This is a genomic window from Saccharopolyspora erythraea (assembly GCF_018141105.1).
GTDB classification, from domain to species: domain Bacteria; phylum Actinomycetota; class Actinomycetes; order Mycobacteriales; family Pseudonocardiaceae; genus Saccharopolyspora_D; species Saccharopolyspora_D erythraea_A.
Genome location: NZ_CP054839.1, coordinates 855094 through 911442, shown reverse-complemented (window position 1 = coordinate 911442; position 56349 = coordinate 855094). Strand labels below are relative to the sequence as shown.

Annotated in this window: 55 protein-coding genes, 1 tRNA gene and 1 riboswitch (2 of these 57 cut by a window edge); of the genes, 21 read left to right on the top strand and 35 right to left on the bottom strand. The window is 71.3% G+C overall.

Going from position 1 to position 56349, the window contains the following annotated elements; genetic code table 11:
* The 9 genes from HUO13_RS04185 to metG all read right to left on the bottom strand — a co-directional run.
* Positions 1–1494: the 5' portion of an ABC-F family ATP-binding cassette domain-containing protein gene (locus HUO13_RS04185; RefSeq protein WP_211900178.1), read on the bottom strand. 297 nt of this gene lie to the left of the window's left edge; the window shows 1494 of its 1791 coding nt (coding positions 1–1494); it begins with the start codon at positions 1492–1494; its stop codon lies beyond the left edge, outside the window.
* 237 nt (positions 1495–1731) lie between these two features.
* On the bottom strand, positions 1732–2688 hold the full coding sequence (locus tag HUO13_RS04180) for a 4-(cytidine 5'-diphospho)-2-C-methyl-D-erythritol kinase (protein WP_211902639.1): 957 nt from the start codon (positions 2686–2688) through the stop codon (positions 1732–1734).
* A gap of 133 nt (positions 2689–2821) precedes the next feature.
* Positions 2822–3628 (bottom strand): MetQ/NlpA family ABC transporter substrate-binding protein, encoded by an 807-nt coding sequence (locus tag HUO13_RS04175; protein WP_211900177.1) that lies wholly within the window; start codon positions 3626–3628, stop codon positions 2822–2824.
* 64 nt (positions 3629–3692) lie between these two features.
* Positions 3693–4379, bottom strand: coding sequence for a methionine ABC transporter permease (locus tag HUO13_RS04170; RefSeq protein ID WP_249124439.1), 687 nt, complete (start codon positions 4377–4379; stop codon positions 3693–3695).
* Entirely contained in the window at positions 4376–5395 is a 1020-nt protein-coding gene (locus HUO13_RS04165) for a methionine ABC transporter ATP-binding protein (RefSeq protein WP_211900176.1), read from the bottom strand. The genes HUO13_RS04170 and HUO13_RS04165 overlap by 4 nt, the downstream gene beginning before the upstream one ends.
* Before the next feature lie 264 nt (positions 5396–5659).
* Positions 5660–5747: riboswitch (SAM riboswitch) on the bottom strand.
* A 309-nt stretch (positions 5748–6056) separates the two neighbouring features.
* The gene (gene rsmA, locus HUO13_RS04160; RefSeq protein ID WP_249125031.1) at positions 6057–6905 is read right to left on the bottom strand and encodes a 16S rRNA (adenine(1518)-N(6)/adenine(1519)-N(6))-dimethyltransferase RsmA; all 849 of its coding nucleotides are present in this window, start codon (positions 6903–6905) and stop codon (positions 6057–6059) included.
* A gap of 270 nt (positions 6906–7175) precedes the next feature.
* Positions 7176–8735 (bottom strand): resuscitation-promoting factor, encoded by a 1560-nt coding sequence (locus HUO13_RS04155; RefSeq protein WP_211900175.1) that lies wholly within the window; start codon positions 8733–8735, stop codon positions 7176–7178.
* A 472-nt stretch (positions 8736–9207) separates the two neighbouring features.
* Positions 9208–10089, bottom strand: a complete 882-nt coding sequence (locus HUO13_RS04150; protein ID WP_211900174.1) for a TatD family hydrolase — start codon at positions 10087–10089, stop codon at positions 9208–9210.
* 79 nt (positions 10090–10168) lie between these two features.
* Complete coding sequence (gene metG / locus HUO13_RS04145) at positions 10169–11965, bottom strand: methionine--tRNA ligase (RefSeq protein WP_211900173.1); 1797 nt, start codon at positions 11963–11965, stop codon at positions 10169–10171.
* Between the two features lie 64 nt (positions 11966–12029).
* Between metG and HUO13_RS04140 the strand changes: the two genes are divergently transcribed.
* From HUO13_RS04140 to HUO13_RS04130, 3 genes are all read left to right on the top strand, one after another.
* Positions 12030–12590 carry a PadR family transcriptional regulator gene (locus tag HUO13_RS04140; protein ID WP_211900172.1) on the top strand — a complete coding sequence of 187 codons (561 nt, stop codon included), beginning with the start codon at positions 12030–12032 and terminating at the stop codon, positions 12588–12590.
* A gap of 69 nt (positions 12591–12659) precedes the next feature.
* Entirely contained in the window at positions 12660–13613 is a 954-nt protein-coding gene (locus HUO13_RS04135) for an ATP-binding cassette domain-containing protein (protein WP_211900171.1), read from the top strand.
* Entirely contained in the window at positions 13603–14355 is a 753-nt protein-coding gene (locus tag HUO13_RS04130) for an ABC transporter permease (RefSeq protein ID WP_211900170.1), read from the top strand. The genes HUO13_RS04135 and HUO13_RS04130 overlap by 11 nt, the downstream gene beginning before the upstream one ends.
* 508 nt (positions 14356–14863) lie before the next feature.
* On the opposite strand, the gene HUO13_RS04125 is transcribed toward HUO13_RS04130, so the two are convergent.
* The gene (locus HUO13_RS04125) at positions 14864–15787 is read right to left on the bottom strand and encodes a lipase family alpha/beta hydrolase (protein WP_249124438.1); all 924 of its coding nucleotides are present in this window, start codon (positions 15785–15787) and stop codon (positions 14864–14866) included.
* Positions 15788–16065: 278 nt separating this feature from the next.
* Between HUO13_RS04125 and HUO13_RS04120 the strand changes: the two genes are divergently transcribed.
* Complete coding sequence (locus HUO13_RS04120; protein WP_211900169.1) at positions 16066–17457, top strand: aminodeoxychorismate synthase component I; 1392 nt, start codon at positions 16066–16068, stop codon at positions 17455–17457.
* A gap of 438 nt (positions 17458–17895) precedes the next feature.
* Here the strand turns inward: HUO13_RS04120 and HUO13_RS04110 are convergent, their stop codons facing one another.
* Both HUO13_RS04110 and rsmI read right to left on the bottom strand, forming a co-directional pair.
* Positions 17896–18207, bottom strand: a complete 312-nt coding sequence (locus HUO13_RS04110; RefSeq protein WP_249124437.1) for a DUF6247 family protein — start codon at positions 18205–18207, stop codon at positions 17896–17898.
* Positions 18208–18563: 356 nt separating this feature from the next.
* Positions 18564–19412, bottom strand: a complete 849-nt coding sequence (gene rsmI, locus HUO13_RS04105) for a 16S rRNA (cytidine(1402)-2'-O)-methyltransferase (RefSeq protein ID WP_211900166.1) — start codon at positions 19410–19412, stop codon at positions 18564–18566.
* Between the two features lie 23 nt (positions 19413–19435).
* On the opposite strand from rsmI, the gene HUO13_RS04100 reads away from it, so the two are divergent.
* Complete coding sequence (locus HUO13_RS04100; protein ID WP_211900165.1) at positions 19436–21013, top strand: dolichyl-phosphate-mannose--protein mannosyltransferase; 1578 nt, start codon at positions 19436–19438, stop codon at positions 21011–21013.
* A 244-nt stretch (positions 21014–21257) separates the two neighbouring features.
* Here HUO13_RS04100 and HUO13_RS04095 read toward each other — a convergent pair whose 3' ends face one another.
* A complete protein-coding gene (locus tag HUO13_RS04095) occupies positions 21258–21986 on the bottom strand; it encodes an ABC transporter permease (protein WP_211900164.1) in 729 nt (242 codons plus the stop codon).
* Positions 21986–22906, bottom strand: coding sequence for an ABC transporter ATP-binding protein (locus tag HUO13_RS04090; RefSeq protein ID WP_211900163.1), 921 nt, complete (start codon positions 22904–22906; stop codon positions 21986–21988). The genes HUO13_RS04095 and HUO13_RS04090 overlap by 1 nt, the downstream gene beginning before the upstream one ends.
* Before the next feature lie 152 nt (positions 22907–23058).
* Here HUO13_RS04090 and HUO13_RS04085 point away from each other — a divergent pair, with 152 nt between their 5' ends.
* Positions 23059–24366, top strand: a complete 1308-nt coding sequence (locus HUO13_RS04085) for a sensor histidine kinase (RefSeq protein WP_211900162.1) — start codon at positions 23059–23061, stop codon at positions 24364–24366.
* Positions 24363–24965: a response regulator transcription factor gene (locus tag HUO13_RS04080; protein ID WP_211900161.1), complete on the top strand. Its 603-nt coding sequence runs from the start codon at positions 24363–24365 to the stop codon at positions 24963–24965. The genes HUO13_RS04085 and HUO13_RS04080 overlap by 4 nt, the downstream gene beginning before the upstream one ends.
* A 44-nt stretch (positions 24966–25009) precedes the next feature.
* On the opposite strand, the gene HUO13_RS04075 is transcribed toward HUO13_RS04080, so the two are convergent.
* Positions 25010–25558 (bottom strand): TetR/AcrR family transcriptional regulator, encoded by a 549-nt coding sequence (locus HUO13_RS04075; protein WP_211900160.1) that lies wholly within the window; start codon positions 25556–25558, stop codon positions 25010–25012.
* A gap of 52 nt (positions 25559–25610) precedes the next feature.
* Here HUO13_RS04075 and HUO13_RS04070 point away from each other — a divergent pair, with 52 nt between their 5' ends.
* Positions 25611–27191, top strand: a complete 1581-nt coding sequence (locus HUO13_RS04070; RefSeq protein WP_211900159.1) for an MFS transporter — start codon at positions 25611–25613, stop codon at positions 27189–27191.
* A gap of 69 nt (positions 27192–27260) precedes the next feature.
* On the opposite strand, the gene lat is transcribed toward HUO13_RS04070, so the two are convergent.
* Positions 27261–28628, bottom strand: a complete 1368-nt coding sequence (lat, locus tag HUO13_RS04065) for an L-lysine 6-transaminase (protein WP_249124436.1) — start codon at positions 28626–28628, stop codon at positions 27261–27263.
* A gap of 658 nt (positions 28629–29286) precedes the next feature.
* On the opposite strand from lat, the gene HUO13_RS04060 reads away from it, so the two are divergent.
* Positions 29287–29982, top strand: coding sequence for a helix-turn-helix transcriptional regulator (locus HUO13_RS04060; RefSeq protein ID WP_211900158.1), 696 nt, complete (start codon positions 29287–29289; stop codon positions 29980–29982).
* Here the strand turns inward: HUO13_RS04060 and HUO13_RS04055 are convergent.
* Complete coding sequence (locus tag HUO13_RS04055) at positions 29921–33055, bottom strand: BTAD domain-containing putative transcriptional regulator (protein WP_211900157.1); 3135 nt, start codon at positions 33053–33055, stop codon at positions 29921–29923. The genes HUO13_RS04060 and HUO13_RS04055 overlap by 62 nt on opposite strands.
* Positions 33056–33150: 95 nt before the next feature.
* On the opposite strand from HUO13_RS04055, the gene HUO13_RS04050 reads away from it, so the two are divergent.
* The gene (locus HUO13_RS04050; protein WP_211900156.1) at positions 33151–33726 is read left to right on the top strand and encodes an NADPH-dependent FMN reductase; all 576 of its coding nucleotides are present in this window, start codon (positions 33151–33153) and stop codon (positions 33724–33726) included.
* Positions 33716–34099, top strand: a complete 384-nt coding sequence (locus HUO13_RS04045) for a VOC family protein (RefSeq protein WP_211900155.1) — start codon at positions 33716–33718, stop codon at positions 34097–34099. The genes HUO13_RS04050 and HUO13_RS04045 overlap by 11 nt, the downstream gene beginning before the upstream one ends.
* Positions 34100–34451: 352 nt before the next feature.
* On the opposite strand, the gene HUO13_RS04040 is transcribed toward HUO13_RS04045, so the two are convergent.
* The 5 genes from HUO13_RS04040 to HUO13_RS04020 form a co-directional block, all read right to left on the bottom strand.
* Positions 34452–34524 (bottom strand) — tRNA-Ala (locus tag HUO13_RS04040).
* Between the two features lie 108 nt (positions 34525–34632).
* Positions 34633–35430, bottom strand: a complete 798-nt coding sequence (sepX, locus tag HUO13_RS04035) for a divisome protein SepX/GlpR (protein WP_211900154.1) — start codon at positions 35428–35430, stop codon at positions 34633–34635.
* 319 nt (positions 35431–35749) lie between these two features.
* Entirely contained in the window at positions 35750–36421 is a 672-nt protein-coding gene (locus HUO13_RS04030; protein WP_211900153.1) for a GNAT family N-acetyltransferase, read from the bottom strand.
* A gap of 6 nt (positions 36422–36427) precedes the next feature.
* Positions 36428–37651 (bottom strand): molybdotransferase-like divisome protein Glp, encoded by a 1224-nt coding sequence (gene glp / locus HUO13_RS04025; protein ID WP_211900152.1) that lies wholly within the window; start codon positions 37649–37651, stop codon positions 36428–36430.
* Between the two features lie 63 nt (positions 37652–37714).
* Positions 37715–38620: a UTP--glucose-1-phosphate uridylyltransferase gene (locus HUO13_RS04020; protein WP_211900151.1), complete on the bottom strand. Its 906-nt coding sequence runs from the start codon at positions 38618–38620 to the stop codon at positions 37715–37717.
* A 37-nt stretch (positions 38621–38657) separates the two neighbouring features.
* Here HUO13_RS04020 and HUO13_RS04015 point away from each other — a divergent pair, with 37 nt between their 5' ends.
* The 4 genes from HUO13_RS04015 (at position 38658) to mscL (ending at position 41476) form a co-directional block, all read left to right on the top strand.
* Positions 38658–39254, top strand: a complete 597-nt coding sequence (locus HUO13_RS04015) for a 5-formyltetrahydrofolate cyclo-ligase (RefSeq protein WP_211900150.1) — start codon at positions 38658–38660, stop codon at positions 39252–39254.
* Positions 39255–39406: 152 nt separating this feature from the next.
* Positions 39407–39751: an FmdB family zinc ribbon protein gene (locus HUO13_RS04010; protein WP_211900149.1), complete on the top strand. Its 345-nt coding sequence runs from the start codon at positions 39407–39409 to the stop codon at positions 39749–39751.
* A gap of 605 nt (positions 39752–40356) precedes the next feature.
* The gene (locus HUO13_RS04005) at positions 40357–40908 is read left to right on the top strand and encodes an SAF domain-containing protein (protein WP_211900148.1); all 552 of its coding nucleotides are present in this window, start codon (positions 40357–40359) and stop codon (positions 40906–40908) included.
* A gap of 91 nt (positions 40909–40999) precedes the next feature.
* Positions 41000–41476 carry a large conductance mechanosensitive channel protein MscL gene (mscL, locus tag HUO13_RS04000; RefSeq protein WP_211900147.1) on the top strand — a complete coding sequence of 159 codons (477 nt, stop codon included), beginning with the start codon at positions 41000–41002 and terminating at the stop codon, positions 41474–41476.
* A 178-nt stretch (positions 41477–41654) separates the two neighbouring features.
* Here mscL and HUO13_RS03995 read toward each other — a convergent pair whose 3' ends face one another.
* Positions 41655–41837 (bottom strand): hypothetical protein, encoded by a 183-nt coding sequence (locus tag HUO13_RS03995; RefSeq protein ID WP_249124435.1) that lies wholly within the window; start codon positions 41835–41837, stop codon positions 41655–41657.
* Between the two features lie 246 nt (positions 41838–42083).
* Between HUO13_RS03995 and HUO13_RS03990 the strand changes: the two genes are divergently transcribed.
* A complete protein-coding gene (locus tag HUO13_RS03990) occupies positions 42084–42488 on the top strand; it encodes an antitoxin (protein WP_211900145.1) in 405 nt (134 codons plus the stop codon).
* A 285-nt stretch (positions 42489–42773) separates the two neighbouring features.
* Here the strand turns inward: HUO13_RS03990 and HUO13_RS03985 are convergent, their stop codons facing one another.
* The 12 genes from HUO13_RS03985 to mrf form a co-directional block, all read right to left on the bottom strand.
* Positions 42774–43274: a MogA/MoaB family molybdenum cofactor biosynthesis protein gene (locus HUO13_RS03985; RefSeq protein ID WP_009950100.1), complete on the bottom strand. Its 501-nt coding sequence runs from the start codon at positions 43272–43274 to the stop codon at positions 42774–42776.
* A gap of 538 nt (positions 43275–43812) precedes the next feature.
* A complete protein-coding gene (locus HUO13_RS37280; RefSeq protein ID WP_249124434.1) occupies positions 43813–45651 on the bottom strand; it encodes a trypsin-like peptidase domain-containing protein in 1839 nt (612 codons plus the stop codon).
* 228 nt (positions 45652–45879) lie between these two features.
* Complete coding sequence (gene galT / locus HUO13_RS03975; protein ID WP_211900144.1) at positions 45880–46959, bottom strand: galactose-1-phosphate uridylyltransferase; 1080 nt, start codon at positions 46957–46959, stop codon at positions 45880–45882.
* Entirely contained in the window at positions 46956–47735 is a 780-nt protein-coding gene (locus HUO13_RS03970) for a DeoR/GlpR family DNA-binding transcription regulator (RefSeq protein WP_211900143.1), read from the bottom strand. The genes galT and HUO13_RS03970 overlap by 4 nt, the downstream gene beginning before the upstream one ends.
* A 182-nt stretch (positions 47736–47917) precedes the next feature.
* A complete protein-coding gene (locus HUO13_RS03965) occupies positions 47918–49402 on the bottom strand; it encodes a HAMP domain-containing sensor histidine kinase (protein ID WP_211900142.1) in 1485 nt (494 codons plus the stop codon).
* Complete coding sequence (locus HUO13_RS03960; protein ID WP_282975897.1) at positions 49399–50094, bottom strand: response regulator transcription factor; 696 nt, start codon at positions 50092–50094, stop codon at positions 49399–49401. The genes HUO13_RS03965 and HUO13_RS03960 overlap by 4 nt, the downstream gene beginning before the upstream one ends.
* Positions 50095–50267: 173 nt before the next feature.
* The gene (locus HUO13_RS03955) at positions 50268–50495 is read right to left on the bottom strand and encodes a hypothetical protein (RefSeq protein ID WP_211900140.1); all 228 of its coding nucleotides are present in this window, start codon (positions 50493–50495) and stop codon (positions 50268–50270) included.
* A 25-nt stretch (positions 50496–50520) separates the two neighbouring features.
* Complete coding sequence (locus HUO13_RS03950; protein WP_211900139.1) at positions 50521–51531, bottom strand: bile acid:sodium symporter family protein; 1011 nt, start codon at positions 51529–51531, stop codon at positions 50521–50523.
* 77 nt (positions 51532–51608) lie between these two features.
* Entirely contained in the window at positions 51609–52469 is an 861-nt protein-coding gene (locus HUO13_RS03945) for an isocitrate lyase/PEP mutase family protein (protein WP_211900138.1), read from the bottom strand.
* Positions 52470–53061: 592 nt separating this feature from the next.
* A complete protein-coding gene (rpmF, locus tag HUO13_RS03940) occupies positions 53062–53214 on the bottom strand; it encodes a 50S ribosomal protein L32 (RefSeq protein WP_211900137.1) in 153 nt (50 codons plus the stop codon).
* A complete protein-coding gene (locus HUO13_RS03935) occupies positions 53214–53474 on the bottom strand; it encodes a type B 50S ribosomal protein L31 (RefSeq protein WP_211900136.1) in 261 nt (86 codons plus the stop codon). Before HUO13_RS03935 ends, rpmF begins: the two co-directional genes overlap by 1 nt.
* Positions 53475–53499: 25 nt before the next feature.
* On the bottom strand, positions 53500–54789 hold the full coding sequence (mrf, locus tag HUO13_RS03930) for a ribosome hibernation factor-recruiting GTPase MRF (protein WP_211900135.1): 1290 nt from the start codon (positions 54787–54789) through the stop codon (positions 53500–53502).
* Positions 54790–54892: 103 nt separating this feature from the next.
* Between mrf and rpmB the strand changes: the two genes are divergently transcribed.
* From rpmB to bluB, 5 genes are all read left to right on the top strand, one after another.
* The gene (rpmB, locus tag HUO13_RS03925) at positions 54893–55129 is read left to right on the top strand and encodes a 50S ribosomal protein L28 (RefSeq protein WP_009950114.1); all 237 of its coding nucleotides are present in this window, start codon (positions 54893–54895) and stop codon (positions 55127–55129) included.
* Positions 55129–55293 (top strand): 50S ribosomal protein L33, encoded by a 165-nt coding sequence (gene rpmG / locus HUO13_RS03920; protein WP_211900134.1) that lies wholly within the window; start codon positions 55129–55131, stop codon positions 55291–55293. Before rpmB ends, rpmG begins: the two co-directional genes overlap by 1 nt.
* Positions 55294–55306: 13 nt before the next feature.
* Positions 55307–55612, top strand: a complete 306-nt coding sequence (gene rpsN / locus HUO13_RS03915) for a 30S ribosomal protein S14 (protein WP_211900133.1) — start codon at positions 55307–55309, stop codon at positions 55610–55612.
* A gap of 7 nt (positions 55613–55619) precedes the next feature.
* Positions 55620–55862, top strand: a complete 243-nt coding sequence (gene rpsR / locus HUO13_RS03910; protein WP_211900132.1) for a 30S ribosomal protein S18 — start codon at positions 55620–55622, stop codon at positions 55860–55862.
* A 327-nt stretch (positions 55863–56189) separates the two neighbouring features.
* Positions 56190–56349, top strand: the 5' portion of a protein-coding gene (gene bluB / locus HUO13_RS03905) for a 5,6-dimethylbenzimidazole synthase (protein ID WP_211900131.1). The gene runs 521 nt beyond the window's last position; the window shows 160 of its 681 coding nt (coding positions 1–160); the start codon lies at positions 56190–56192; its stop codon lies off the right edge, out of view.

Genomic DNA, 56349 nt, shown 5'->3' with positions numbered 1-56349 from the left:
ATGCCTGCGCTCCAGGTACTCCTCGATGCCGCCGGGCAGGTGTGTCAGCCGCCCGTCGCCGAACAGCGCGTGGACGCTGTCGCAGACCCGCTCGACCAGGTACCGGTCGTGGGAGACCACGATCAGCGTGCCCGGCCAGGTGTCGAGCAGGTCCTCCAGCTGCTGCAGGGTGTCGATGTCGAGGTCGTTGGTCGGCTCGTCCAGCACCAGGACGTTGGGCTCGGCCATGAGCAACCGGGCGAGCTGGAGCCGGCGGCGCTCACCGCCGGAGAGGTCCGAAACCGGCGTCCACTGCCTGCCCTTGCCGAACCCGAACCGCTCGCCCAGCTGCGAGGCCGTCAGCTCGTACTTGCCCAGCGTCACCCGCTCGGCGACGTCCTCGATCGCCTCCAGCACGCGCCAGTCCCCCGGCAGGTCGTGCAGCTCCTGCGTCAGGTGCGCCAGCCGGACCGTCTTGCCCTCGATCCGCTTGCCCGCGTCCGGATCGCGCTCACCGGCCAGCAGACGCAACAGCGTGGTCTTGCCGGAGCCGTTCACCCCGACCAGCCCGATCCGGTCGCCTGGGCCGATCAGCCAGGTCAGATCTTCCAGCAGCACGCGGTCGGCGATGCGCAGGTCGACGTTCTCCAGCTCCAGCACGGTCTTGCCGAGGCGGCGCTTGGCGAAGGTCACCAGCTCCACCGTGTCGCGCGGCGGCGGCACGTCGGCGATCAGCGCCTCGGCCGCCTCGACCCGGAAGCGCGGCTTCGACGTGCGGGCCTTGGCACCGCGCTGCAGCCACGCGAGCTCCTTGCGGGCGAGGTTCTGGCGCTTCTCCTCCGCCTGCTGCGCCAGCCGGGCCCGCTCCGCGCGGGCGAAGACCCAGTCGGCGTAACCGCCCTCGTACTGCTCCACCCGGCCCTGCGCGACCTCCCAGGTCCGGTTGCACACGGCGTCTAGGAACCAGCGGTCGTGGGTGACGATCACCAGCGCGCACCGCCGCTGCAGGAGGTGGTCGGCCAGCCAGCGCACACCCTCGACGTCGAGGTGGTTGGTCGGCTCGTCCAGCACCAGCAGGTCCAGTTCGCGCACCAGCGCGGCGGCCAGCGCGACCCGGCGGCGCTCGCCACCGGAGAAGTCGGCGACCGGGGTGTCCAGGCCCAGGCTCGTCATGCCCAGCCCGGTGAGCACCGACCGCACCTTGGCGTCGGCGGCCCACTCGTGCTCGGCTGTGAAGCCGTGCGGGTCCAGCACGGCGTTGCGGACCGTGGAACCCTCCGGCAGCTCGGTGCGCTGGGTGACCACGGCCATCCGCAGGTCGCGGGAGTGGCTGACCCGGCCGGAGTCGGGCTCCTCGCTGCCGGAGAGGACCTCCAGCAGCGTCGTCTTGCCACCGCCGTTGAGCCCGACGACCCCGATGCGGTCGGAGGCCCCGACCCCCAGCGACACCTCGTCCAGCAGCGGACGCACGCCGTAGCTCTTGCTCACCGATTCGAGGTTGATCAGGTTCACCATCGGGTGTTCGTTACTCCATTGGCGGTCGTGTGCGAAGCGCCGCAGGTTGCGGGGCCGGACTGCGATCCAGGGTCTCATCCTCGCGTCAGCAGGCTGGAACGCTGCGATCGGGTGCGGTTTGGCTGGAGGCTTCCTCGTGGCGTGGGCCACTCGGTTGTTGCGCTCCCAGAACTGTCATCCGTCCTTCGGACGGATGGTGCTTCGCACCATCGAAGGCCCCATCGGGGGCCTTCGACTTCAGGCATGCACCTGGGGCGGGGTCGGGCGGTCGGCTCGGTCGTCGGTGACCAGGCGGGCGCCGGGGACCGGGCCCTGGGCGACGCGGACCGTGCGGCAGACCCCCGCGCCGGAGAGCTCCGCCGCCACGCGCACCGCAGCGTCCGCGTCGGTGCACAGGAAGGCGCAGGTGGGGCCCGAGCCGGACACGATGCCCGCGAGGGCGCCCGCCTGCACGCCCGCGCGCAGGGTGCGGCGCAGACCGGGCCGCAGCGAGACCGCCGCCGCCTGAAGGTCGTTGCCGAGCAGCAGCGCGAGCTGCCTGGGGTCGCCGGAGGCCAGCGCCTCCAGCACCGGCTCCACCTCACCCACCCGGTTGGGCCGCGACTCCTCGCGCAGGCGGTCCAGCTCGCTGAACACCCCGGGCGTCTCCAGACCGCGCCGGTCCAGCGCGATCACCCAGTGGAAGGTGTGCCGGGCCAGCACCGGGATGAGCTGCTCACCGCGTCCGGTGCCCAGCGCGGTCCCGCCCTGGAGGGCGAACGGGACGTCGCTGCCGATGCCCGCCGCGATCCCGGCGAGCTCGTCGCGCCCCATCTCCAGCCGCCACAGGTGGTTCAGCGCCAGCAGCGCCGCCGCCGCGTCCGCACTGCCACCGGCCATGCCGCCCGCGACCGGGATGCCCTTGTTGATCGAGACCCGCACCCCCGGTTCGTCCGGGTCGCGGCCGCAGCGCTCGGCAAGTGCCCGCACGGCCTTCCACGCGAGGTTGCTGGGGCCGGTGGGCACCGAGTCGGCGCCCTCGCCGCGCACCTCGATGCCGGGCTCGTCGGCGATGTGCACGGTGACCTCGTCGGTCATCGACAGCGCCTGGAAGACCGTGACCAGCTCGTGGTAGCCGTCCTCGCGGGTGTCGCCGACCGACAGGTGCAGGTTCACCTTCGCCGGGACTCGGACGGTGATGGGTGTGGGTACCACGGAGAGCACCCTTAAAGCGTACGTGCCCGCGCGAGTCCGGCGCCGGGTTGCCCGCGAGCGAAACGCCGACGCCCCGCAGGACGTGCCTGCGGGGCGTCGGGAACCGCCGTGGCCGGCGGTCGAAGTGCCGCGATCAGGAGGCGGGGGTCACGCCCACGCCACCGTAGGTGCGGTTGATGTAGTCCTTGACCTCGGGCGAGCGCAGGATCTCGGCCAGCTTCTTGATCCGCGGGTCCTGCACCAGCTTCGAGCTGGTCACCAGGCCGTTCGCGTACGGGTTGTCCTGCGCGCTCTCGACCGCGATGGGGTTCTCGAGGTTGGCCTTGAGCGCGTAGTTGCCGTTGACCACCGCGGCCGCGGCGTCGTCGACCGAGCGCGGGAGCTGGTCCGGCGAGAGGTCCTTGAACTGGATGTTCTTCGGGTTCTCCGCGATGGCCGCGTCCAGCCGGGTGCCCACGGCCGCCTCCGGCTTGAGCTTGACCAGGCCGTTGGTCTCCAGCAGCTTCAGGCCGCGGAACTGGTTGGCCGGGTCGTTGGACAGCGTGACGGTGGCGCCGTTGGGCAGCTCCTGCACCGACTTGAACTGCTTGGAGTAGACCGCCAGCGGCTCCAGGTGTACCGGCTCCACCCACACCAGGTCACCGCCGCGCTCGGACTTGTACTGGTCGAGGTAGGGGATGTGCTGGAAGTAGTTGGCGTCGATCTCGCCGTTGGCGACCGCCTCGTTCGGGCGGTTGTAGTCGTCGAACTTCTCGATCTCCAGGTCGATCCCGGCCTTGGGGGCCAGCTCCCGGTCGACGTACTCCAGGATCTCCCCGTGCGGCTGCGGGCTGACCGCGACCGAGATCGGGGCGTTCGGGTCCTCGGCGGCGTCGGACCCACCGCAGGCGGCCAGCGCGAAGGCGGACACCGCCACCACGGCGGCAAGACGGGCACGCATCGATTGGTGTCCTTTCTGGACTTTCAGCTCGGGCGGCGGCCCGGTGGTCGACCAGGCCGCCCGCTCACGAGAGGTTCGCGGAACGGCGCCGGTCGACGACCTTCGCCGCGATGTCGGTGATCAGCTGCATCGCGAAGGCGAGCACGCCGAGGACGACCACGGAGCCGTACAGGATCCGGTCGTCGTAGCCCTGGTAGCCGTCCTGGATGGCGGTGGTGCCCAGGCCGCCGCCACCGATGGCGCCCGCCATCGCCGCGTAGCCGATCAGCGCCACCGCCGTCACGCCGACCGCACCGACCAGCGCCGCCCGCGCCTCGCCGAGCAGCACCGTCCACACGATGCGCAGCCGGCTCGACCCGGTGGTGATCGCGGCCTCCACGACGGTGAAGCTCACCTCGCGGATCGCGTTCTGGGTCAGCCGGGCGAAGAACGGGACGGCACCGATCGTCAGCGGGACGATCACCGCGGTACTGCCGATCGAGGTGCCGATCAGCAGCCGGGTGAACGAGGCGAGCACGACCAGCAGCACCACGAAGGGCACCGAGCGCACCACGTCCACGACCACGCCCAGGACGCGGTAGAGCACGGGTCTCGGGCTCAGCCCGGTGGGCGATGTCAGGTGCAGCAGCACTCCGAGCGGCAGTCCTCCGGCCACCGCCAGCAGGGTGGAGACCAGCACCATGTAGAGGGTTTGGCCAGTCGCCTCCCCCAGTAGTTCCAGGACCTCCGACCAGGGGGTCGCATCACTCACGCAGCAGCTCCGTCAACACAGACCGGCGCACGACGCACGTGCGCATCACGCTCGACCATCCACTTCAGCGCCGACTCCGCGCGCTCACCGCTGAGGCCGACCTTGAACTTGGCCACCGGCGTCTCACCTAGCCTGGTCAGGCCGCCGCCCAGGATGGACAGCTCGACGCCGAACCGGCTGGAGGCCTCGGGCAGCAGGGCGCCCACGGCGGCGAAGCCGACCAGGACCACCTCTGCGACCACGTCGTGGCCGTTCTTCGACGGCCTGAGCAGGTCGGCCTGGCCGGTCTCGGGCAGCAGCGTCTCGCCGATCCGGCTGCCGGGCTCGGCGACCAGGTCGAGCACCTTGCCGTGCTCGACCACGCGGCCCTGCTCCAGCACGGCGACGTCGTCGGCGATCCGGCGCACCACGGCCATGTCGTGGGTGACCACCAGGACGGTGACGCCCAGCTCGGAGCGGGCGCGGTCCAGGACCGTCAGCACCGAGTCGGTCGTGCCCGGGTCCAGCGCGGAGGTCGGCTCGTCGGCCAGCAGCACGGAGGGCTTGGCGGCCAGTGCGCGGGCGACCGCGATGCGCTGGCGCTGCCCGCCGGAGAGCTGGTCGGGGTACACCGACGCCTTGTCGGTCAGCCCGACCAGGTCCAGCAGCTCGCCGACGCGGCTGCGGCGCTGCGGCCCGGCCACCCCCGCCGCCTCCAGCGGAAGCGCGACGTTGCCCGCGGCGGTGCGCTGCCGCAGCAGCGAGTCGCCTTGCGGCACAACGCCGATCTGGCGGCGCGCGGCGCGCAGGGCCTTGCCGTCCAGGGCGACCAGGTCGGTGCCGTCGACCCGGATCGCGCCGCTGTCGGGCTTCTCCAGCAGGGCGATGCAACGGGCCAGAGTGGACTTGCCCGCGCCGCTGGGGCCGACCACGCCGCACACGGCGCCCGCCGGCACCTCCATCGACACACCGTCCAGGGCGACGACGTTGCTCTTGTTGTGCTGGAAGGACTTTGTGAGGTTCTCGACTGTGATCACGATCGGCTCCGCATCAGCTCAAACCGGATCCGCGGGCCTGCCCCGCGCAGCGCGCGGCGCGGCCTGGCGGCCGGAAGGGAAGGGGGTCGGGGAGAGGGACTACGAAGTCACGCCTCGCGACGACAGCCAGTCGTCGTCCGTCGCCCGTGATCGATGACGCGGCGCTGCGTCAACAGCAACTTGGGGTATCCGCGGCCGGACCGTCCCCGCCCAGCGGGGAGCGCACGTGCGTGCGGGCTGCGTACCAGAGTCTTGGACACCACAACTCCATCGGGCCTGGCGTTAGCACCTGCCCATCGGGTGGTTGCTGCGGCGTCGCGGAGCCAGGTCTCTCGGCCGCTCGGGATGGATTTCCCGAATAGTAGACCCCACTGGCAGGACCGCACGCAAGTTGATAGTGGTCACTTTCCGAAATCGTTCTATACATCACACGCTCGGACGAGCGGGAATTTTCAGTCCCGCCAAGGTGTTTGGCGTGACCCTGCGTAGCAGAACGATGACTGCCGACAAGCCGCCGATCGAGTGGTCTCAACCCGAACGCGGACCTCGGCCGGCACCCCGCCCGCGCTCCCCGGTTCCCATCGCCTGGGAGCGCGACAACCCCTGCTCAGCCACTCGGCACGCGTGAGCCTTTTGGACTGCCAGAGCGTCCGGATGAGCGCTACGCAGGCTCGGCTTTCGCGGCTTCCGCGATCCGGGCGAAGTCGGTGATCTCCAGCTGCTCGCCCCGCGCGGCCGGGTCGACGCCGGCCGCGCGCAGCAGCCCCTCCGCTCGCGCCGCCGAGCCCGCCCATCCCGACAGCGCCGCGCGCAGGGTCTTGCGCCGCTGGGCGAAGGCCGCGTCGACCACCCGGAAAACCTCCTCGCGCGCCACCTCCGACGGCGGCTCGACGCGGGTGAACGACACCAGCCCGGAGTCCACATTGGGCACCGGCCAGAAGACGTTGCGCGGCACCGGGCCCGCGCGCCGCACGTCGGCGAACCACGCCGCCTTCGCGCTCGGGACGCCGTAGGTCCGGTTGCCCGGCCTGGCCGCCATCCGGTCGGCGACCTCCGACTGCACCATGACCAGGCCGTGCCGCAGGGTCGGCAGCTCCGCGAGCAGGTGCAGGACCACCGGCACCGCGACGTTGTAGGGCAGGTTCGCCACCAGTGCGGTGGGGCTGCGGTCGCCGAGGGCCTCGGCCCGCACGCGCATCGCGTCGGCCTCCACCACGCGCAGCCGGCCGGCCAGCGCCGGGGAGTACTCGCTCGCGGTGCGCTCCAGCCTCGCGGCCAGCACCGGATCGATCTCCACCGCCGTCACAGCGCCGGCGACGGGCAGCAGGGCCAGCGTCAGCGATCCGAGGCCCGGTCCGACCTCGAGGACGACGTCCTCGGCTGTCAGCGACGCCGAAGCGACGATGCGGCGCACCGTGTTCGGGTCGTGCACGAAGTTCTGGCCGAGCTTCTTGGTCGGCCGGATGCCCAGCTCCTCGGCGAGCCGGCGCACGTCGGCGGGCCCGAGCAACCGGGCACCGGCCGTCGCAGCCCCCGGATGCGCTTCCGCGGTCCCCGGGTCGGCGGCACGATCACCGGAAGCCGCGATCCCCTGCTCGCCGGCCCCCTGCCCGGGTGTCCACCCTTCGGGTCTGCGCTGGTCATCCACACCGAAAAAGTACCCGGGCCGCGCACCCGCGTTCATGGCGACCCGGCGCACCAGCCCTGGAACCGGAAAACGCGTGTCCCGTTCCCCGCAGCGCAGGGAACGGGACACGCGTTGAGCACGCCCGCGTCGGGGTCAGTCCAGGTTGAGCTTGGACGAGCAGTGCGGCCAGGCGCCGTAGCCGCCGCGGGAGTCGCGGACCTTGGTCGCGACCGCGATCTGCTGCTCCCGGCTCGCCTGGTGCGGGTAGGCGGCGTACTGCGAACCGCCGTTGGCGTCCCAGGTCCTCTTGTCGAACTGCAGGCCGCCGTAGTAGCCGTTGCCCGAGTTCATCGCCCAGTTGCCGGTGGCCTCGCACTGCACCAGCTTGTCCCACACGGCGCTGTCCGGCGACGGCTTGCCGCCGACGCGCACGACCTTCGGCTCGGCCGGCTTGATGATCTTCTCGCCGACGGCCTCGCGGTCGGTCTCCTCGCCGTTGCGGGTGGTGACCCGGGTGAAGACGATCTTCTCGCCGGGCGCGCCCGGCTTCTCGACCTTCTCCTCGCCCTTGAACATCGTGTTGTCCACGATCTCCTGGACCGGCGGCGGGATCGGGGTGGTCACGTTGATCACGGTGCTGCCGGTCCGGTCGATGCGGACATCGGCGCCGTCGGTGATCTTCTGGTCGGAGCCGGGGGTGACGTGGTCCTCCGGCCCGATGTCGAGCTTCTGCTCCTTGATCAGCTCGTCGACCGTGACCGCGGTGGTGTCGAGCCGGCGGGGCTCGTTGGCGCCGTCGAAGACGGTGATCGACTTCTTGGTCTTGACGACCAGGTCCATGCCCTGCTCGGGCACCGCCATCGCGCGGTTGGCCGACAGCCACGCCCCGTCGGCGCGCACGCCGAGCTGGCGCAGCGCCTGGTCGACGGTGACCGAGCGGACCCACTGCTCGCGCTGCTCGCCGTCGACGGTCAGCTTGAGCAGCCTGCCGCGGTCGAGCGTGATGGTGTCGCCGTGGTCGATCTTGGAGGTCGGCGACGGGCTGAGCGCGTCGTGCTCGCCGACCTTGATGCCCTCGTCCTCGAGGACCTCGCCGACGGTGCTGTCCCAGGTGTTGACGGTCCGCTCCTGGCCGTCGACCTCGACCGTGACGGACTTGTCCATCGCGGCGGCGGCGCCACCGGTGCCGGTCATGGTCAGGATGACCGCGGTGACCGCGCCCTTGAGGAAGGTGCGCTTCCAGGAGCTGATCGCCTCGACGACCTCCGGCGGCGGGCCGTCGGCACCGTCGGTCTCGGGGACGGTGTCCGGGATGACCAGCGGCGGCAGCACCGTGGTCTCGGCGTTGATGAGGCGGATGACCTCGTCGACGTCGATCTCGGCCGTGGCGAGCATGTCCTCGGCCTGCGGCCCGAGCGCGTCGAAGATGTCCTGCGGGGTGATCTCCAGCGCACCGGGCGGGAAGCTGGGGTGGTCCTCGGCCGGGTAGGCCGGGTACGGCCGGGAGTCCGGCCGGTCGAGCACACCTACGGCGCTGTGGCGGGCTGTCATCTCGGCCGCCCAGGCGTCGTGCTGCGCCGGGTGTCCCGGCTGCTGCACCTGCCCGCCGACCGGGGTGAACCAGTCCGTTGATGCGTCGAAGGAATCGGCCCAGTAGGCCTCGTCATATCCGGGATATCCGGTATGCGAACCGGGCGTGCCGCGTCCGTTCACAGGGTCGTTACCTCCCGAAGGCGGAAGTAGCGCTCCGGCAGGGGACGTGTCCGGCGGCCGTGTTCATCCACGACCGGACACCGTTCATCCCCAGCACGGTTGCGCATAACCTTCGTGCTTCGTTTTGCGTCCGACTCCCGTAGCCAAGCGCCGTCCTAGCCGACCCCGAACCGTGGCTGGTTCGCGGATCCGGCTTCCCCGACGGACACCGGCGGCGACTAGCGGGTGTTCCCGACGACCGCTTTGTCATCGGTTACGAGGCCGAGACTCTAGCGTGATCAGGAGGTGCTGCCAAGAACCCGGATTCGCGCTGTGAGTTGCATTACCCCGTTTTGCGGCGCAACTTCGTACCGTGAGTCACAGATGATCTTCACCTTGGACTGGAAGGCTGTCACCCCATTGCGCCGAACGGCCCAAGCCCAAGGCACGTATCGGGCAAGTTTCGTAGCTATGAGTGACTCTTTGCGCTATGTCACAACGTGCCGGAACCGCCCGCTCCGACCTGGTTCGACCGGTTCTGCGCCACTTCGCCGAGCCGGAAGGTCCGTTCGGCGGTCTCGGTCGTGGCTACAACCAGTTCCTCGACGCTCACCCCACGGAGTTCAGCGAGCGCCCGAAGGGTGTAATTCGCGCAGTACGGCTCATTGGGCCTGCCGCGGTACGGGTGCGGGGTGAGGAACGGGGCGTCGGTCTCCACGAGCATCTGCTCGGCCGGGACGAGCCGGGCCGCCTCGTGCAGCGCCTGGGCGTTGCGGAAGGTCGCGGTGCCCGCGAAGGACAGCACGTAGCCCGCGTCGACGCACCTGCGCGCGAAGTCGGCGTCGCCGGAGAAGCAGTGGAAGACCACCGTCGACGGGGCGCCTTCCTCGTCCAGGATGCGCAGGATGTCCTCGTGGGCCTCGCGGTCGTGGATCATCAGCGGCTTGCCGACCCTCTTGGCGAGGTCGATGTGCCATCGGAAGGCCTCCTGCTGCGGCTCCGGCGGCGAGTAGTCCCAGTAGTAGTCCAGACCGGTCTCGCCGACAGCGACCACGCGCGGGTGCCGCGAGAGCTCCTCCAGCGCCTCGCGGTCGCCTTCGTCGAAGTCCTTGGTGCGGGTGGGGTGCAGCGCCACCGCGGCGAACACGCGGTGGTCCCATGTGGACGCATCGGCCGCCCAGCGGGCGGAGGCGATGTCGTCGGCCACCGTGACGACCCGGCCGACGCCCGCGGCCTGCGCGCGATCCACGATGGCCCGCACGTCATCGGCCGTCGAAGCGCCGCAGGCGTCGAGGTGGGTGTGCGAGTCCACCGCGGACGCCGGCAGCGCCTCCGGCGCCGGCGGCAGCTCGCGCCTGCTGTCCCGCTTGCTCATCCAACCCTCCACAATCAGCAGGGCACTCCCGGAATCCACCCGGGAGTGCCCAGTCGTCACGGCAGCGGCGGACTACGCCTCACGCCTTCTCGATCGGCGCCCACTCCGGCCCCGTCTCGCCCAGCGCCGCGTCGAGCTTGGCGAACAGCGGTGTCGGCTTGTGCAGCGGACGTCCGACCTCGATCTCCTTGGACTCCCAGCTCGCCTGCTCGGCGGCGTAGTCGCCCATCAGCACCGGGTACTCGCGCTCGGGGACGTCCAGGTCGGACACCTCCCGCAGCTCCGGCTGCGCCGACCAGACGCCGGTGCCGCCGAGCAGCTCGTGCACCTTCTGCGCGGAGTGCGGCAGGAAGGGCGTGAGCAGCGTGTTGGCGTCGGAGACCACCTGCAGCGCGGTGTGCAGCACCGCGTCGCGGCGGTCGGGGTCGTCCTTGAGCTTCCACGGCTCCTGGTCGGACAGGTACTTGTTGGCCGCCGAGACGACCCGCATGGCCTCCTGCGCGGCGAGCTTGAACCGGGACCGCTGCAGGTTCGCGCCGACGGTCTCGAAGGCGTTGCGCGACAGGGCCTTCAGCTCCTCGTCAGCGGCCTTCGGGGCGGTCGGCGCCGGTACCGCGCCGTTGTTCTTCGCGGCCATCGACACCGAGCGGTTGACCAGGTTGCCCCACTCGTTGGCCAGCTCGAAGTTGGTGCGGCGGACGAACTCGTCCCAGGTGAAGTCGGTGTCCTGGTTCTCGGGGCCTGCCACCGAGATGAAGTAGCGCAGGGTGTCCGGGCCGAACTCGCGCAGGAAGTCGCGCACGTAGATTACGGTGCCGCGCGAGGTCGAGAACTTCGAGCCGCTCATGGTGAGGAACTCGCTGGAGACGATCTCGTCGGGCAGGTTGAGCTGCCCGAACGGGCCGACCTCGCCGCCCTTGTCGCCCTGGCCGTTGTGGCCCATCAGCAGCGCGGGCCAGATCTGGGCGTGGAAGGTGATGTTGTCCTTGCCCATGAAGTAGTAGCCCTGGGCCGAGGGGTCGGTCCAGAACTGCTTCCAGGCGTCGCGGTCGCCGGTGCGGCGGGCCCACTCCACGCTGGCCGAGAAGTAGCCGATGACGGCGTCGAACCAGACGTAGAGGCGCTTCATCGACTGGTCGCGCCAGCCGTCCAGCGGGATCGGCACGCCCCAGTCCAGGTCGCGGCTGATCGCCCGGGGCCGCATGTCCTCGACCAGGTTCTGGGTGAACTTCAGGACGTTGGACCGCCAGCCGGTGCGGGTGGAGAGCCACTTGCCCAGCGACTCGGTGAACGCCGAGAGGTCGAGGAACAGGTGCTCGGTCTCGACGAAGTCGGGCTTCTCGCCGTTGATCCGGGAGACCGGGTTGATCAGCTCGGCCGGGTCGAGCTGGTTGCCGCAGTTGTCGCACTGGTCGCCGCGCGCGCCGTCGTAGCCGCAGATCGGGCAGGTGCCCTCGATGTAGCGGTCCGGCAGCGTGCGGCCGGTGCTCGGGCTGATCGCGCCGGTGGTCGTCTTCGGGACGATGTAGCCGTTGCGGTGCAGCGCGAGGAAGATCTGCTGCACGACCTCGTAGTGGTTGCCGGTGGTGGTCCGGGTGAACAGGTCGTAGGACAGCCCGAGTCCCTGGAGGTCCTCGGTGATCACCCGGTTGTACTTGTCGGCGAGCTCGCGGGTGCTCAGGCCCTCCTTGTCGGCCTGGACCGAGATCGGGGTGCCGTGCTCGTCGGTCCCGGACACCATGAGCACCCGGTTGCCCGCCATTCGCTGGTAGCGCGAGAAGACGTCGGAGGGCACACCGAAGCCGGAGACGTGGCCGATGTGCCGCGGACCGTTGGCGTAGGGCCAGGCCACAGCGGTCAACACAGAGGCACTCATGTTCCATAGCCTACGTTCGGGGGGCGGTGCGCCTCGAACGGGTTCTGGTTTGCGCGGAGGGCGGATGTCGGCGACGAAACTGCTGGTACTCGGCGTGCTGCGGATGCACGGCCGGGCGCACGGCTACCAGGTGCGCAGAGAGCTGCTGTCCTGGTCGGCCGACCGGTGGGCCAACGTCCGGCAGGGCTCGATCTACAACGCGCTGCGCAAGCTGGCCAAGGACGGGCTGCTCGCGCAGGAGGAGGCCGAACCCGGCGAGGCGGGCCCCGAGCGCACCGCCTACCGGCTGACCGAAGACGGCGAGGCCGAGTTCGACCTGCTGCTGCGGCGCACCCTGGTGGACCCGGACTCCGGCATCGCGATCAGCGCCGCGATCCCCTTCCTGCCCTTCGTCGGGCGCAAGGAGCTGATCGACCTGCTCTCCCACCGCCGGGTGAAGACCGAGTCGGCGCTGGCCACGACCCGCCACCTGCTGGAGGGCAACGACGAGATGGGCAAGCCCGCCCACGTCAGGGAGCTGTTCCGGCTCTGGGCGATCGGCGTGGAGGCCGACCTGCGCTGGATCGACGAGCTGGTCGGGCGGCTGGAGGCCGGCGAGTACCGGCTCGCGGACGAAGCCGAGTAGTCAAAGTTGACCAAACATCAGCCGATGCCCCATGCTTGCCGAGTAGTCAAACTTGACCAAAGGAGGCGCATGATCCACGCAAGCGGGCTGAGCCACCGCTTCCGGACGAAGCAGGGGCCGGTCGACGCCGTTCGCGGGGTGGACATCGACATCGCGGAAGGCGAGATCGTCGGTTTCCTCGGCCCCAACGGCGCGGGCAAGACCACCACCATGCGGATGCTGACGACCCTGCTGCCGCCGACGGCGGGCGAGGCGACCGTCGCGGGCTGCGACCTGCGCACCGACCCGTTCGGCGTCCGGCGCCGCATCGGCTACGTGCCGCAGAGCGGGTCGGCGGGCATGGACCGCAGGGTCGGCGACGAACTGCGCACGCAGGGCCGCTTCCACGACCAGTCCAAGTCCGAGGCGCGCCGGAAGTGCGCCGAACTGCTCGACCGGTTCGCGCTGGCCGACCTCGACCGGCGCTCGGTGGCAGCCCTGTCCGGCGGCCAGCGCCGCCGGCTCGACATCGCGCTCGGCCTCATCCACGCCCCGCGCCTGCTGTTCCTCGACGAGCCGAGCACCGGCCTCGACCCCCACAGCCGCGCCAACCTCTGGGAACACGTCCACGCGCTGCGCGCCGAACACGGCACAACTGTCCTGATCAGCACGCACTACCTCGACGAGGCCGACGCGCTGTGCGACCGGCTGCTGGTGATCGACCACGGCCGGATCGTCGCCACCGGCACCCCGGACGAGCTCAAGCAGCGGGTGTCGGGCGACCTGGTGGTGTTCACCTGCACCGACCCGGCCACTGCCGCGACGGCCGTGCGGGCCATGCCGGAGGTGACCGACCTCCGCGCCGAAGGCGGCGAGGTCCGTTTCAGGACCCCACGGGGCGACACCGCGCTCGCGGCCCTGCTCCATCAGCTCGGCTCCGCGGCAATCACCCCGCAGTCCCTACGCGTCGAGCGCCCCAGCCTCGACGACGTGTTCCTCGAACTGACCGGCCACAGCCTGCGGGAGGCATCAGTTGCGGCGTAACTCCTGGCTCACCGACACCTGGCTGATCTTCCGGCACGCGATCGACCCCACGCTGCGCAACCCGCTCGTCCTGGCGATCGGCCTGGTCCAGCCACTGCTCTACCTGCTGCTGTTCGGCCCGCTGCTCGTCACCGGCCTGCCCGGCGCGTCGTGGGAGGGCTTCCTGCCCGGAATCCTGGTGATGCTGGCGATGTTCGGCGCCGGCTTCGCCGGCTTCTCCCTCATCCCCGACCAGCGCGCCGGGGTGCTCGAGCGGATGCGGGTGAGCCCGCTGAGCAGGACGGCGTTGCTGCTCGGCAGGGTCCTGCGCGACACAACCCTCGTCGTCGTGCAGGCCGTGCTGATCACCGCGCTGGCGGCCCTGCTGTTCGGGCTCACCGCCCCGTTCACCGCCATCCTGCTCGGACTCGGCGTGCTGGCGCTGCTGAGCATCACGCTGGCAACCGCCTCGTACCTGCTCGCACTCCGGCTGACCAACGAGTACGAGTTCGCCCCCGTCGTGCAGAGCCTGTCGATGCCCCTGCTCCTGCTGTCGGGCTTCCTGATCCCGATGGACGCCGGCCCCGACTGGCTCCGGCTGCTCTCACGACTCAACCCCATGACCTACGTGGTCGACGCCGAACGCAGCCTGTTCGCAGGCGAGGGAATGTCCCCGGAAACCCTCACCGGCATCGGCGTGTCGGCAGCACTGGCCACCCTGACATTGCTGCTCGGCACCCGCGCCTTCCGCACAGCGCGCTAGCCAACACACAGGCGGTGCCTGGTTCTCATCCCGTCGACCTGGCGCCAGCCCGATCAGACCGGGTCAAGGGGGCCCACTCCATGCCAACCGCACGCTGCCTCGAAAAATCGCCCCCTTGACGCGGTCTGATAGCCCTCGTGGAGGTCGACGGGATGAGAACCGCCAACCCCACCCCACCGCAGCATCCCCCGAAAACCCACTCATCCCGGAGACCTGCCGGGGGCCTGGGGGCGGCGAGCGCCCCAGAAACCCCCCTCTGAAAGCGACCCGCGAAGCCAGGGTGAGTACGTCGAAAACCCCGCGCCCCCACTCCCAAAGTGACCCGCCAGCCCCCGCTGGATGCGTCGAAACCCGGCGCGCCCCCGCTCCCAAAGCGCGCCGCCAGCCCCACCAGATGCGTCGAAAACCGGCGCGCCACCACCCCCAAAGTGACCCGCGATGTCAAGGCCGCTACCCCGAAAACCCCCGCCCCACCCCCAAGGCGCCCCACAACGCCAACCCTCCCCCCTCACTCCGTCCCTGGAAGGCACTGCACCGGCTCGGCGTTCGCCGGGTCCAAGGCGTTGAGAACCATCTGCCCCACGTTCGGGTCGAAAGCCACGGCCACGTGTTCGGCGAAGTCCCTCCGACACACGTCCTGCAGCACGATGTTCGTCGCGTTCGGCGAGTCGAGGTGGCCGCTGGTGTAGGGGGTGACGAGCTGGTCGTACTTCGTCATGACCGTCGTGTACTCGATGCCCGGCACCGCCGCGCCGCCCTCGTTGAGCTTCTTCATGAAGTCGGAGTCGTGGAAGAACTGCGTGCACGAAGCGCAGAGGCCGTCGACGACGTCGCCCAGGCCGGGGATCTCGGTCGTCAGCCGGTCGAGGATCTCCGACGTGCTGTTGAGCGTCGTGCCGTCGTAGAGCGGGGTGAGAGCGACGTAGCGGCGCACGTCGGGCGCGCCGTCCAGGAACTTGAGGTAGTACTGCGGCATCACCGTCCCTTCGGAATGCCCCACCAGGTCCACCTGTTCGCTCCCGGTCTCCTCCAGCACGCGGTCGACGAACTCCGCGAGTTCTTCGGCGCTCTGCTCCATCGGCGCGAAACCACCGGTGATCGGCGGCATGCCGGGCGGTCGACCGTAGGTCAGGGCGAAGACGCAGTAGCCCTCGTCGGCCAGCAGCGGAGCGATGTAGACCCAGTTGGTGGCGGCCGCTCCGCCCAGACCGTGCACGAGCACCACCGGCACCGGGTGCTCGTCGGACGGCTCGCAGCCCCAGTCATTGGCTCCCGCCAGCGCATCCGCCTCAGCCTCCGCAGCTCCCGCGGCCGGTCCACCCGCCGCAGCTTCGTTCCCCGCCCCCAGTGCCGGGGCGCCGACAGCAGGCGAGACTCCGCCCAGCACGGTCACCGCTGCGGCCACGGCCACGACCGCGTTCCGAATCCGCATTTCGCTCACCTCGTCGTGATCGAAGCCGGCGCGTTCCGGAACGCTGGCTTTTCGGAAACACAACGGGGCAACCCCCTAAAGGTGATGCTGATCACTGTTCCCTCACCCGATCAGCGCAGTACGGACCGATTCGCCCAGCGCGGTCAGGTCGCCGACTTCTTCGCCGGTTGGCGAGCAGGCTCGCCAACCGGTCGTCGAGCCGGCCTCGCAAGGAGTCGTCTTCCCACTGGCCGGGCCGCCACGACCGGTGCGCACCGCCCGGTGTTCATACTGACGAGGTGCAGGTTTTCACCCGATCGATCGTCGGCGGCGCGAGCGCCGAAGCCGTGTTGCGGCGGCTCTCGGACCGCGCCCGGCGACGCGGGCTGCCGCCTCCCGCCGCGCTGACCGGCGACTGGTTCGGGGGTGGCGCCGTGCTGGTCCCGTCGGTGTCCATCGGTCCCCATGACGACCCGTTCGCCGTTCTGGACGCCTTCGACTCCGACGATGCCTCGTCCCCCACGCCCGCCACCGATGCGCCGGAGGGCGCGGTCGGGGGCGGCTGGATCGGCTACCTCGGCTACGGCCTGACCGACCCGGGAAGGCACGCCCAGCCGCGCAGGATGCCGTTGTCGGCTTGGGGCTGGACCGACCACGTCCTGCGGCGCGACCGCGACGGCCAGTGGTGGTTCGAGTCGCTCGGTCCCGCCGACCCCGCCCTCATCGACGAGCTGACCGCCCTCGTCTCCTACGCCGACCTCGGCTCGTCCACCGATCCCGATTCCCATCTCGGTTCGTCCGCCGGGGGCAGTTCCGACTCCCCGTGGCGGGTGGGCCCCGTACGCCAGCCGGACGCCGACCTGCACCGCAAGGCCGTCCGGGGCTGCGTCGAGCAGATCGCGGCGGGCGAGATCTTCCAGGCCAACATCTGCAGCCGTTTCGCCGTGCCGTTCACCGGCGATCCGCTGGAGGTGTTCGCGGCGGGCAGCGAGCGGTTCCGCCCGGCGCGGGCCGCCTACGTGGCGGGCGACTGGGGTGCGGTCGCATCGCTGTCACCCGAGCTCTTCCTGGCCCGCAGGGGTGACGTCGTGCACTCGAGCCCGATCAAGGGCACGCTGCCACGCCGTGGACCTCAGGACGACGGCAACGCGGAGCTGCTGCGGGCCTCGGCGAAGGACGTCGCTGAGAACGTGATGATCGTCGACATGGCCCGCAACGACCTGGGCCGGGTCGCCTCGACCGGTCGCGTCACCGTCCCCAAGCTGCTCGACGTGCAGCCGCATCCGGGTGTCTGGCACCTGGTCTCCGACGTGCGCGCCGAGGTCCCCGCAGGGCTGTCGAACTCGCAACTGCTGGAGGCGGCCTTCCCGCCGGCCTCGGTGACCGGCGCACCCAAGGTCCGGGCACTGGAAGTCATCGCCGAACTGGAGGACATCGCGCGCGACGTCTACTGCGGCGCGGTGGGCATGGTGTCCCCTGCGGCCGGCCTGGAGCTGAACGTCGCGATCCGCACCCTGGAGTACACCGACGGTGTGCTGCACCTGGGTGTCGGCGGCGGCATCACCGCCGACTCCGACCCGGAGCGCGAGTGGCAGGAGTGCCTGACCAAGGCCGCCCCGCTGCTGTCGCTGCTGCGCAGCGGCACCTCAGGGCCGCCGACCACCAAAACGGCGACTTCCGCGCCAGGCTGACACGAGCGGAACCCCCGACCACAGCGCGGCCACTGTGAACGCGGCACTTGTCGGAGACTGTCTCGATCACTGATTGAGCTCAGGACCGGTCGGTCGCCTTCGGGTGCGCGGTTCCGGCGGCGACAACCCAGACCGTCGAGCACTCCTCGTCGACGAGGTACCAAACCCGACCACCGCTGGTCACCTCGATCTGCCACATGGGCAGCTCTCGGCCTTCGAAGGAGCCGTTCCAAAGTCTCCCCTTGAGGCGATGGTGTCTGGGAGTTTCCGGGTTGGGCATGGGATCGGTACTCATCTGCTCCCACGCCCACCTCGTGTTTCCCCGAGCCTGCCTGCAGAGGTCTTCCCAGCCCTTGCCCGCGTCGTTGATCCCGCAGCGGACCTCCCACTGGCCGGGTGCGGCAGGCGGCGCTATTCGCTGTTTGCGTTTGGCTTGAGTCATGCGGACGGCGGCTCGATCCGTCCGTGATCAGCAGCATCCGCGTTGAGCTGCGCGAACAGCTCGGGATCGGCATGGATTTCGGCGGTGTGCCGCCATGCCGTGATCACCTGGACCACCGGCGCCGGGTTGTCGACAGCTTCCGCGGCACGCAGGGTCTCGACCAGCTCGACCACGAAGGCACGGACGTCTTCGGCAGGCAGGAACCGGACCCACGGGAAAGCTTCGGGCACCACGTCGATCATGAGCGAAAGAGCGGCGCCGTCCCGCTGCATCATCGCGACGAAGATCTTCGTGGTCGCCGAGACCATCTCGGTTTCCTGCTCGGCCCGGGAAGCGGTCGTGAGCACGAGGTCCTCGGCGTCCCGCCTCCGGAGCCGGAGTGCCCTCGAACTCATCGCACCGAGTTTGGCCACCGTGTCCTTCGGACGGTTGATGAGCTCCGAGAACGGTGCTTCAGCTAGGCCGGTCATAGTTTCAAACTACTTCGAAACTCTCGCCATTGCCAGGAGTTGCCGCCCAGTTGCCACAAACGAGTGAGCGCCGCCTGCCCCGCCGCCCGGCTCCACTCCTCCGCACGCCCCGCCGGGCTACCGCCCGCCGCGACACCGTCGCCCTCCGGGATCCACCCCTCCGGCGCCGGCCCCCTCCCGACCCTCAGGCCGCCTCACCGCCGCGCGGCCAGCACGGCGTCGTAAAGCTCCTTCTTCCGCACGCCCGCCATCTCGGCGACCTCGGCGACGGCGTCCTTGAGCCGGATGCCGCCTGCGGCGCGCTCCTCGACCTGCGACACCAGCTCCGCCGGGTCCGAGGCCTCCGCCGGGGCCGCTCCGTCGAGGACGACGGTGATCTCGCCGCGCACGCCGTCGGCGGCCCACTGCGCGAGCTCGGCGAGGCTGCCGCGGCGGATCTCCTCGTAGGTCTTGGTCAGCTCCCGGCAGACCGCCGCCCGCCGCTGGCCGCCGAGCACCTCCACGGCGTCGGCCAGGGCGTCGGCGAGCCGGTGCGGCGCCTCGAAGAACACGCACGTCCGCTGCTCGGCCTGCAACCGGGCGAACCACCGGCGCCGCTCGCCCTGCTTGCGAGGAGGGAAGCCCTCGAAGCAGAACCGGTCGGACGGCAGGCCCGACACCGCCAGCGCCGTGGTCACCGCAGACGGCCCCGGCAGGCAGGTGACCGCCAGACCCTCCTCGACGCAGGCCGACACGAGCCGGTAGCCGGGGTCCGAGACACTCGGCATCCCGGCGTCGGTGACCAACAGCACTCTGCGGCCGGCGCGCAGCTCGTCGAGCAGCACCGGGGTCCGGGCGGCCTCGACCGCCTCGTAGTAGCTGACGACCTTCCCGCCCGGCGTGACGCCCAGCGCAGTGGCCAGGGACCGCACCCGGCGGGTGTCCTCGGCGGCCACGACATCGGCCGATCCGAGCGCGTCGACGAGCCGGGCCGACGCGTCCCTGGCATCGCCGAGCGGCGTGGCGGCGAGGAGCAAGGTGCCCGATCCGGCGACGAGGTCCATGACCCCAACCCTACGATCTGGGTGTGAGTGTCCTCGTACCGAACTCCGGTGGCCGTACCGCCGACGAGCCGGTCCAGGTCGGCCAGACGCCCCCCGTCCGGACGCCGGGCGAGGGCGATCCCCGCCACCTGCTCGACGTGGCGATGCCCGCCGACCGGCTCCGCGCCTGGGTGATCACGCTGGTCATCGCGCTGGCCGCGGGCGTGGTCCGGTTCTGGAACCTGGGCCACGCCACCGACGAGGGCACGCCGGTCTTCGACGAGAAGCACTACGTGCCGCAGGCGTGGCAGATGCTGCGCAACGGCGGCTACGAGGACAACCCCGGCTACGAGCTGGTGGCGCACCCGCCCGTGGGCAAGCAGTTGATCGCGATCGGCGAGTGGCTGTTCGGTTACACGCCGTGGGGGTGGCGGGTCGCGGCGGCGATGGCCGGGACGGTCATGGTGCTGCTGATCGTGCGCATCGCCCGCAGGCTCACCCGCTCCACGCTGCTCGGCGCGCTCGCCGGGCTGCTGCTGATCTGCGACGGGCTGAGCCACGTGCAGTCGCGGGTGGGGATGCTCGACATCTTCCAGGCGATGTTCCTGCTCGCGGCTTTCGCCTGCCTGCTGGTGGACCGCGACCAGGTGCGGCAGCGGATGTCGCTGGTCTTCGCCGACGGCCGCATCGGCGACTCGGTGTGGGGCCCGAGGCTCGGGTTCCGGTGGTGGCGCTTCGGCGCGGGGATCATGCTGGGCCTGACCTGCGGGGTCAAGTGGAACGGCATCTACTACATCATGGCGTTCGGGCTGCTCTGCGTGTTCTGGGACGTCATGGCCCGGCGATCGGCCGGGGTGCGCAGGCCGTGGTCGGGGACGCTGTTGCGCGACACGCTGCCCGCGCTGTGGTCGATGGTGGCGATCCCGCTGCTGGTGTACTTCGCGACCTGGGCGAACTGGTTCGCCAGCGAGACCGCGACCGACCGGCACGCGACCGTGGTCGCCGACGACGTGGGGCTCGCGTTCCTGCCGGACCCGCTGCGGTCGCTGCTGTACTACCAGCTCAACGTGCTGGACTTCCACACGCACCTGTCCACGCCCGCCAACGACCCGCACCCGTGGGAGTCCAAGCCCTGGGCGTGGCCGATGGGCATGCGGCCGATGCTCTACTACTACGAGAACAACGTGCCGGGCTGCGGCCGCGCGAGCTGCGTCGAGGCGACGATGCTCATCGGGACGCCCGCGCTCTGGTGGATCGCACTGCCGGTGGCCGCGTGGGCGGTGTGGCGGGCGACCAGCGCGCTGGACTGGCGCTACGGGGCGGTGCTGGTCGGCTACGGCGCGGGCTACCTGCCGTGGTTCCTCAACCTCGACCGGCAGATGTACTACTTCTACGCGACGCCGCTGGCGCCGTTCCTGGTGCTGGGGATCGTGCTGGTGCTCGGCGAGATCCTCGGCGGCGCCCGTGACCACCTGGAGCGGCGCAAGACCGGGCTGCTGGTCGTGGCGCTCTACACGGGGCTGGTGGTGGCCAACTTCGTGTGGCTGTGGCCGGTGCTCAACGGCGACGCGATCACCCCTGAGCGCTGGCAGGCCGAGCTGTGGCTGCCGTCCTGGCGCTGACCCGCATCCCGGCGCCGCGAGCCACCGCGGTCCGCCAAGCCTCGCTGAGCCACCGCGGCGGCAGGCCCGACCACCGCGGCCTGGCACCACCGCCGAGCCACCACAACCCGGCACCCGGCCAAATCCACCACAACACGGAACCGAGCCCAGCCACCACGCCCCGGCAGCCAAGCCACGCCGCGCGGCGCCGCACGCGCGGTGGCGCGCCGGGACCCCCAGCCGGACCCGGCGCGCCGCTACGCCGTTACGCCCGCGGGTCCCACCGGAACCAGCTGCGCGCGGCCACACCGCAGAGCAGCACCCACCCGAGCAGTGCCAGCAGCGCCGGACCGGCCGCGCTGACCTGGGCGATCCAGTCCTGCGGCGTCATGGACAGCCGCACCAGCTCGGCCACCGCCGCGCCGGGAAGCAGCAGCGCCGCCCACGTTCCGCCCGCGCTGACCGACGCCCAGATCGCCCCGCCGAACATGGCGAAGAAGAACGGCAGGGTGGTGATCTGCGCCTGCTCCGCCGTCGACGTGCGACCGCTGGTCGCGATGCCCGCGACGAGGCACATGGCCAGGCCCCCTGCCACCGCGACGACCAGCAGCAGCGGGTTGCCGCCGAGCGGAGCGCCGAAAGCCGCCGAGAGCCCGAGCACGACGGCGGACTGCACGACGCCCAGTACGGCGGTCGGGACCAGCATCCCGGCGAGCACCACGACCGGCGCGGGTTCGGCGCTGCACAGCCGCTTGAGGTAGAGGTCCTCGCGACGGCTGGTCAGCGCGGTGCTGGTGGTGAAGTAGACCGTGAAGCCGAGCACCGCGAGCAGTTGCAAAGCGACGGTCATGGCCCAGCCGCCGTCGGCGGGCCGCGAGTAGGCGAGGAATATGCCCATGACCAGCGGTAGGGCGGTCGCGCTGAAGGCGACGGTCCGGTTGCGGATCAGCAGCTTCCACTCGGTTGCGCCGATCGCGAACAATGCGTTGCCCATCAGACCGCGACCTCCCCTTCCCGCACGTCATCGCCTTCCCGCACGCCGTGGAAGACGTCTTCCAGCGAGGCGTTGCGGGCGCGCAGTCCACCCAGGCTCAGACCGTGCTCGTCCGCCCAGGTCAGCAGCGCGTGCAGATCGCGCTGCAGCTCGCGAGTGGTGATCCGGTAGCTCCCCGCACCGTCAGCGCTCACCGATCCGCGCAGCCGTGGCAGCACCGCGGGCTGGGGCAGGACGAAGTCGATCCGGGCCTGGCGGCTGGCAAGCACGTCGACCAGCGACCCGGAGACCGCGATCCGGCCCTGGTGCATGATCGCCAGCCGGTGTGCCAGCCGCTCGGCCTCCTCCAGGTAGTGCGTGGTCAGCAGCACCGTGGTGCCCTCGGCGAGCAGCCCTCGCACGACCTCCCAGGTCGCCCGGCGCGACTCGGGGTCGAGCCCGGTGGTGGGCTCGTCGAGGAACAGCAGCCGCGGCCTGCCCAGCATCGCCAGCACCAGGTCGAGCCTGCGGCGTTCGCCGCCGGAGAGCCGCTTCACCGCGACGTCCCGGCGGTGGCCGAGGGACAGCGCGTCCAGTGCGGTGTCCACATCGGAGGGACTGCTCACCATCGAGCGCCACAACCGGACGGTCTCGCCGACCGTGAGGTCTCCCGCGAAACCGCTGTGCTGCAACATGATCCCGACCCGCCTGCGCACTTCCGCCCGGTCCTGCCAGGGGTCCATGCCGAACACCCGCACCGTTCCCGCCGCCGGAGGCCGGTGGCCTTCGACCGTTTCCATCGTGGTCGTCTTGCCCGCGCCGTTGGTGCCCAGCAACGCGAACAGCTCGCCCTGCGCCACCTCGAAGTCGACGCCGCGAACGGCTTCGAAGTCCCCGTAGGAACACCGCAGCCCGTTCACCGCGATCACTGGTCCTGTCATGCCCCGAAGCCTCCCGGGGGGGCGGCGCCCGCTGGTAGGGCGATCAGTCAGCGGTTCGGTGCGGCGTTGTCACCAGGACCGATGACAGATGTCACGACCGGCCGTGACGGCCGTCGGCAGACACCCCGGCGCGGATCGACGATGCTGTAGCGGTGCCCGACCCGACCGACGTCCGCCGAACCCGGCCGACCGGCAGCGACCCGACCGGCGACCACCCGACCCCACCGAGCGGCGAGCGCCATGCCTCCGCGCAGGAGGGCGAGAGCACCGCGCCGCGGGAACCGGAGTTCAACACCCGGCGCATCCTGCGCCTGCGCAGGCTCACCTGGTGGGCGATCGTCCCGACGGTCCCGCTTTTCGCGTGCATGGCCGGGGTCTTCGCGGTGGCCGTCCCGGCCGAGACCGGGATCAGCACCGTCCAGATCGCGGCGCTGGTGGCGATCCTGGTCGTGGTCGCGGTGGAGGGCACCCGGTTCTCCCTCGGCATGATGGGCGGGCTGGGCAAGCCGCGCCAGCACCCGCTGGAGCAGGCCGGCGCGTTCGTGCTGGCGGTGGCGGGCATGTGCTACGCGATCTGGCTCAGCCCGCCGAACGTGCTGACGTGGACCCTGCTGCCGTCCGCGCTGGCGGGCGCGCTCGCCGCGGCGGCGCCCAGGCGCTTCCGGCTGCGGCTGGCCACCGGCCTGATCGTGCTGGTCGTCGCGGTGGGTCCGGTTTCCATGGTCCTGGCGGGCAAGTCCGAGCTGTCCGGATCGGTGCTGTTCTACAGCGCTTTCGTCTCCGGCGCCACGGTGTTCGCCATGATCTTCCAGGCGTGGGTCTGGGACATCGTGCTCGAGCTGGACCGCGCGCGCTGGGTCTCCGCCGAGCTGGCGGTGGCCAGGGAGCGTCTGCGCTTCGCCGCGGACCTGCACGACGTGCAGGGTCACCACCTGCAGGCCATCGCGCTGAAGGGCGAGCTGGCCGAGCGGCTCGTCGGGGTCGACGACGACGCGGCCCGCGCGCAGGCCGCCGAGGTCGCCGAGCTCGCCAGGACCGCGCTGCGCGACACCCGCGAGGTGGTGCACGGCTACCGGCGCACCAGCCTGGCCACCGAGATCGACAACGCCGTGAGGATCCTGCACTCCGCCGGCATCGACACCGCGGTGGACGGCGATCCGGCGCTGGTGCCGCCCCCGCTGGAACCGCTGTTCGGCGCGCTGGTCCGGGAGGGTGCGACCAACGTCCTGCGGCACAGCCGGGCGCGGCACTGCGAGCTTGAGATCCGTGCCGACGACGGGCGGGTGCGCGTCGTCCTGCGCAACGACGGCATCATCGGGGGCGGCGACTCCGCGGGCTCGGGCATCGACGGACTGCGCGAGCGCTTCGCGACGCTGGGCGGCCAGGTGCGGGCCGCCTGCCGCGACGGCTGGTTCGAGCTGACCGGCCTCGCCGACGAACCAGGGAGGCCGCGCTCGTGATCCGGGTGGTGCTCGCCGACGACGAAGACCTGATCCGCGGGGCCCTGGCGGCCCTGCTCGACCTGGAGCCCGACATCAGCGTGCTCGCCCAGGTCGGCGACGGCCGGGCCGCGGTGCGTGCGGTGGCCGAGCACCGGCCCGACGTCGCCGTGTTCGACCTGGAGATGCCCGAGCTGGACGGCGTGCAGGCGGCCACCGAGGTCCGCCGGGTCGCCGAGCTGCCGATCGTGCTGGTCACCAGGCATGCCCGGCCGGGCGTGCTGCGGCGCGCGCTGGCGGCCGGTGTGCGCGGGTTCGTGCCCAAGACCACCCCCGCGACCCGGCTGGCCGCGATCCTGCGCGACGTGCACGGCGGCGGCCGCTACGTCGATCCGGAGATCGCGGCGAGCGCGCTGACCGAAGGCGCGTGCCCGCTGACATCGCGGGAGCTGGAGCTGCTGCGCCACACCCTGCGCGGCGGGACCATCGCGGCGATCGCCGACGAGGTGCACCTGGCGCAGGGCACGGTGCGCAACTACCTGTCCGCCGCGATGGCGAAGCTCTCGGTCAGCACCCGCCACGAGGCGGCCCGCCGGGCCTGGGAAGAGGGCTGGATCTAGGGCAGCCGCCAAGGCCACCACGGTCGGTGTGGCCCGCCGAAGTCCTACTCCCCGCGTGCCTCGGCCACCTGCTCCAGCAGGCGGTCGAAGACGCGGCGCAGCAGTTCCGGCTCCGGGTGCGGCAGCCCAGACAGCGCGCTCAGGTAGAGGCCGTCGCCGACCAGGCGCACCGTCTCGGCCAGCACCGGGTCGCCGATGTAGTCGGTCAGCAGCTCGGACCAGCGGCCGAAGACGCGGGCCAGCACCTCGGTGCCGTCCTCGCTCAGGCCCTCCGCGCTGCGCAGCGCCGCGATGACCGACCAGTACAGCGCCATCTCCTCGTCGGAGGCGGGCAGCGAGGTCTCCAGGAAGTACCGCACGACGTCGGCGCCGGCCCGCTCGGCCTGCGCGAACTCGGCTTCGGCGTCTTCGCTGAGCCGCAGCGTGAGGCCCTGCAGCATCGCCTGCTTCGAGCGGAAGTGGTAGAGCAGCCCGCCCTTGGAGACCCCGGCCTCGGCGGCCACCGACTCCAAGGTGACCGCTGCCGTTCCCTTGCGGACGAGGATTCGCTGGAGCGCGTCGAGGATGCGGTCGCGGGTTTCCCTGGCTGCCACGGTGGCACTGTACCGTCCGGACGGCTACTATACCGTCTGGACGGTATAGAAAATGACTGAACAGAACTCCTCCCGCAACCACGCCCAGACCGCGAACGCCAACCAGGTCACGGACCCTGGCCGGACCAGCGTCGCCGACCGGGAACCGCGCCCGGCGACGACCCGCAAGCAGTGGGCCGCCCTCGGCGCGCTCCTGCTCCCGGTGCTGCTGATCTCGGTCGACAACACGGTGCTGAGCTTCGCGGTGCCGCACCTCAGCGAGCAGCTGCGCCCCAGCGGCAGCCAGCTGCTGTGGATCGTCGACATCTACTCGCTGATGCTGGCCGGGCTGCTCGTCACGATGGGCACCCTCGGCGACCGGATCGGCAGGCGCCGCCTGCTGCTGACCGGCGCGGCCGGGTTCGGCGCCGCCTCGGCGCTGGCCGCCTTCGCGCCCAGCGCCGAGCTGCTGATCGCCGCTCGCGCGCTGCTCGGCGTGGCCGGTGCGACGTTGATGCCCTCGACGCTGTCGCTGATCCGCAACATCTTCACCGACCCGCGCGCCCGCACCACCGCGATCGCGACGTGGACCGCGACCTTCGCGGGCGGCTCCGCCTTGGGCCCGCTGCTCGGCGGCCTGCTGCTGGAGCACTTCTGGTGGGGTTCGGTGTTCCTGATCAACCTGCCGGTCATGGTGGTCCTGCTGGCGGTCGGACCGGTGCTGATCCCCGAGTCGCGCAACCCGCGCCCCGGCCGCTACGACCTGTTCAGCGCGGGCCTGTCGCTGGCCGCGATGCTGGCGCTGGTCCTCGGGATCAAGGAACTGGCGGGCGAGGGCCTCACCCCGCTCGCCGTCGGCTCGGTCGTGCTCGCGGCCGCCGCGGGCGCGGTGTTCGTGCGCAGGCAGCGCAGGCTCGACAACCCGATGCTCGACCTGCGGCTGTTCGCGGACAAGCGCTTCAGCGTCGCGGTGTCGAGCAACCTGCTCGCGGTGTTCGTGATGGTCGGCGCGCTGTTCTTCATGACGCAGTACCTGCAACTGGTGCTCGGCATGTCACCGCTGCGCGCGGGGGTCGCGCTGCTGCCCGGCATCGGCCTGTCGGTCGTCGGGTCGCTGCTGACGGCCCGCCTGATCAGGCGGGTGCGGCTGGCCGAGCTGCTGGGTGCGGCGATCATGGCGACCGCGCTCGGCTACCTGCTGCTGGTGCTTCTGCCGGTGCGCGACGGCGGCTGGATCGTGGTGGTCGCGTTCATGGTGGTCGGCCTCGGGGCGGGTGTCACCGAGACGGCGACCAACGACGCGATCCTCGGCAGCGTGCCGCAGGCGAACGCGGGCGCGGCGTCGGCGATCTCGGAGACCGGCTACGAGCTGGGCGCCGCGCTGGGCACGGCGATCCTCGGCAGCACGCTCACCGCGGCCTACCGGGGCGGTCTCGACCTCACCGGCGTGCCGCGGTCCATGGTGGACGCCGCCGAGGACACCCTCGGCGGAGCGCTGGCCGCGGCGGCCGAGCTGCCCGCCGCGCAGGCCGGGCTCGTGCGGGAGTCGGCGTTCGCGGCGTTCACCTCCGGCGTGCACGTGACCAGCGTGCTCGGCGCCGCGGTCCTCGCCTACGCCGCGGTGCAGGCGTGGTGGATCCTCCGCCGATCCTGATCCCGCAAGACCCGTGATTCCTCTGGGCTGCCATGGCGACTCAGAGGAACCACGGGTCCCGGACGGCGGTCAGGCCAGCTCGACGAGGGTCTTGCGCAGCGCCGCGACGGCGTCGACGACCTCCTCCGGCCGCACCGAGAGCGGCGGACGGCACCGCAGCGAGTCGGTCCCGGACGGCAGGAACAGCGTGCGGTGGTGGTCGCGGGCCACCGCGAGCGCGCGGTTGCGCTTGTCCGGGTCGGCGAAGCTGATCGCGCACATCAGGCCGCGTCCGCGCGCGTCGCGGACCACCGACGGAAACTCCGCGACCAGGGCGCGCAGCTCGCCGAGCAGCAGCTCGCCCATCTGCCGGCTGTGCTCGAAGAGGTCCTCGCTCTCGACGACCTCCAGGATCCGGGTCGCGCGCACCATGTCGGTGAGCGATCCGCCCCAGGTGGAGCTGATCCGGCTGGCCTCGCGGAACGCGTTCTCCTCGACCTCCAGCACGCGCCTGCCGCCCATCACGCCGCAGACCTGCATGCGCTTGCCGAACGCGACGAGGTCCGGTTCGAGACCGAGCGCCTGGTAGGCCCACGCCCGGCCGGTCAGGGCGCCGGTCTGCACCTCGTCGGCGACGGTGAGCACGTCGTGCTCCCGGCACAGCTCCTGCACCGCTCGCAGGAAGCGGGGCCGCAGGTGCCGGTCGCCGCCCTCGCCCTGGATCGGCTCGTAGACGAAGCAGGCGATCTCGCGACCGTAGCGGCGCAGTGCGGCTTCGGCGGCGTCCACCGCGACCCGCTCGTGCGGCAGCAGCTCGGGGTCGTCCCAGTCGTCGCCGGGGACGACGGACGGGCTGGGGATGCGCGGCCAGTCGAACATCGGGTAGTCGCGGATCTTCGACGGGTCGGTGTTGGTGAGCGAGAGCGTGTAGCCGCTGCGGCCGTGGAAGGCCTTCTCCAGGTGCAGCACGCGGCTGCCGCGGATCGCGATGCCCTTGCGGGCGTTCACCTTGGTCTTCCAGTCGAAAGCGACCTTCAGCGCGTTCTCCACCGCGAGGGTTCCGCCGTCGATGAAGAACAGCAGCGGCAGTTGCGGGTCACCGGCCACGCGCCGGAAGGTCTCGGCGAAGCGGGCCTGCTCGACAGTGGCGAAATCGGGGTTCGAGGGCTTGACGCGCCCCGCCCGCACCAGTGCCGCCTCGAATTCCGGTGTGCGCAGGCCCGGGTGCCCGTGCCCGAGCGTGGCCGAGCTGAAGAACATCGTCATGTCGAGGTATTCGGTGCCGTCGCGCAGGTCGCGCAAACGGCAGCCGTCGCCTGCGTCGAGGTCGACCACGATGTCCATCAGGTCGCCGGTCACCTGCGCCTTGAGGGACGTGACCGCGTCGGCGGCGTCACCGCGCTGGGCGGGGATGTCGGTTCCGGTCGATTCCACAACTACGTCCTGCTGGGTCGTCACGATCGGCCTCCCGGCGTCGTCGCTTGGTCACGGTGGCGCCCGTCACTGTCAAGGAACTATTACATCAGTATCTCGCAAAAAAGCAACGTTCTTCCGTTGAAGGTGCGTCTCTGCGAAAGATTTTCTTCCGCTCCGGCCGGGTCGACGGAAGATCGTCACGCTGCGTGACGCCGGTGCGGCGCCCGGCCCGCACGCCGGAGCCCCACGCACCCGCATTCCAAGATTGAATTCCCGGAAATGTGATCGCGGACGCCGTTGCACGCACGAGCCCGCCCGAATTTGCCGCTTCCGGAAGTGGCCGCCGAATGGTCCAGGCCGCATTCGGTGCTACTTTTTTCAACGCCACCGCGATTCTCCTGCGTGAATTCGTCCCCCAGGACGGATTCGAGCGGCTGTCACCTCTCCCCGCAGGAGAATCCGCGGTGGCCCTGAACTCCAGTGCGGCTCAGGCCGGTTGCCTGCCCGATCCACCGGGATGACCACCGCCACACAACCGGGTGAAAACGCCCGCACCGCGACGCGCACGGCGAATTCAGGACGGCCGGGGAAAACATGCGGGTTCCCCGCCGGGCGACCAGTAGACGTCCCGGGTGAAAAGGCTGGTATTCGCACCACCGGGCAGCGACGATCTAACCAGGCAGCGGCGTGGGGAGATCACATGACGCTGGACCAGTTCGCACACCAGACGCGCTGGGTCGAGCACCTGGCCGACGAGGAGGCGGTGCGCACGCGCATCCACCGCCTCGCCTGCACCGCCGAGTTCGTGCGCACCTCGCTGACCGGCCCCGACACCGCACCCGAGCTCCAGTCGGGCTGCCGCCGCGGTCAGGTCCTGGTCGGGCCCCGGCTGGCCGCGCTGCCCGGCGTCGTGGAGGAGCTGGTGCTCTCCTCGACCCCGGACGTCGAGGTGCGCATCAGCACCGCGCCGCTGCACCGGGTCGTCCTGTTCGACGACCGGTTCGCGCTGCTGCCGTTCGACCTGACCCACCTCGGCCGGGGGGCTTACCTCTTCGAGAACGCCCCGGCGGCCCCGCACCGCAGCCTGTTCGACCTGCACTGGGACAACGCCCGGCAACCGGAGACACCGGCCCAGCCGGGCCTGTCCGGCCGCGAGCTGGAGGTCGCCCGGCTGCTCATCGACGGCGCGACCGACGCCGAGGTCGCCGACCGCCTGCACGTCAGCGCGCGGACCGTGCGCACCGCCGTGGCCAGGCTCCAGCAGCGCTACGGCACCAGCTCCCGAATGGCGCTGGGTTTCCACCTGGCCCGCGACGAGCGGATGACCAACGTGCTCATCCCCGCGCCCCGAGGCCGTCCGGAGGGCTCCGGCGACCGGCCTCGAACGCCGAGCTGAAGCCCTCGCCGAGCGCCTGCCGCACCGCGCGTTCCACCCGGTCGAGGTCACCCCGCTCGGCTGCCGGCCGCGGTGCCGACACCGAAGTCCTCGCCTCGGCCGCCGCTCCCAGCAGCCGCGCCGCGAGCTCGTGCTCCCCCGTCGCCGCCCGCACCGCGGCCAGCCCCTCCAGCGCGAGCGCGACGGCGCGAACGTCACCGGTCCGGCCGGCCACGTCGAAGCCCTCCCGGTGCAGGGCCAGCGCCGAGTCCAGGTCGCCGCGCTGCTCGGCGACGAACCCCAGCTCCGCCAGCGAAAGCGCGATGCCGGGCTCGTAGCCGGCGCGCCGGTTCCACTCCAGGGCGTGCCGGTGGTGCTCCTCGGACTCCTCCAGCCGCCCGCGCCACCGCGCCGCGATGCCGAGGCCCGTCTCGGCGTAGACCGCGGACGGCTCGTAGGACTGCTCCCTCGCCAGCCGCAGCGCGCGGCGGTGCAACTCGTCGGCCCGGGCGTAGTCGCCGCGCAGCATCGAGACCCTCCCCAGGTGCGCGAGGTGCCCGGACACCACCGACCACAGCCCGAGCTCCTCGGCCGTGCGCAGCCCCTCGCAGTGCAGTCGGGCGGCCAGGTCGTAGTCACCGGCGTCCATGGCCACGCCGCCGAGCACCCGGGCGCTCCACGCCTGTCCCCACCGGTCGCCCAGCTCGGTGAACAGCTCCCTGGCGCGCGCCCCGTCGCGGCCGGCGTCCCGGTCGTCGGACATGGCCGTCTGCTGCGCCCTGACGGTCAGCGCCGCCGCGACGCCCCACCGGTCGTCGCGCTCGCGGAAGCGCCGGAGCGCCTCGTCGGCGAGCACGCGGGCGGCGGCCACCCGGCCGCTGCCGGACATGCTGAAGCTGAGCAGCCACTTCGCGTGCGCCTGCTCGTCGAGCGCGCCCAACCGGTCGTAGAGCGTGAGTGCTTCCCGCGCCTGCGCTTCCGGGTCGGCGCCGGCCCGCACGAGGTAGTCGAGGCCGGAACGCCAGGTCATCGCCTTCGCGCGGGCCAGGGATTCGGTGTCGTCGAGGTCGAGGGCCGCGGTGAGCGCCCGGTGGCCCTCCTGGTGCCTGCCGCGCAGGAACCAGTACCAGGCCAACGCGTTGACCAGCCGCAGTGCCAAGTCCGGCCGCCGGTGCCGCACCGCCCAGTCCAGCGCGGCCCGCAGGTTTGCGCTCTCGGCGTCCAGCCGCTCCAGCCACCGGCGCTGGTCGTGCCCGCGCAACCGCCGCTCGGCCTGCTCTGCCAGATCGATGTGGAACTCGGCGTGCGCGAGCCGGACCCGGTCGGCCTCACCGGCCTCGGCCAGCCGTTCGAGGCTGTAGGCGGCGACCGTCTCCAGCAACCGGTACCGGAGTCCGCCCGCGCTCTCCGCGACGACAACCAGGGAGTGGTCGACGAGCTGCGCCAGCGCGCCGACGACGTCCTCGCCGCCCAGCCCGCACACCGCTTCGGCGGCGTCGAGCGTGCAGCCGTCGGTGTGCACGGCCAGCCTGCGCAGCACGACCCGCTCCGGTTCGGCCAGCAGCTCCCAGCTCCAGTCGATCACCGCGCGCAACGTCTGCTGCCGTGCGGGGGCGGCACGCGAGCCCGCCGCCAGCAGGCGGAACCGGTCCTCCAGCCGCCGCGCCAGCTCGTCGACGCCCAGCGCGCGCACGCGCGTGGCGGCGAGCTCCAGCGCCAGCGGCAACCCGTCCAGCCTGCGGCAGATCGCGGCGACGGCCTCGGCGTTGTGCTCGCCGAGCGCGAAGCCGGGCGCCGCGGAGACCGCGCGTTCGACGAACAGCTCAACCGCGCTCGACCCTGCGGCCTCACGGCCGGACTCGGGCACGTCCAGCGGCGGCACCGGGTGCAGGGCCTCACCCGGCAGGCCCAGCGGTGTGCGGCTGGTCGCGAGCACGCACAGCCCCGGCACAGCCCGCAACAGCGCCTCGGCCAGCGCGGCCACCGGCTCGACTACGTGCTCGCAGTTGTCGAGCACGAGCAGGATCTCCTTGTCCCGCAACGCGTTCACCAGCCGCCGCACAGCGTCCGGCCGCTGCCCGGCCTGGAACGGCGTGACGAGAACGTGGTCCCGGACGTCGAGCACCTCGGCCACCAGCTCCGCCACGCGCCCGACGTCGTCGGCGCGATCCAGCGCTCCCAGCTCGACCAGCCACGCGTCGCGTTCCCCGGCCACCTCCAGCGCGAGCCGGGTCTTGCCCACACCGCCGGGACCGGTCAGCGTCACGAGCCGGTTGGCCCGCAACGACTCCCGCACGTCGGCGACAGCGCCGCCGCGGCCCACCAGCCCCGTGAGCGGAGCCGGCACGTTCGACCGCATCGAGGTCAGCCCCGCGTCCTGCTCCAGGATCCGCTGGTGCAGAGCCATGATCTCCGGCCCCGGGTCGACGCCCAGCTCCTCGCCCAGCCGCCCGCGCAGAGCCGCGAACGCCTCCAGCGCCTCGGCCTGCCTGCCGCTGCGGTAGAGCGCGCGCATGTACGCCGCGCACAGCCGTTCCCGCAGCGGGTGCTCGACCACCAGCGCCCCCAGCTCCGCGACCAGCGAGCCGTGCTCGCCTTCCGCCAGCCGCGCCTCGGCGTGGTCCTCCACAGCGGACAGCCGCTGCTCCTCCAGACCCTCGACCACCGGGCGCGCGAAGCCGGAGTCGGCGAAGTCGGCGAAAGCCGGTCCCCGCCACAGCTCCAGCGCCTCGGCCAGCCCCCGCGCGTCCCGCGCCCGGGCGACCAGCGCGGCGAAGCGCAGCGAGTCGACGGCGTCGGCGCCCACCTCCAGCACGTATCCGGCAGGCCCGGACACCACCAGATCGCGACCGCCGGACTCGGCGTCGGCCAGCGCCTTGCGCAGCTGCGACACCTTGGCCTGCAGCGCGCCCAGCGGGTTGGCGGGCACCCGCTCGCCGCCCCACAGCTCTTCGACCAGGCGGTCAGCCGACACCGCGGTCCCAGGACGCACCAGCAGGCACGCCAGCAACGCGCGGACCTTGACCCCCGGCACCGCGACCGCTTCGCCCGCGTCGGTGCGCACCACGAGCGGACCCAGCACGCCGAACCACATGGGCTGACGATAGCGACACGGCGGGCCGCAAGCGGTTGGTAAGCGAACCGGAAGCCCCGCGCCGCATCGTGTCCCCACACGAACTAGGAGGACAGATGGGCACCACCACCGCATGCGTTCTCGGGATCTCGGGAAGCCTGCGCTCGGGTTCCACCAACACCGCGCTCCTGCGCGCCGCGGGCGAACTGGTCGACCCGGCCTTCGGATTCCGGCAGTGGGACGAGCTGGCGACGATCCCGCCCTTCAACGAGGACCACGAAGCCGAGCCGCCCGGCCCGGTGCGGAGGCTGCGCGAGGCCATCGACGGCGCGGCCGCGTTGCTGATCGCGACCCCGGAGTACAACGGCTCGATCCCGGGACAGCTCAAGAACGCGCTGGACTGGGCCTCGCGCCCCGACGGCGAAAGCGTGCTCACCGGCAAGACGACCGCCGTGATCGGCGCCAGCCCCAGCGACTACGGCGCAACCTGGGCGCAGGACGCCCTGCGGCGCTCGCTCGAGGCCGCCGGCGCGCACGTGCTCGACACCGGCGTCGCCGTCCCGCGTTCCGACGAGGCGTTCGACGCCGACGGGCGGATGGCGGACGCGGCGCTGCACATGGAGCTCGGCGAGGCCGTCTGGACGCTGACCACCGCGATGACCGAGAAGGAAGGGCTGTGCGATGTCCGTTGACCTCAACCACACCATCGTCCACTGCAAGGACCGGCACGCCTCGGCGAAGTTCCTCGCCGACCTCCTCGACCTGGAGGTGCTGCCCGACCTCGGGCCGTTCACCCCGGTGGAGACGGCGAACGGGGTGACGCTGGACTTCGCCGACTCCGACGAGATCCGGCCCAACCACTACGCGTTCCTCGTCACCGACGAGGAGTTCGACCGGATCTTCGCCCGCATCCGCGAAGCGGGCATCGAGTACTGGGCGGACCCGCACCACACCAAGCCGGGCGAGATCAACCACGAACACGGCGGTCGCGGCATCTACTTCGACGACCCCAACGGCCACATCCTGGAGGCCATCACCGCGCCGTACCAGTACCCGGACGCCTGACCTCCACAGTGGAGGGGCCCTGCCGGCACCCGGCAGGGCCCCTCACCCCTGCACGTCAGGCAGTCGCACGCGCTCGGAACGGCATCCGCATCCCCAATCCGTAGGAACCGGACGCCACCGCCACTCGTGACACCCGCAACCAACGCAAGAAAGAACCAGTTCGTGTTGTGCCCTGTGGAGGTTTCGCCAACGGAAGGCTCGTCCAAGACCAGGCCGGGAACGCTCCGCACCGCAAAGAGCTGGGAACAGGTGACCACCGCACCGTGGGGGCCCGCGGGGGCTCGGCCCCCGCGACGAACACGCGAAACGGAAAAAGGCTCGTGCTCTCCGCGAGCACGAGCCTGCCATTCCGTGGAGCTGAGGGGAATCGAACCCCTGACCTTCTCGATGCGAACGAGACGCGCTACCAACTGCGCTACAGCCCCTTGTTCAATTGCCGTTGTAGCTTAGCAAGCCCTCCGAGGCCCCCTCGCGCCACCCCCCGGAAAGCGGAAAGGGCCTGGTTCACCAGGCCCTTTCCGGATCGACCGCGGCTACTCGCCGACCGCTCTGCGGTACGGCTCCCAGGTGCGCTCGTCCAGTTCGTCGAACATCGGGTCCTCGTCGTCGATCTCCACCGCGACGGCGCCGGTGGGCGTCGACGTCGCCGCCGCGCGCCTGCGCGGGCGGTCACCGACTTCCTCCGGCTCTTCGCGCTCGGGGACGTCGTCGTAGTCCTCGACGTGGTCGTACTCGCCGTCCTCGTACTCGCCGTCCTCGTCGACCTCGCGGTCGCCGGAGATGCGCGCGAGCCTGCGGCTGCGGACGTCCTCCTCGATGCGCACCTGCCTGCGCAGGTAGGTCAGGTAGCCCACCAGCACCAGGTCGACGGCCCCGTGCAGCCACCAGAGCATCGGCCACGCGAGCGCGGCGACCACCGCGGTGCCGACCGCGGTGAGCAGGATCGCCAGCACGATCCGCTGCCTGCGGGCGTACTTGGCCTTCGCGGCCAGCGCCGCGGCCTCGGGGTCGAAGCCACCGCGCCCCGGCCGGTAGCGCCGGCCCGCGCGGACGTCGTCGCTGTGCACCCGGCGCCAGCCGCCGTCGTCCTGGTATTCGTCGACGTCCACGTCGTCCTGGCCGGTGTCAGGCATCCCGTACGCCTCCTCCACCCCGTAGGTCCTCGGTGCAGCGGACGCTGCCGGGCGCCGACCGCTGCCGCGCCGGACCACCCGGGCCGCCAGCGCCGAGTCGGTGGTCTTGGACACTTCCTGGCGGCGACGGGCGAACATCGGCACGAGAACGACCAACCATGCGGCCGCCAGCGCAGCGAAGATCAACGAACTGAGCATGCCTCGCCACCTCCCCCTGGCCACCGGCAGCACACCTCTGCGGTCGCCACGCTAGCCACATCAGTCACATCTGTCTCGGAGCCACGCCGAATCGGCAGTTGTTCCACCCCGGTCCAGAAAAACTCACGTCCGGGGCGACCAGCCGCACCATCGACGCGGGCGTGTCGGTCTCCACACCGCTGAACAGCGCTGATCATGCCGCCGAACAGCTCGTTCGCGAGACGTCCGAGATCACCGGCAGGTTGCGCGAACCCACCGATCAGGTGAGCAAGATCTCGCCCTCAGGCTCCGGCGCAACCGCCGTCGCTCGCCTGGCGGCTCAGGGACGCCGGGCGCGCCCCTCCCGCACCAGCACCTCGACGGCGCCTTCCGGCACCTCTTCCATCGTCAGGCCGTAGACGTAGTGGTCCCGCCAGTCGCCCGCGACGTCGAGGTAGCGCTCGAACATGCCCTCGCGGCGGAACCCCGACTTCTCCAGCACCCGAAGGCTGGGCTGGTTCTCCGGGCGCACCGTCGCCTCCAGCCGGTGCAGGCCGACCGGGCCGAAGCAGTGGTCCACGGCCAGCGCGACCGCCGCGGTGGCGACCCCGCCGCCGGCGAGCCGCTCGGTGACCCAGTACCCGATCCACCCCGACCGCAGCGCACCGCGGACGATGTTGCCGACGGTGAGCTGGCCGGCCAGCTCACCCTGAACGGTGATCGTGAACGGCAGCGCCAGGCCCCGGCGCCCGAGGCTGCGCAACGCGCTCCACTGCGCGGGCCAGGCCATCGTCGAGTTGCGCTCCTGCCAGCTCCCGATCGAGGTCGGCTCCCACTTCTGCAGGTAGACGCGGTCACGCAGCCGGGTTCTGCTCCACGCCGCGCCGTCGCGCAGCTTCGGCGGGCGCAGCGCCACCGCGCCCGCACCGGTCAGCAGCGGTCCGAGCTTCGCAGGCCACCCCGGGTGGCGGCCGAAGCCCTGGAACGCTTCGGCGTCGGGAGGATGGGCCATCAGCGCTCACGCACGCTGCGACAGGAAGCTGACCCGCACGTCCTCGCCCACCGCGACCTCCATGACGTCGTCCTCGACCAGCAGCAGGCAGTTCGCCTCGGCCAGCGAGGCCAGCAGGTGCGAACCCGACGTCCCGAGCGGCTGCACCAGGTAGGAGCCGTTGTCGGGGTCGCGGAGCAGCTGCGCACGCAGGAACCCCCGCCGGCCCTTCACCGAGGTGACCGGCGAGAGCAGGCTCGCGGTGACGGTGCGCCGGTGCGGGTTGTGCTTGCCCAGCGCCGCCCGGATCAGCGGACGCACCAGCACCTCGAACACCACCAGCGCGCTGACCGGGTTGCCCGGGAGCACGAACGTCGGCACCTGGTCCGGTCCGAGCCGGCCGAAGCCCTGCACCGAACCGGGGTGCATGGCGACCCTGGTGACGTCGAGGACGCCGAGGTCGGCCAGGCTCCTGCGGACCTCCTCGCCTGCGCTGCCGCCGGCCCCGCCCGCGATGACCACGATCTCCGACAGCAGCAGCCGCCCCTCGACGACCTCCCGCAGCCTGCGCGGGTCGCTGCTGACGATGCCGACACGGGTCACCTCGGCGCCCGCGTCGCGCGCGGCGGCGGCCAGCGCGTAGGAGTTGACGTCGTAGACCTGCCCCTGGCCGGGGGTGCGGTCGACGTCGACCAGCTCCTCGCCGACCGAGATCAGCGAAACCCTGGGGCGCGGGTGCACGAGCACCTTGTTGCGTCCTACCGCCGCCAGCAGGCCGACCTGCGCGGCTCCGATCGGCGCGCCACGGCGCACCGCGACGTCACCGGTCTGCACGTCCTCGCCGGTCCTGCGCACGAAGGCGGCCGACGGCACCGGCTGCCGCACCGTCACCTTCGCCGGGTTGTCGTCGGTGTAGTCCAGCGGCACCACCGCGTCGGCGAGCGTCGGCAGCGGCGCACCGGTGACCACCCGGACCGCCTGGCCCGGCTGGAGCCGCCGCGGCTGTCGCGAACCGGCGGGAATCTCACCGACCACCGGCAGCGCGACGGGCGACTCGGCCGCGGCCTGCACGTCGACGCTGCGCACCGCGTAGCCGTCGACGGCGGCCTGGTCGAACCCCGGCAACGCGCGTTCGGCGACGACCTCCTCCGCGCAGAGCAGGCCCTGGGCCTCCGAGATCGCGACCCGCACCGGCGCCGGTCGAACGGCTGCGGAGAGAACCCGCGCTAGCTGCTCGTCTACTGACCTCATGGCTGTCGACCTCTCCCGGGGCGTGCCGGAAAGCCGTGGCCCTGCGAGCGGCGGCGTTCGGCGCTACTCCCTGTTCAACCTCTCGACGAGCCAGTTCCGCAGCCCCGGCCCGTACTCGTGATCCTGCAGCGCGAAGTCCACCGCAGCCCTGAGGAAACCGCCAGGATTTCCCAGGTCGTGTCGCCCGCCTCGATGCAGCACGACGTGGACCGGGTGACCTTCGGAGATCAGCAACGCTACGGCATCGGTCAGCTGCAGTTCACCTCCGGCGCCGGGTTCGATGCGCTTCAGCGCGTCGAACACCGCCCGGTCGAGCAGGTAGCGCCCGGCGGCGGCGAAGGTCGACGGCGCCTCCTCGGGTGCGGGCTTCTCGACCATGCCCAGGACCCTGTGGACGTCCTCCTCACCGGTGTCGGACACCTCGAAGACGCCGTAGGCGGAGATCTGCTCCCTCGGCACGTCGAAGGCGCACAGCACGCTGCCCCCGTAGCGGGCGCGGGTCTCGGCCATCCGGGTGAGCACGCCCGTGGGCAGCACCAGGTCGTCGGGCAGCAGGACCGCAACGGCGTCGTCCTGGTCTGTCAGCTTCGACTCGGCGCAGGACACGGCGTGCCCGAGGCCCAGTGCCTTCTCCTGCACCGCGGTCTCCGCGTCGATCAGGCCCGGCGCTCGCCGGACCTTGGCGAGCAGGTCCTCCTTGCCCCGCTCGGACAGGGTCCGCTCCAGTTCCGGGTTCGGGCGGAAGTACTCGGTGACGGACTCCTTCTCCGGCGAGGTGACGATGACCAGCCTGCTCGCGCCGGCCTCGGCGGCCTCGGCGGCGACCAGTTCGATCGCGGGGGTGTCGACCACCGGCAGGAGTTCCTTCGGCACCGCCTTGGTCGTGGGCAGGAACCTGGTTCCGAGTCCGGCGGCGGGAACGATGGCGGTCCGGAACGCTGCGGCCGCGGTGAGCGTCGGGCTGTCCATGGCCGCAAAGCCTATCGGGCCAACTTACAGTGGGGTTGTGACCTCGATCGGAGATCTGTGTGAGCAGAAGGCGCAATGGCGGCGCAAGCTGCTGGAACGGCGGCGTGCCACGAACGGGACCACACGTTCGGCCGAGGCGGTGGCGCTGGGCGAGGCCCTGCTGCGCTGGCTCGACGACCGTCCCGGGGCGACCGTCTGCGCGTACGTGCCGGTAGGCGGCGAGCCCGGGTCGCCCGAGCTGCTCGACGAGTTGCGCGCCAAGGGCCACCGGGTGCTGCTGCCGGTCGTGGTCCGCTCGTCGCCACTGGACTGGGCCGCCTACACCGGCCCGGACTCGCTGGAGCGCGCGGGCTACGGCCTGCTCGAACCCAACGGCGCCCGGCTGGGCCCCGAAGCGATCGGTGAGGCCGACGCGGTGCTCGTGCCCGCGCTGGCCGTCGACCGGCGCGGGGTGCGCCTCGGCCGCGGGGCGGGCTACTACGACCGCTCGCTGCCCATGGCCGCGCCGGAGGCGGCGCTGGTGGCGGTGGTCCGCGACGAGGAGCTCGTCGAGGAGCTGCCCGGCGAGGACCACGACGTGCGGGTTGGTGCGGTGGTGACCCCGGGGCGTGGTGTCAGGGCGCTGTCGGCGTGAGCTCAGGCCGTGCGGTCCGGGGCCGGTGGGCGCGACCTGGGAGTCTCCGGTGTGACCTAGGAGTAATTGCGCTACGCACCTGTTTTGACGCATCATCGTGTTGGCACTCTGCCCGTAGGAGTGCCAACCTGATGATGTCGGAGGTTTCGGCCGTGCCCACGTACCAGTACGCCTGCACTGAGTGCGACCACCGCTTCGAGGCGGTGCAGTCCTTCAAGGAGGACTCGCTGACCACGTGCCCTGAGTGCACCGGCCGTCTCCGCAAGCTCTTCAACGCCGTCGGCATCGTGTTCAAGGGCAGCGGTTTCTACCGCACCGACAACCGGTCGAACAGCAACAACTCCGGGTCGGGCAGCTCCAGCTCGTCGACGTCCAGCGACTCGTCGTCCTCGTCGAGCAGCTCGTCCTCGTCGTCGAACAGCTCCTCGTCGAGCAGCTCCTCCTCGTCGTCGTCGGGCTCTGGCTCCAGCAGCGCCCCGGCGGCCGCCGCTTCCTGACACAGGGGGGCGCCACGACGGCGTCCCGAGCACGCGACATCCGGCTCCGGCGCTTCGGCGCCGGAGCTTCGGCGATCTCGAGGGATCTCCCTCCGGGAAGTCCGCTCGCCCGCTTCCGCGCCTGGCCCCGGTCCGCGTCGGGCTCTCCACTCCGGGACGTCTGACTCCACGCTGCGGCACCTCGCTGCCCATTCCAGCGCCTACGACTCCACGCTGTGCGGCCCGCTGTCTTTGCAGTGCCGTATTCCCCATGCATCGCTTCCACCCCGCTCAGCACTCGCCCTTCCATCAACGGCACTGCCGAGCGACGCGATCCCAGTTCTCGAATTCACTCTTTTGTCCCGCCGGATAGCTCTTCCGGACTGCAACGACAACCATCCGGGCACCGAGTTATCCACACCCACCGTGTTTATCCACAGATTCCAAATTTCTCCCTGCCCGTCGCTGTCGAATCTCCCTGATGTCGAACTCGCCCCTCCCAAGCACGCGAACGACAGGAGAGACCAATGGGCAAGAGGGAAACAGGGCTGGGCTCAAGAATGCGAAATCTCCTCCCACCTGGCCGTCATGCGCGAACAGTCGTCCTACGCCGAGTCGGCGCGGTCTTGCTCGCCACGCTCGCCGCGATCGTGGCACTGCAGCCGAGGCCGGGGCCGGCGAGCGGCGGAGTGCCGGTGCTGGTCGCGGCCCGGGACCTCGCCCCCGGCCATGTCCTCGAGTCCGAGGACGTGGCCCGGCGGACCATGCCCGCCGAACTCGCGCCCAGCGGCGTGCTGTCCGAGGTGAACGAGGCGACGGGGCGAGTGCTCGGCAGCGCGTCACGCAGCGGCGAGCCCCTGACCGACGTGCGGCTGGCCGGTCCCGCGCAGACGGCGTTGACCACCGGCGACCCGCGGCACGCCGCGGTCCCCATCCGGTTGGCGGACCCTGACGTGGCCGACCTCCTCCACCCGGGACGGCGGGTGGACATAGTCACAACTGCCACCCGATCGGGTAATAGTTCGGTGTTGGCCGAGCAGGCGCCCGTCATCGCCGTGCGCCCCACAGGTGATCGACATGACCAGGGGAGACTCATCGTCGTGGGCTTACCGGAAGGCCTGGCACCGGCCGTCGCCGCAGCCTCCCTCACCCAATCGGTGACCGTTACGCTCCGCTGAGCAGCCGTCATGGAGCCAACTCCCGTCGGTCACAACATCATCCGTCCGAGCGCACCCGGACGGGGCCCACGAATTGCGGAAAGGACAACCTGTGCTCAAGGGATTCAAAGACTTCCTGATGCGCGGCAACGTGGTCGACCTCGCGGTCGCCGTGGTGGTCGGCAGCGCGTTCACTGCCTTGGTCACCGCATTCACGACCAGCATCATCAAGCCGGTAATCGCGGCGACCGGCGGAGGCAACGTAACCGGCCTCTCCATTCAGCTGGTCGCCGGGAACCAGCAGTCGATCATCGACTTCGCACAGGTCATCAACGCCGTGATCACGTTCTTCATCACGGCGGCGGTTGTCTACTTCATTTTCGTGCTGCCGATGAAAACGCTTAAGGAACGCCGCGACCGGGGCAAGGAAACCGAGGTCGAGCCTACCGACGTCGAACTGCTCCTGGAAATCCGCGACCTGCTCCGCCGCGAACAGGGCCTGCCCGCGGTGAAGGGCCTTGCCCCCGAGGAGGCGTCCACCACGTCCAGCCAGTCGAACGGCGACGGGCAGACCTCGACCAAGTCCTGACCGCAGTCCCGACCCCGACCCCGAGCCCGACGCAAGTCTCACTGCCCCCAACCGCGGGGGATGCCAGGGCTCGCCGTGCCGGCGCGGCCGCGCCTGCGCCCGCCAGCCATCGGCACCCTGCATCCGGCAACGGCACAGTGCGCACCTCGGCTGCGGACGCCCGTGGTCTCGGGCCCCCTCAGCGGTGGTCGTCGTGGTGGGGAGGACGGTTCTCGCGGTACCAGCGCTCGGTCTCGTTCTGCGCGGGACCGCGCTGCGACCGTTCGTCCGAGGTGGTGTCGGGTAGGACGTCACCGAAGACCTCGGCGAGCCGGCGCCTCCGGTCCGCTTCGGACGACCGGTTTCGGGACTGCTCTGTCACGACACCATCGTCCCTCATCGCTGGTAGGCGCGTAGCAGCGATGGGCAGGTGGCGCGTGCGCCGGACGGGGTAGGGCTTTCACCCAAAGGATCACGGTGACACCATGACGGCGGAGGGCATACGCTCGGTAATTGGAACTTAACGGGCAAAAGCCCGCTGGCGGTGGGGTCGTCCCGACGACGGACCCGTTCCTCGTCGGAGCGCGCTCGACCGCGGTCGCGCCGTTCGAGCCACGGGAGGCAGAGGATGGGATTCCTGGACAAAGCCAAGGAACTGGCCCAGCAGGCCAAATCCAAGGCCGAGGATCTCGCGGAGAAGGCAGGCCCGAGCGCCACCAAGGGCCTCGACGCCGCAAAGTCGAGCTTGGACAAGGCCACCGGCGGCAAGTACCACGACAAGATCGAGAGCGTCAGCGGCAAGGTCGAGGAGACGATCAAGCGCGCCCAGCACCGCGACAGCGCCTCCGGCTCGGACGCCGACGCCGGCGGCTCGCAGGCCAAGGCGCCGGAGGACACCAAGGACACGCAGGCGAAGTCACAGGACACCTCGCAGGCGAGCCCTCGGGACACGACTCAGACCGGCCAGCAGGGAGCGCAGGACAAGCCCACCGACAAGCAGGAAGGCTCCGGGCCCACCGGTTCCGCGAGCTGACCAGCCAGCGGGCCCTCGGCCGAGGTCCGGTGCAACAGCCGGACCGGCTGACGGCTTGAGCGAAGCTGGCCCGCCTGGGCGAAGTCGTACCGGCCGGGCGAATCGGGACGGCTGACGGCCTGCGCGACGGCGCACCTGCCGGTTGGCCTCGTCGGCGGCTCCTACCGAAGAGCGAGTTGAAACAGCGGTGGCGGCGCCCGAGCAGTTCGGGCGCCGCCACCGCGTTGTGTGCTTCCGGCCGATGCGACCGGGGCGAACGCCCCGGGCAGAGCGGCCTGTGCCGGATCAGGCCGTCTCGAGGCCGGACAGCTGCTCGATCACGTGGGTGACCAGCGGCGTCAGCGTCGCCATGCCGTCGCGGACCGCCGACCGCGAGCCCGCCAGGTTCACCACCAGCGTGCTCCCGGACACCCCGACCAGGCCCCGCGAGACCCCCGCGTCGACCGCGCCCGCCGCCAGGCCGGAGGCCCGCAGGGCCTCCGCGATGCCCGGGATGGGCCGGTCGAGCACACCCGCGGTCGCGTCCGGGGTGACGTCCCGCGGCGACACGCCCGTGCCGCCCACGGTGATCACCACGTCGACCCCGCCGATCACCGCGGTGTTGAGCGCGTTGCGGATGTCCACCGTCTCGCCGGCCACCGCGACACTCCCGTCGACGATGAAACCGGCCTCCTCCAGCAGCTCGGTCACCAGCGGACCGATGCTGTCGTCCTGCTCGCCCTGCGCGACCCGGTCGTCGACGATGACAACCAGGGCCCGCCCCAACCGCTGCGCGCTGCGTTCCATATCGGTCACCGTAGTGGCAAGGACCGCCTCGGTCAGAGCCAGTGAGTCGGATCGCTCGTCGAGATCACGGACCCGGTGCGGAATGACACTGCCTGTGTAATCGGACATCCTGCCGAAACTCCCCTTGTCGCTGCGAAACGCCGGCTCAGCGCGAAGCCCTGCAACCGTGGAAACCCCTGTCGTGTGCGGAAATTCCGCTTTCCCGAAATCCGCACCCCTCGAACGCCGTCCGCTCGAACGCCGTCCCCGAAGAACGCCATCCCCGAACGCCGTCCGCTCGAACACGTCCATCACGAACACTGCACCCGAACACTTCCCCTTGGCACGCCTCCCCGTGGCGCTCCCCGCTCGTCGCCACTCGAACGCTCACCGCGGCGCGCCTCGAACGGACTTCCGACGTCGGCCGCGCCGGGAGGCACGGAGGGGGCATGCCGCCCGGCTCGGCCGGTGTGGCCACGGACCGGTCTCCGCGACCGCCGTCCCGGTCGTCGCGACCGCCGTGGTCACGGCCGCCCCGCCGGCCGTGAGTCCCGTCGAATCACCCCTTCTCCCCTGCCAGGGTGACCGTGACCGTGCGTTCGCCACCGCCGGCTCGGTCGGTGGTCGTCAACTGCACCTGCTCACCGGGTGCGTGCGAGCGGACCGCGGCGATCAGCTCGTCCGGGTCCTGGATCGCCCGGTCGCCGAGCTTGGTGATCACCTCGTCGGGCCGGATGCCCGCGGCCTCGGCAGCGCCGCCGGGCACGACCTCGACGACCACGGCGCCGGGCCGCTCGGCGGGGGTGATCCGCACTCCAAGCGTGGTCTGGGTCGCCGACCCGGTCTCCACGAGCTCCTTGGACGTGCGCTGGGCCTGGTCGATCGGGATGGCGAAGCCGAGCCCGACCGAACCGGCCTGCTCCTGGCCGGAGCCGGGGCTGTAGATCGCCGAGTTGATGCCGACCACGTTGCCGTCCATGTCGACCAGCGGCCCACCGGAGTTGCCGGGGTTGATCGCGGCGTCGGTCTGCAGCGCGTTCAGCACGCTCGACTGGCTGCCCGACTCGCCGCCCGCGCGCACCGGCCGGTCCTTGGCGCTGATGATCCCGCTGGTGACCGTGCCGGAAAGCCCGAACGGCGAGCCGACCGCGACCACCGGAGCGCCGACCGGGAGATCGTCGGAGCGCCCCAGCGACGCCGGGGTGAGGCCCTGGATGTCGGCCTTGATCACCGCGAGGTCGGAGTTCGGGTCGGTGCCGACGACGGTCACCGACGCGGTGCGGTTGTCGTGGAACAGGGCGGTCATGCGCCCGCTGCGCGCGCCTTCGGCGACGTGGTTGTTGGTCAGGATGTAGCCGTCGGGGCTCAGCACGATGCCCGAACCCTCGCCGGAACCCTGCGAGCTCTGCACCTGCAGCTGGACGACGGTGGGCAGCACCTTCTCGGCGACCTGCTGCACCGAACCGGCGGGCGCGGTGCTCGCGCTGCGCGCCGGGCGCGGCTGGTCCAGAGCGGTGGGACCGGGACGGTTGCCGCCGCCGAGCTGGAACCCGACGACGCCGCCGACCCCGCCACCGACCAGTCCGGCAACCAGCGCCAGCGCGACGACGCCGACGAGGGCCCGGTTGCGGCTGGAGCGTTCGTTGCCGCGGTGGGTGTCGACCGGGTTCATCGGGTGGAAACCGCTGGACTGCTGCCACGCGGTGCCCGGCGGGTACTGGCCGGCGTAGTGCGCGGTGTGCTCCCCCTGACCCGGCTGGTGGCTCTGACCCGGGTGATGGCTCTGACCGGGGTAGCCCTGGCCGGGGTGGCTGCCCTGCCCGGGGCTCCCCTGGCCCTGCGGCTGCGCGTGGGGCTGCTGGCCCGGGTACTGCTGCGCACCGGCTCCCTGGGCGCCGAAGGGCTGTCCCGCCTGCGACCACTGCTCGGCCTGCGCGCCCTGGCCTGGCGCGGACGGCTGCCAGGGCGGCTGGGCAGCGCCTTGCGTCGCCTGGCCGGCCGACTGGCCCACCTGGTCGGTCGGCTGCCCGGCGGGCGCACCGTGCTCCCCAGACGACGGCTGCGGCTGTCCGGACTGCGGCACCCCGGACTGCACTTCCCCGGTCGACGGCTGCGGCGCCCCGGGCTGCGGCGCCCCGGACTGCTGCAGTCCAGACGCCTGCGGCGCCTGCTCGCCCGGCTGCTGCGAGACGCCACCCTGCTGCGAGACGTCACCCGGCTGCGACGGCTGCTCCGGCGAGTGCTGGGGCTGCTGGCCCGACCTCGGCGGCGCTCCGGCGTGCGACGTCCCCTCCGGGACGTGCGGCGCTTCGCCGGGCGTGCCCTCGGCCGGGGCTCCTGCCTGCGATTGCGGCTCCTCCGGTGGCTCGCCGGAGGAACGCGGGGCCTGGTCGGTCATGTCCCCACTCTCCTGCACGGAGCTGAGAAGTGCCTGAGATCAGGCTGTGGAGCGACCCGGGAATGCGCCGACGTGCGCTACGTCATATCGCCATACCGCCACCGGCCAACGGCGATCACCCGCCACCGACCCGCGTTGATCACCACTGCGCCCGCGACGATCACCACCACCGACCCCACGGCGATCAACGCTGCCCCACGGCGGCCACGCACCCGGGCGTGGCGCAGCCTAGATGGCGCGGAGCCGGTCGGCGATCTGCTCCGGGGTCACGTCGTTGATCCACACCGCCATGCCCGACTCCGAACCCGCCAGGAACTTCAGCTTGTCCGCCGAGCGCAGCACCGAGAAGACCTGGAGGTGCAGCCACGACAGGTCGCGCCCGGTGCGCACCGGCGCCTGATGCCACGCCGCGATGTAGGGCAGCGGGCGGTCGTAGAGCCCGTCCATCCGCCGCAGCAGCTCCAGGTACGTCGCGGCGAAGTCGTCGCGCTCGTCGTCGGTGAGGGCGGCCAGGTCGGGGACCTGCCGGTGCGGCACCACGTGCGCCTCGACGGGCCAGCGGGCGGCCGCGGGCACGAACGCCGTCCAGTGCCGCGACTCGACGACCACCCGCCGCCCGCTCGCGCGCTCGGCCTCCAGCACGTCTCCGAGCACGTGGCTGCCGTGTTCGGCGCGGTACTCCTCGGCGACCCGCAGCATCTTCTCCGTCCTGGGCGTGACGAACGGGTAGCCGTAGATCTGGCCGTGCGGGTGGTGCAGGGTGACGCCGATCTCCTCGCCGCGGTTCTCGAAGCAGAAGACCTGCTCGACGCCGGGAGTCGCACCGAGCGCCTCGGTGCGGTCGGCCCAGACGTCGACGACCGCGCGCACCTGCTCCCGGCTCAGCTCACCGAACGACGAGTTGTGGTCGGAGGTGAAGCAGACGACCTCGCAGCGTCCCGTCGCGGGCGCCGAGGCGACCATCGGCATACCGTCCACAGTGTCCGATCCGCCCGGGATTCCCTGTGCGAACGAAGGGAACTGGTTCTCGAAGACCACGACGTCGTAGTCGGGCTCGGGGATCTCGGTCGGCCTTCCCGGGCTGCTCGGGCACAGCGGGCACAGCTCGGCCGGCGGCTTGTAGGTGCGGGTCTGGCGGTGGGCGGCCAGCGCGACCCATTCGCCGGTGAGCGGGTCGCGCCGCATCTCCGACGCCGGGGACCGCGCGGGCAGGTCGCGGGTGTCCTCGGCGTCGCGCACCTTCGCCGGATCGGAGTCGAAGTAGATGATCTCGCGGCCGTCGGCCAGCTTTCGCTCGGTTCGCTTCATCGGGGCACCTCCGCCAGCACCAGCTCGGGAACGTTCTCCGACAGCACCTGCCGCGCCTCCTGCGGCAGCCCGTCGTCGCTGATCAGCAGGTCCACCTCGTGCAGGTCGACGATGGTGGAGATGCCGACGGTCGACCACTTGGAGTGGTCGGCCACGACCACCAGCCGGTTCGCGGCCTCGGCCAGCGCCCGGTTCGTCTCGCTCTCGTTGAGGTTGGGCGTGGTGAACCCGGCGCGGGCGGCGATGCCGTGCACGCCCAGGAACACCAGGTCCAGGTGCAGGGAGCGCAGCGACTGCACCGCGACCGGCCCGACCAGCGCGTCCGACGGGGTGCGCACCCCGCCCGTGAGCACCACCGTCCGGTCGGTGCGGCCGCGCTGCTGGAGCGCGTCGGCCACCCGGATCGAGTTGGTGACCACGGTCAGGTCGGCCACGTCGTCGAGGTGGCGCGCCAGGGTCCAGGTGGTCGTCCCGGCCGAGAGGCCGATCGCGGTGCCCGGGCGGACCTGCTCGGCGGCCAGCTTCGCGATGGCCTCCTTCTCCGCGAGCTGGCGCACCGACTTGGCCTCGAAGCCCGGCTCGTCGGTGCTGCGGCCGACCATCGACGTCGCACCGCCGTAGACCTTCTCCACCAGCCCGCGCCTGGCCAGCGCGTCGAGGTCGCGCCGGATGGTCATGTCGGAGACCCCGAGCTGCAGGACCAGGGCGCTGACCTGCACCGCGCCGGTCCTGCGGACCTCGTTGAGGATCACTTCCTGGCGTTGCCGTGCGAGCACTGAACCGTCCCGTCCGAAGGGCTCGCGGCCCCTCCGTCGACTCCCCCGCGAACTTGACACATCAAGTCAACACGAACCAACACTACCGGTACGCGCAGTCGTGTGGAATCCGGCCTGCGCTTGGCAAGATCCACCCATCTGTGTTCAGTGCTGTTTGTTTTGCCGCGGCGGGGCGCCGCCGGTCACGCGCCGGCGGGTGTGCCGCCGGGGAGCCTCATGCTCAGCAACGCGCCGCCCTCCGGGGCCTCACCCGCCCACACAGTGCCGCCGTGCCGCTCCGCGACCTGCTTGACGATCGAGAGCCCCAGTCCCGACCCGGGGAGCTGACGCGCGTCCGACGAACGGTAGAAGCGCTCGAACACGTGCGGGCGGTCCCCCTGGGCGATTCCCGGGCCGGCGTCGGCGACCTCCAGGACCGCGTAGCCGTAACCCTGCTGGGCCGGGCGCTGCGCGGAGTACCCGTGCTGATCGGCGTAGCCGTGCTCGGGGTGCAGGTCGACGCGGACCGTCTCGCCGTCCGGGCTCCACTTCGCCGCGTTGTCGAGCAGGTTGAGCACCGCGCGCTCCAGCGCGGTCGCGTCGCCCATCATCAGCCACGGCTCCAGCCGCACCTGGAACCGCACGCCCGCGGCCCGGCGCCGGGCGCGGTTGAGGGCCCGCTCGACGACCTCCATCAGGTCGACCGGCTCGTGGACCGCCTGCGGCGTGTCCTCCCTCGCCAGCTCGACGAGGTCGCCGACCAGCGACGACAGCTCGGTGATCTGGGCGCGGACGTCGGCGAACATCTCTTCGCGGTCCTCCGCCGACAGCGTCGGCGCTCCCGGCTCGGCCGAGGCCATGAGCAGTTCGAGGTTGGTCCGCAACGACGTCAGCGGCGTGCGCAGCTCGTGCCCGGCGTCGGCCACCAGCCGCCGCTGCCGCTCCTGCGACTCCGCCAGCGCACCGAGCATCCGGTTGAAGCTCGTGGTCAGCCGCGCCAGCTCGTCGTCGCCGGAGACCGGGATGGGGCGCAGGTCACCGGTGAGCGCGACCCGTTCGGTCGCGGCGGTCAGCCGTTGCACCGGCCGCAACCCGGCCCTGGCCACCGCCGTCCCCGCCGCCGCGGCGAGCAGGATGCCCGCACCGCCCATGACGACCAGGACCAGGCTGAGCTGGGCCAGCGTCGCCTGCGTCGGGCGCAGCGACTGCGACATCACCAGCGCCACGCCCGGACCGCCGGGCACCGCGACGACGCGGCTGTTGGTGCGCTGGTCGGTGCGCAACGACTGTGGTAACTGGCCCTTGGCCACCGCCAGCTCCAGGCCGCTCGACGGCGGCCGGTCGCCCGGGTTCGGCGTCATCTCGGCGCCGTTGGCCGACAGCACGCTGATCTTCAGGTTGGCCGCCGCGTAGAAGGCGACCGGGACCTGCTGGAGGTCCGGAGTCCGCACCAGCGGGCCTTCGGCCGCCTCCACCGCGCGCTGCGTCAGGTTCTCGTCGACCTGCGAGTAGAGGCTGTCGTGCACCGTGACGAACGCGGCGATCGAGACCAGCGCGACCGCGCCCGCCACGCACACCGCCGCCAGCCAGGTGACCCGGTTCCGCAGCGAGACCCGCTGAAAGCGGCCGCCCTCGGTGCTCGGACCGACGTCCACGAGGTCGGGGGGTGGTGGAGCGGGAACCGTCACGGAGGCGTCTCCCGCAGGACGTAGCCGACACCGCGCACGGTGTGGATGAGCCGCGGCTCGCCTTCCGCCTCGGTCTTGCGACGCAGGTATCCGACGTAGACCTCGAGGGCGTTGCCGGAGGTCGGGAAGTCGTAGCCCCAGACGTCCTCCAGGAGCCTGCTGCGGGTAAGCACCTGCTTCGGGTGCGCCATCAGCAGTTCCAGCAGCGCGAACTCGGTCCGGGTGAGGCTGATCGGGCGCTCGCCGCGGCGGACCTCCCGGGTGCCCGGGTCCAGCTCGAGGTCGGAGAAGCGCAGCGGCTCCGGGCGGTCCTCGCGGTCGACGTCCGCCGGCGACGCGCGGCGCAGGAGGGCGCGCAGGCGGGCGAGGAGCTCCTCCAGGGCGAACGGCTTGGGCAGGTAGTCGTCGGCACCCGCGTCGAGGCCGGCGACCCGGTCGGAGACCGCGTCGCGGGCGGTGAGCACGAGTATGGGCAGGTCGTCGCCGGTGCTGCGGAGCCGGCGCGCGACCTCCAGCCCGTCCACCCTGGGCATCATGACGTCGAGAACCATGGCGTCGGGCCGCTGGGCCGCGAGCCAGTCGAGTGCCTGCTGACCGTCCGCGGCGAGCTCGACCTGGTAACCGTTGAACTGCAACGACCGCCTGAGGGACTCGCGCACGGCGCGGTCGTCGTCGACGACGAGGATGCGCATGAGCACAGTGTTACCCGACGCCCTGAGAAGGACCTGAGAAGCCGCCCCGGTCGAGGGCCCCGCGACCTGCGCATGTGACAACCGTCTCCACCTGCGCATAGCGGTCCGCCGGACACCCGTGGCGTCCGGCGGACCTGGTTCGATGCCGTGCGTTGCTCCCGGCGAGCGATCGGCTAGTCGCCGCTGACGGGACCTGATCCCTCTATGACGTCGCTGCCGGTGTCGCCGGAACCCTGGTTGAAGTTCAGCGACCTGTCGACCTCGAGGATGCTGTCCTCGACGCGGAGGACGGTGAGCCCTCCGGAGGTGTAGCCCTCGCTGGCGTTGCCTGCCGGCGCCGACAGGCCGGCGACCGTCGCGGCCAGGGCCAGCGGGGTCAGGATCCTGCGCGTGATGCGCATCGGTGCTTTGTCCTTCCTCGTGTGGTCAGGCCCGGATCTGCTTCGGCTCCGGTGCCGCCGTGAGCTCCCGGCCGGCGAACCTCCTGGCCAGCCAGGCGCAGGTGATCAGCTGCATCTGGTGGTAGAGCATCAGCGGCAGCACGCCGAGTCCGACGCTCTGCCCGGTCAGCAGGACCGTGGCCATCGGCAGGCCGGTGGCCAGGCTCTTCTGCGACCCGCAGAAGACGATCGGCACCTGGTCCGCGCGTCCGAACCCCATCGATCGCGCCAGCAGCGACGACAGCGCCAGCACGCTCGCGAGCAGGGCGGCGTCGACCAGCAGCAGCATCCCGATGCGCGGGAGCGTGAGCTGGTGCCAGATGCCGGAGACGGTGCCCGTGCTGAACGCCGCGTAGACGGCCATCAGGATCACGCCCCGTTCGAGCAGGCCGAGGCCGCGCTTGTGCCGCCGCACCCACTCCCCCACCCATCGGCGGGAGAGCTGTCCGAGCACGAACGGCACCAGCAGGAGCAGCACGATGTCGCGGACGGCGTCGGTCGACAGCGCCCCGCCCCTGGTCGTGACCAGCATGCTGACCAGCAGCGGCGCCAGCAGCACGCCCAGGACGTTGGAGAACGACGACGCGCAGATCGCGGCCGCGACGTTGCCCCTGGCCAGCGAGGTGAACGCGATCGAGGACTGCACCGTCGACGGCAGCGCGCACAGGAACGCCATGCCGACGTAGAGCTCGGGCGTCAGCACAGTCGGCACCAGCAGCCCGCACAGCAGCCCGAACAGCGGGAACAGCACGAACGTGATTCCCAGGATGAGCAGGTGCATTCGCCAGTTGCGCGCTCCGTCGAGCGCCTCCTTCGTCGACAGCCGGGCGCCGTAGACGAAGAAGAGAAGTGCGATCGCCACGGTGATCGCGCGCTCCAGTCCGGCCGCGGCGATTCCGTGCACGGGCAGGAACGCAGCCGTCCCGGCGGTCGCCAGAATGGCCAGCACGTATGGGTCGACGCGAATTCGCGCGAGCAGGGCCGGAATGTTGGCCAAGTGATTTCCTTTCGGAGCCGAGCCGAATTCATCCGGGCTGCGAAATAAGGATGTGGCCGCGCACGGCGGCCACATCGTCAGACGCTCATTCGCACCGGCTTCTCGTGGTGCCTGCTGATGTTCTGCGACAGCAGTTCCAGCGACGACGCGACACCGACCGCGCCACCGGTCGTTTCCGGCAGCCTTCCGTCATTGGCGCGCAGTTCCGCCAGCGCGGTGTCGATCGCGGCCTGCGCCGCGAAAAGGCACGGCGTGCTGTAGATGGCGACGTCGACGCCGAGCTCGCTGAGCTCCGGCAGCGACAGCCGCGGCGACTTCCCGCCCGCGATCTGGTTGAACAGCAGCGGCTTGTCCCCGATCACGCTGCGGACTCTGCGGATCCACTCGACGCTGCGCACGCCGTCGACGAGCAGCACGTCAGCGTCGGTCTCGGCCAGCGCGGCCGCGCGACGCAGGATCTCGTCCTCCTCGACGGCGTCGGTGCGCGCGACCACGACCAGCTCCTCGCGGGTCGCCAGCACCATCTCCAGCTTCTCGAGGTAGTCCTCCAGCGGCAGGATCTGCTTGCCGTCGACGTGGCCGCAGCGGCGCGGCCTGCGCTGGTCCTCCAGGATCACGCCGGAGGCACCGATGCGCTCCAGGTGCTCGACGACGTGGCAGGCGACCTCCGGGTCGACGTAGCCGTCGTCGATGTCCACCAGCAGGTGGGTGCGGGGGAACGCCAGCCGCAGCCGCTGCACGAACGCGACGATGTCGGACCAGGCGATGAAGCCGATGTCGGGCAGCCCGTAGTGGGAGGCGGCGAAGCCGAAGCCCGAAACGAACAGGCCGTTGTAGTGCTGTGCGGCGACCGACGCCGAATGCATGTCGTAGATGCCGATGAGCGGCGTGATCCCGTCGGAGCGGATTTCATTTCGCAGCGCTGTGCCGTAGTTCATTGCGTTCCTCACATTTGAGCACGACGAGCAACGGATGGCCTGGGATGCCAGTCCGGGTGAGAATCCCCCGAAACGGGGGCGAGCATTCGATCCGGAGAGAACCCCTCCGGTACCGCAAGCATATTCGGACCCGAACACCTGAACCAAGTCGCGATCGAGTGGAAATCGCGCCACGATTCGTCAACACCCTCGGTGATCATGAACGCCTTCGGCGAACCCGGTCGAAGCCGGGGAACGTTTCGGGTTCCGGCGCCGGAATCGCCGACGGGATCGGCACGCCAATGCGAACCGCTTACGGGAATGGCGTCCGACCAGCGCGGAGCGATGAACGGACGAGCGGCCTGCGGCGGCAGGGCGCGGATCATGGCGCGAGACCGCGAGTTCGCGCCGGGTACATCGGGTTCGCGCAGCCTCTTACTCGATCAAGCGACGCGTGCACACATACCGTTAGAAACAGCGCTTTCGCGACAAAAACCCCGAGTGGGACAAGTCACACGGCACTTCCGCCATCCGTGTGGCCCCCGTGAACGGCACCGAGCCCGGCCCGGTCGCGGACCTGGGGACCGCACGACCGGGCCGGGCCGACTGGACCTCAACCTTGCTGGAAGTAGCGGACGAGCGGGCGGGGTACCAGCCTCCGCTCCCCGTCGACCACGATCGGCACCAGGTCCGGCGCGGCGGCCTTCCACTGCGAACGCCGGTGCCGTGTGTTGCTACGCGACTTCTTCCGCTTCGGAACCGCCATCACTGCCCTCCTCTTGCCCGGTCGCCGTAGCGGCGCCGGAACTTCTCCACGCGCCCCTGGGTGTCCATCACCTGGCGGCCACCGGTCCAGAACGGGTGCGACGCGGACGTCACGTCGACGACGATCAACGGGTACGAGTTGCCGTCGGACCACTCGACGCGCTCCTGCGAGGTCGCGGTGGACCTCGTGAGGAACTGCGTGCCGGTGGAGCGGTCGCGGAACACGACAGGCCCGTACGCGGGGTGGATTCCCGGCTTCACGGTTTCCCTCCTTGTTCTTCGGATCTCACTGCTTGCCGCCGTCGCGGGCGGCGTCGGCGGAACCGGCGGCCGGTTCCGAGCCCGTGCCCGCGCCCATGTCGGGGCACGGGTCGGTGTGCCATTCGCCGAACGGGTCCTCGTAGCCGGCCCAGACCTCCTCGCCCTCGGCGATCTCGGCGTCGGTGAGCAGCGCCGAGCGCAGCGCGCGGGTGATCTCGCGCGGGTCGGCCTCGTGGGCGATGACGACCAGCTCCTGCATCCGGTCCCCGTAGTAGTCGTCCCAGTTCAGCGAGGCCCTGACCTGGCGCTCGGCGGGGACGTCGTCCCACTCGGCGGTGTCGAGCGCGGCCAGCCACGGTCCGGCGTGGCCGACGTTGAGGCCGCTGCCCGCCGACTCCAGCCAGAGCGCCGCGCCGGGCTGGCTGGCCACCCACGCCCGCCCGCGCGTGCGAACGACACCGTCGAGCAGGACGTCCAGCACCTCGTGCAACCGCTGCGGGTGGAACGGCCTGCGCTCCTCGAACAGCACCACGCAGACCCCGGCCTCGGACTCCAGCGACGGCTGGCCGCGCAGCAGCGGACCGTGCGGCCAGTCGATGTGTCCCCGCCGCGCCTGCGCAGGCACCCGGGACAGCAGGTCCGCCGGGTCCAAGCCGTCGAGGTGGCCGCGCGGAGCGTTCGGCGTGAGCCTGCTGATCACCGCCTCGGTCCGGACCTCCTGCCAGAGGTCCTCGGCCTCGCCCGCCAGCACGACCGCGTCGGCGAACTCGACCTGCCCCACCACGACCTGCGCGACGGTCCGCTCGTCGTCGGCGCTGCCCGCCAGGCCCCGCTCGGCCAGCTCGTCCTCACCCGACGCGTCGGACAGCCACGAGGACCGGTCGACCACCGCGATCACGGCCTCGACGGCGACGTCGGTGTCGAGCGTGCCGCCGTCGACCACCACGTGCTGCAACGCCCAGCAGATCGCCTCCGGCTCCAGGGCCGGGTCGAGCCGCACCACGATGCGGTCGACGTCGGGCGCGGCGCACAGGCGGCGCAGCAGCGGCAGGAAGTCCTCGCGCAGCGTGCAGGACACGCAGCCGTGCACCAGCTCCAGCACCGCGAGCTGCTCGTGGTCGCCGTGGCGGACCCGCCTGCGGACGACGCCCTGGGAGATCTCGCGCAGGTCGTGCTGCACGAGGACGGTGCGCGCGGCATCCCGCGAGCGGACCGCCTCCGCGGCCCGCGCCACCTGCTCCTCGTGGATTCCGGACACCACGACCAGCGGGACCCGCCGGTCGGTGCCCGCCGCACCGGACGGCTCGGTGTGCATCCCAACCCCAACTCAGTCGGCAACGGTTTTCATTTTCGCTACGGCCACGCTACCCTGCCGTCCACAGTTAATGAAAACGGATGTCGTTATCGAGAGGTGGGTCATGTCCGTCCGCTGCCAGGTGACCGGGAAGAAGCCCGGCTACGGCAAGCAGGTCTCGCACTCCCACGTGCGGACCAACCGGCGCTGGATGCCCAACGTCCAGCGGCGGCGGTACTGGCTGCCGTCGGAAGGGCGGTGGGTGCGGCTGCGGCTGTCGGCCAAGGCCATGAAGACCATCGACCGGCGGGGCATCGAGTCGGTGGTGGCCGAGATGCGCGCGAGGGGAGAACGGGTCTGATGGCGAGCAACGACGTCCGTCCGGTGATCAAGCTCCGCTCCACCGCCGGTACCGGCTACACCTACGTCACCAGGAAGAACCGCCGCAACGACCCGGACCGGATGCGGCTGCGCAAGTACGACCCGGTCATCCGGGCCCACGTCGAGTTCCGGGAAGAGCGCTGAGGAGGAGGGCCGGATGGCCAAGAAGTCCAAGATCGCCCGCGACGCCCAGCGGCGCGCTGTCGTGGCCCGCTACGCCCAGCGGCGGGCGGAGCTGAAGCGGGTCATCGCCGCGCCGGGCAGCAGCCCAGAGGAGCGCGCGGCGGCGCAGCAGGAGCTGCGCAGGCAGCCGCGCGACGCAAGCGCGACGCGCCTGCGCAACCGCGACGCCGTCGACGGGCGGCCGCGCGGGTACTTCCGCAAGTTCGGGCTCTCCCGGGTGCGCCTGCGCCAGCTCGCGCACTCCGGCGAGCTGCCCGGTGTCACGAAGTCGAGCTGGTGAGGTCGCGATGCGCAACGAACAACGACGCGGCGGGCGCCGCGCCAAGCCCAACCCGCTCCAGCGCGCGGGGGTGGTCCAGGTCGACTGGAAGGACACCGACCTGCTCCGCAAGTTCATCTCGGACCGGGGCAAGATCCGCTCCCGCCGCGTGACCGGCCTGACCATGCAGGAACAGCGCGAGGTCGCGAACGCCATCAAGAACGCACGGGAGATGGCCCTGCTGCCCTACCCCGCGGCGGCGAAGCGCTGACGTCGCTCGGGCCGCCCCTGTCCCAGGCCCCCGTCTGGGACAGGGGCGCCCCGTGCACCCACATCCGCCTCCTGCGTCCCAGCACCAACCGCCGTTGGAGCCTGCCTTCGGTTTTGAAGCGGCGCAGCCGCTTGGCCCCTTCACCCGGCGCCGCCGTGCAAGGTGAGTTCAAGTTTTCGCAGCGCATGGGTGGTACGCCAGAAAAAGATCCCGGAGCCGCAGGGCGTCTGAGATTCCGCGGCGCAAGGTGAGTTCAAGAACAGCTCGTTAGGCCAGCCGGGTGGGCGTTTGCACCATGCGCACCACCGCACGGCAGGATGGTCGGCGATGACGACCGCCCGACGTGTACCGCAGTTCCCCGCTTCCACCCCCGCCGCCGACCTCTACGACGTGATCCAGCGCCGCCGCGACGTGCGCTCGGAGTACACCGGCGGCAAGATCCCCGACGACGTCCTGGACCGCGTCCTCACCGCCGCGCACAGCGCCC

Coding starts and splice junctions, on each gene's coding strand:
- HUO13_RS03985 (WP_009950100.1), bottom strand. CDS start 43,274: ATGGAACGCAGCGCGCAGCGGTTGGGGCGGGCCCTGGTTGTCATCGTC.
- HUO13_RS04055 (WP_211900157.1), bottom strand. CDS start 33,055: ATGTGGTTCGGCGTGCTGGGTCCGCTCGTGGTGCGCACCGACGCGGGC.
- HUO13_RS03960 (WP_282975897.1), bottom strand. CDS start 50,094: ATGCGCATCCTCGTCGTCGACGACGACCGCGCCGTGCGCGAGTCCCTC.
- HUO13_RS04150 (WP_211900174.1), bottom strand. CDS start 10,089: ATGAGCAAGCGGGACAGCAGGCGCGAGCTGCCGCCGGCGCCGGAGGCG.
- HUO13_RS04020 (WP_211900151.1), bottom strand. CDS start 38,620: ATGGACAGCCCGACGCTCACCGCGGCCGCAGCGTTCCGGACCGCCATC.
- galT (WP_211900144.1), bottom strand. CDS start 46,959: ATGAAGCGAACCGAGCGAAAGCTGGCCGACGGCCGCGAGATCATCTAC.
- HUO13_RS03990 (WP_211900145.1), top strand. CDS start 42,084: ATGGGATTCCTGGACAAAGCCAAGGAACTGGCCCAGCAGGCCAAATCC.
- HUO13_RS04140 (WP_211900172.1), top strand. CDS start 12,030: ATGTCGGCGACGAAACTGCTGGTACTCGGCGTGCTGCGGATGCACGGC.
- HUO13_RS04045 (WP_211900155.1), top strand. CDS start 33,716: ATGTCCGTTGACCTCAACCACACCATCGTCCACTGCAAGGACCGGCAC.
- sepX (WP_211900154.1), bottom strand. CDS start 35,430: ATGCTCAGTTCGTTGATCTTCGCTGCGCTGGCGGCCGCATGGTTGGTC.
- rpmB (WP_009950114.1), top strand. CDS start 54,893: ATGTCCGTCCGCTGCCAGGTGACCGGGAAGAAGCCCGGCTACGGCAAG.
- mrf (WP_211900135.1), bottom strand. CDS start 54,789: ATGCACACCGAGCCGTCCGGTGCGGCGGGCACCGACCGGCGGGTCCCG.
- metG (WP_211900173.1), bottom strand. CDS start 11,965: ATGAGTGCCTCTGTGTTGACCGCTGTGGCCTGGCCCTACGCCAACGGT.
- HUO13_RS04125 (WP_249124438.1), bottom strand. CDS start 15,787: ATGCGGATTCGGAACGCGGTCGTGGCCGTGGCCGCAGCGGTGACCGTG.
- rpsN (WP_211900133.1), top strand. CDS start 55,307: ATGGCCAAGAAGTCCAAGATCGCCCGCGACGCCCAGCGGCGCGCTGTC.
- HUO13_RS04135 (WP_211900171.1), top strand. CDS start 12,660: ATGATCCACGCAAGCGGGCTGAGCCACCGCTTCCGGACGAAGCAGGGG.
- HUO13_RS03955 (WP_211900140.1), bottom strand. CDS start 50,495: ATGCGCATCACGCGCAGGATCCTGACCCCGCTGGCCCTGGCCGCGACG.
- HUO13_RS03945 (WP_211900138.1), bottom strand. CDS start 52,469: ATGAACTACGGCACAGCGCTGCGAAATGAAATCCGCTCCGACGGGATC.
- HUO13_RS04090 (WP_211900163.1), bottom strand. CDS start 22,906: ATGACAGGACCAGTGATCGCGGTGAACGGGCTGCGGTGTTCCTACGGG.
- glp (WP_211900152.1), bottom strand. CDS start 37,651: ATGAGGTCAGTAGACGAGCAGCTAGCGCGGGTTCTCTCCGCAGCCGTT.
- rsmI (WP_211900166.1), bottom strand. CDS start 19,412: ATGGACCTCGTCGCCGGATCGGGCACCTTGCTCCTCGCCGCCACGCCG.
- HUO13_RS04070 (WP_211900159.1), top strand. CDS start 25,611: ATGACTGAACAGAACTCCTCCCGCAACCACGCCCAGACCGCGAACGCC.
- HUO13_RS04030 (WP_211900153.1), bottom strand. CDS start 36,421: ATGGCCCATCCTCCCGACGCCGAAGCGTTCCAGGGCTTCGGCCGCCAC.
- HUO13_RS04050 (WP_211900156.1), top strand. CDS start 33,151: ATGGGCACCACCACCGCATGCGTTCTCGGGATCTCGGGAAGCCTGCGC.
- HUO13_RS04095 (WP_211900164.1), bottom strand. CDS start 21,986: ATGGGCAACGCATTGTTCGCGATCGGCGCAACCGAGTGGAAGCTGCTG.
- rpmF (WP_211900137.1), bottom strand. CDS start 53,214: ATGGCGGTTCCGAAGCGGAAGAAGTCGCGTAGCAACACACGGCACCGG.
- HUO13_RS04060 (WP_211900158.1), top strand. CDS start 29,287: ATGACGCTGGACCAGTTCGCACACCAGACGCGCTGGGTCGAGCACCTG.
- HUO13_RS04175 (WP_211900177.1), bottom strand. CDS start 3,628: ATGCGTGCCCGTCTTGCCGCCGTGGTGGCGGTGTCCGCCTTCGCGCTG.
- rpmG (WP_211900134.1), top strand. CDS start 55,129: ATGGCGAGCAACGACGTCCGTCCGGTGATCAAGCTCCGCTCCACCGCC.
- HUO13_RS37280 (WP_249124434.1), bottom strand. CDS start 45,651: ATGACCGACCAGGCCCCGCGTTCCTCCGGCGAGCCACCGGAGGAGCCG.
- rpsR (WP_211900132.1), top strand. CDS start 55,620: ATGCGCAACGAACAACGACGCGGCGGGCGCCGCGCCAAGCCCAACCCG.
- HUO13_RS04110 (WP_249124437.1), bottom strand. CDS start 18,207: ATGGTCTCGGCGACCACGAAGATCTTCGTCGCGATGATGCAGCGGGAC.